This is a genomic window from Burkholderia sp. AW49-1, assembly GCF_053427845.1.
The window spans coordinates 1-56079 of sequence record NZ_JBSAXF010000016.1 but is presented as its reverse complement, the minus strand read 5'-3'; the positions used below and the strand labels follow the sequence as shown (position 1 = coordinate 56079).

Here is a 56079-nt window from a genome sequence, read left to right as displayed (position 1 = left end):
GCCCGACTATGACTACGACACGCATGTCGCGGGCTATCTATACCTTTTCGTGCGTGGCGTGCGGCCGGACTGGCGCAGTGCCGGCGAACCGGCCGGCGTGCATGCGCGGCGGCCCGCGCGCGAACTCGTCGACGCGCTCGACCGGATGATGGAAGGGGGCCGCGCATGAACGTGTCCGACGATACGCTCGAATTCACCGGCGGCCTCGTCGCGCGCCTGCCCGAGCCGGCTGATTTCGGCATCGCGCTCGCGGAAGGATTCGCGCGACGCATCGGCGACCTGTCGCGCCGCGCGGGTGCACCGGCCGCAGCCGCGCGCTGGGCGGCGCGTGCCGCGTTCGCGACGAGCCGGGCGACCGCGGGCGGCCACGTATGCGTGTCGCTCGGCGCGCTCGCGCAGCGCTACGAGGAATCGGTCGACGACGTGCGCGCGGCGCTTGCCGCGAGCGGCGTGGTGGCATTCGGCACGCTCGCGCGCGGCGACGAGCGGCCGCTGATCGTCGACCGGCACGACCATCTGTATCTGTCGCGCTATTTCGACTACGAACGGCGGCTCGCCGATGCGCTCGTCGCGCAGGCCGGCGTCGCCGCACCGGGCGACGTGCTGTCGCCCGACCGGTTGCGCGACAGCCTCGCGCGTTACTTCGGGCCCGCGACGGGCGATGTGGACTGGCAGCGCGTCGCGGCGATCGTTGCGCTGACAGGACGCGTGACGATCGTCAGCGGCGGCCCCGGCACCGGCAAGACGACGACCGTCGTCGGTGTGCTGGCTTGTCTGCTCGACGCGCATCCGGGGTTGCGCATCGCACTGGCGGCACCGACCGGCAAGGCCGCGCAGCGGATGCAGGAAGCGCTGCATGCACGGGCGGGCGACCTGCCGCCGGAACTTGCCGCGCGCCTGCCGGACACGTCGTACACGCTGCATCGCCTGCTCGGCGGCGGCGGGGCGACGGGCTTTCGCCACCATCGCGACAATCCGTTGCCGTACGACCTGATCGTGGTCGACGAGGCGTCGATGATCGACGTCGCGCTCGCCGCGCATCTGCTCGATGCGCTCGCGCCGGGCGCACGGCTCGTGCTGCTCGGCGACAAGGATCAGCTTGCCGCGGTAGAAGCCGGCGCCGTGTTCGCCGAACTGAGCGCACGGCCGACGTTCACCGCTGCTGCGCGCACGCGCATCGCGGATGCGCTCGGAATCGACGAAGCGGCATTCGTCGCGGCCTTGCCGGTGCCGGACGGCGAGGTGGTGGGGGCGGTTGCCGTTGCCGCTCAAGCACCGGTCCCGGCTTCCGCGTCATTGTCGGCGAGCGCGGCGCGCAAGCCGCCGGCACGGCGCAACGTGGATACGCGCCAGGCGTCGCTGTTCGATGACGACCTGCAGGACGAATCGGTTCCCCCGGCTGACGCGATGCCGCTGGTCGCTCCGTCGTCACCTGCACCGACAGACCTCGATAGCGCCTCCGCGGCCACCGATCCTGCGTGGATCGAGGCCGACGAACTCACGTGGCTCGACGCGGTCGAGCTCGCGCCGCTCGATCAGGCCCACGCGGGAAGTTCGGTAACTCAGGTATCGACAGTTGCAACGCGAGCTGACGACATTGCCGTCCCGTCACCCGCACCGCTCGCGGACTGCGTCGTGTGGCTCGAACGCAATTACCGTTTCGGTCTCGATTCGCCGATCGGCCGCCTGTCGCTCGCGATCCGCCGCGGCGACGTGCAGGGCGCGCTCGATGCGTTGCCGGCCGACGAGGCCGCTGCCGCGTCGTTTCACGACGATGCGGGCGAGACGCTTGCGGCGTCGACGGTGGAGCGGCTCGCGCGCCGGTTCGGCGCGTACCTCGATGCGTTGCGTACCGCGTTGTCCGGGCAGGAGCCCGATCCGCTGCCGTTGTTCGATGCGCTCAACCGCTTCCGGATCCTGTGCGCGACGCGCACGGGATCGCGCGGCGCCGAGCACGTCAATGCGGTGGTGGCCACGCACGTGCGGCATGCCGCACGCGTGCCGCTCGCGGTCGGCGCACACTGGTTCACCGGGCGGCCGATCATGGTGACGCGCAACGACTATGCGCTCGGGCTGTTCAACGGCGACATCGGCATCGCGTTGCCGGACGCGCACGGCGTGCTGCGCGTATGGTTCCGCCGCGCGGACGGCACCGCGCGCGCCGTATCGCCCGCGGCGCTGCCGCCGCATGAAACGGCGTTCGCGCTGACCGTCCACAAGTCGCAGGGCTCCGAATTCGACGAGGCCGCGCTCGTGCTGCCGGCATCGTTCGGCCGTGTGCTCACGCGCGAACTGATCTACACCGCCGTCACGCGTGCGCGTACGCGCGTGCAGGTGATCGGCCCGCGGCGTGTGCTGGCGCAGGCGGTCGCAACACGTACGCAACGCGATTCGGGCCTGGCGGCCCGCGTCGACGAGGCGCTCGCGCGGCGCCGCAAGGAGACGTCGCGATGATGATCCGCTACACGCTCGATCCGGCCGAAGTCGAATGGACCGCCGTGCGCGCGCAGGGCGCCGGCGGCCAGAACGTCAACAAGGTGTCGAGCGCGATTCACCTGCGTTTCGACATCCGCGCGTCGTCGCTGCCGCCCGTCATCAAGGAACGGCTTCTCGCGCTGTCCGACCAGCGCATCACGCGCGACGGCATCGTCGTGATCAAGTCGCAGGAATACCGCACGCAGGAGAAAAATCGCGAGGCAGCACTCGCGCGGCTCGATGCGTTGATCGGCAGCGTCGCGTTCACGCCGCGTGCGCGGGTCGCGACACGGCCGACACGTGCATCGAAGGAGCGGCGGCTCGAACACAAGTCGCGCCGCAGCGTGGTGAAGTCCGGAAGAGGGAAGGTGATCGACTGACGAAACGAATCGCCGGCCGGCCTGCATGGCGGGCGTCGTCGTGCCGCCGTATGCGCTACCGCATCACGGTGCCCGCGCTGTCGAGCACGAAGTCGACGCAGAACACGACGAGACGGTTTTGCGCGCGAATCGCGACGGCTGCCGTGTAGCAATCGCGGCCTTCGGTCAGCGAGAAGTGCGGGCCCATGAGCGCGACGCGCCCGGGCGCGGCGATCGCGCGCTGGAAGTACGGGCGCCGCGACCAGTTGCTGTGCGTCTCCGGGAACAGCGGCGAGAGCCGCGTGCCGCTGGTCTGCCCGTCTTCGGGACGCGCGCCGATCGACGGCAGGAACTGTTCGCCGATCTCGTCCGTGACGAACACCCGGCGTGCGGCCGGCACCACGAATACGCGCTGCGCGGCGTCCTGCAGGCTGCCGCTCGCGGAAAACGCGGCCGCGCCGGCGAGCACGAGCCGCTCGATCGCGTCGAAGCCCGGCTGCTCGGCGATCGCCGGCGTATGCCGGTGGGCGATGTAGCGTTGCCACGCGGCGTCGAGCATCGCGGGCGCAGCGGCGCTCGCGTGCGCGATCGATGCATCGGGCTGGCCGAACTGGAAACCCTGGACGAAATCGATATCGGCCTCCATCAGCGTCTGCAGCGCGTCGTCGCTTTCGACGCCCTCTGCGAGCACCATCGCGCCAGCCTGGTGGAGCATCGATACCAGGTGATGCATGATGCGGCGATCGTCGGCCGACGCGTTCGCGCGTTCGACGAGCGATCGATCGAGCTTGACGATATCGGGCCGTGCGCGCCACACGCGGTCGAAATTGGAGAACCCGGTGCCGAAATCGTCGATCGCGATCAGGAAGTCCCGGTGCTGGATCATGTCGATCGTGCGGGCGAGCGCGGCTTCATCGCGCGACGGCTGCTCGACGACTTCCAGCACGATGCGGTTCGGCGGCAGCGCGAAATGACGGCACAGCGCCTCGACGAATTCGCGCTGCACGAGGCCCGAATCGAGCACGCGCGGCGTCACGTTCAGGAACAGCCAGCCGTCGCCGATGCCTTGCGCGACGAAGTTCGCCGTATGCAGGCAGCGGGCGAGGCGGTCAAGCAGCAATGCGTCGGCAGCGGCACGCGTCCGGTCGAACAGCGCGACCGGCGAAACGAGCGTGCCGTTTTCGTCCACGACGCGCAGCAGCGCTTCATAGCCGACCACGCGCTTGTGCGTGATCGACAGCACAGGTTGAAACACGCTGCGCAGCGTCGTTTCCCGATACGTGGCGATCCAGCCGCTGGGCGTCGGCGTGAGGCGTTCGAGCAGGGAGTCGAGCGAGAGGTCGCGGGAGGGCTTCATGTCAATGGTGCCCTGGGGAGATCGGGGGGCGGTATCGTGCGCGCCACGCAGAAGCCGTCGCACGCGCAGGTGGACGCGAAAGAACGTGGTGCATCGTAACCGCCTTCCGCGGATGAGTGATCCGAGTGTAACGGGAATGGTGCGGCGCGCGTATCAGGGAAACTCCAGACGCAAACGCTACACCGACAGCTGGAAGGGGCTGTCCGCCCGGGAGCGCGACATCCAAGGGTCGCCGGCCGCGTATGCGGCGACAGCGCCATGTATGCCGCGTGCATCGCGTGCCACGAATGCGGGGGAGCGGCAAAGCCGGGCGGCTGCATCGGCGTGAGTCGAAACTCGACATGCGCCGTCGCGCACCGGTCGACGCGCGGCACTCGCATTCCGCACCGGCGGAGCGCCCGCCCCGCCCGCCACTTAGGCCGCTTCGCCGCCGCGCGGGCGCAGCCCGGGAATCCGCTTGATCACGCCGGTGGCGAGCGCGGTGCCGACGAGCACGATCGCGCAACCTTCGATCATCACGAGCGATACGTGTTCGCTGAGGAACAGCGCGCCCCACAGCAGGCCGAACACCGGGATCACGAACGTCACGGTAATCGCGCGGGCCGGGCCGATGTGCGCGATCAGATGGAAGAAGATGAAATACGCGATGCCCGTGCAGGCGATGCCGAGCGCGAGCACGGCGCCCCACGCATGCGCGCTGACGGCCGCGGCGGGCCAGGTCGCGATCGCGAACGGCGCCAGCAGCACGGTCGAGCCGATCATGCTGCCGGTCGCGTTGACGAGCGGATCGACGCCGCTGAGCGTGCGCTTCGTGTAGTTGGCCGCGATGCCGTACAGCAGCGTCGCGCCGAGCGCGGCGGCGGCGGCGAGCGCGGTCGCGTTGGCGCCGGTGCCGCCGCGCGCGTTCGCGATCTGATCCCACACGAGCGTGAGGACGCCGGCAAAGCCGATCACGAGGCCGATCGCGCGCGGCAGCGACAGCTTGTCCTTCAGCCACAGATAGGCGACGAGCGCGCCCCACAGCGGCGTCGTCGCGTTGATCACCGACGTCACGCCGGCCGACAGCGTCAGTTCGGCGAACGCGAACAGGCAGAACGGGATGCCCGAGTTCAGCGCGCCAACGACGAACAACGGCCACGCGCGACGGCGCAGCTGCGCGCCGAGCTCGGCGGGCCTGAAGCGCGTCAGCGCGAAGCCCGCGAGAAACAGCGCGCCGATGCCCACGCGCAGCGCCATCAGCGGCGCGACACCGAAGTCGGCGACGCCGATCCGGATAAACAGGAACGACGCGCCCCACAGGGCAGCGAGGACGGTCAGCAGAAAGGCGTTCTTGGGCGACATCGAGCGTGGCGGGCGAGGGGACGGGATGCGAAGGATCTTACACCGCGTTCCCGTGCCGTCGTTTCACGATCGGATGAAATGACAAGAACCGGCAAGAACCGGCAAGAACCGGGAAATCCGCTCGCCCCGACGCGCAGCGGCCGGACGGCACGCGCGGTCGCTCAATGATGGTGCCAGCCGCCGCGTCCGCCGAAGCCGAAATTGAGCGATACCGCGGGGCCCCAGTAGCCGCCCCAGGCCGGGGCATAGGCGGGGGCCGGATAGTAGTACGCGGGGCCCGGATCAACATAGACGGGTGCCGGCTGTACCGGCGCCGCCGCGTAATAGCCGGACGGATAGTAGCCGTAAGGGTAGTAACAGCCGGCGAGCGTCGTGCACGCGAGCGCCGCGGCGACGAGGGTCCTGTTCATGATGTCTCTCCGGCGGAGCCGGCAATCGGCAGATGCTTAAGCTTAGGCCGCGCGGCGATGACAAGGTGCGCTAAACGGTAACGGATCATTTCCGGGCCCCTGCGGCGTGTTGCGGCGCCGCATATGAAAAACGGCGCTTCCGCGGTGCGGAAACGCCGTCAGGCCGGAACTTGCCGCGCGTCGCGCGGCAGCCGGGTAAGCCGGCCGGCTTATTTGCCGACCTGGTTGCCGATGATGCCGCCGGCCGCCGCGCCGCCCAGCGTCGACAGCGCGCTGCCGCCGATCGCCGCGCCGGCGACGCCGCCGACACCCGCACCGATCGCGGTATCACGCTGGCGCCGCGTCATCGAATCGCAGGCCGAAAGGCTGGCCACCGTCGCGACGAGCAGCGCGCATACCCCAAAACGCCGAATCGAATGGTTCATGATCGCTGTCCTTGTGGTAGTGAACGGAGGTCGCGCGGCCGCCTGACGGCCGCGCATGAATCCAATCTACGCGTCGCTCCGTGGAGCTGCTGTAAGGACTTGTTAAGGCTCGAGCGGTTTCGTAATCAATTGTTTCGCTTGCGCCGGCAGGCACACGGCATGCGCGCGAATGCAAAAAAACCCGCTCGAAAGCGGGCTTTCTGCCGTGCTTGAGGAAGCGAAGCGGTCCGTGCGGACCGCCGCGTTCGCTTGCCGACTTACTGACGGTGATAGATCTCGGCGCCCGTCTTCACGAACTCGACTGCCTTGACCTCCATCCCCTTCTTCAGCGCCTCGGTTTCCGACACGCCCTGCTGTGCCGCGAATTCGCGCACGTCCTGCGTGATCTTCATCGAGCAGAAGTGCGGGCCGCACATCGAGCAGAAGTGCGCGACCTTCGCCGAATCCTTCGGCAGCGTCTCGTCGTGGAATTCGCGCGCCTTGTCCGGATCGAGGCCGATGTTGAACTGGTCTTCCCAGCGGAACTCGAAACGCGCCTTCGACAGCGCGTTGTCGCGCACCTGCGCGCCGGGGTGACCCTTGGCCAGGTCGGCCGCGTGCGCGGCGAGCTTGTACGTGATGATCCCTTCCTTCACGTCGTCCTTGTTCGGCAGCCCGAGGTGCTCCTTCGGCGTCACGTAGCACAGCATCGCGGTGCCGAACCAGCCGATCATCGCGGCGCCGATGCCCGACGTGATGTGGTCGTAGCCCGGTGCGATGTCGGTGGTCAGCGGCCCGAGCGTGTAGAACGGCGCTTCCTTGCACCAGTCGAGCTGGAGATCCATGTTTTCCTTGATCAACTGCATCGGCACGTGGCCGGGGCCTTCGATCATCACCTGCACGTCGTGCTTCCACGCGATTTGCGTGAGCTCGCCGAGCGTCTTCAGTTCACCGAGCTGCGCTTCGTCGTTCGCGTCGTAGATCGAGCCGGGACGCAGGCCGTCGCCGAGCGAGAAGCTCACGTCGTACGCCTTCATGATCTCGCAGATCTCTTCGAAGTGTTCGTACAGGAAGCTTTCCTTGTGATGCGCGAGGCACCACTTGGCCATGATCGAGCCGCCGCGCGACACGATGCCCGTCATCCGGTTCGCGGTGAGCGGCACGTACTGCAGGCGCACGCCCGCGTGGATCGTGAAGTAGTCGACGCCTTGCTCGGCCTGTTCGATCAGCGTGTCGCGGAAGATTTCCCAGGTCAGGTCCTCGGCCTTGCCGTTGACCTTTTCGAGCGCCTGGTAGATCGGCACCGTGCCGATCGGCACCGGGCTGTTGCGGATGATCCACTCGCGCGTTTCATGGATGTGCTTGCCGGTCGACAGGTCCATCACCGTGTCGCCGCCCCAGCGGATCGCCCACGTCATCTTGTCGACTTCCTCGCCGATCGACGACGTGACGGCCGAGTTGCCGATGTTCGCGTTGATCTTCACGAGGAAGTTGCGGCCGATGATCATCGGCTCGGATTCCGGGTGGTTGATGTTCGCGGGGATGATCGCGCGGCCGCGCGCGACTTCCTCGCGCACGAACTCGGGGGTGATCTCGGCGAGTGGGTTCGCGCCGAAGGCCGCGGCGCCGAACGCCTGGCCCGGGTGCTGGCGGCCCATCATCGCGGCGAGCTTCGCGCCGTTCGGGCCGCTCGACTTGAGGCTTTCGATGTACTCGGCGCGGCGCTGGTTCTCGCGGATCGCGATGTATTCCATTTCCGGCGTGATGATGCCCTGGCGCGCGTAGTGCATCTGCGTGACGTTCTTGCCGGCTTGCGCGCGGCGCGGGTTGCGGTGCAGGCCCGGGAAACGCAGGTCGGCGGTGGCCGGGTCGGCCGCGCGCTCGAGGCCGTACCGGCTCGACAGGCCGTCGAGCACCTCGGTGTCGCCGCGCGCCTCGATCCAGCGCTGGCGCAGTGCCGGCAGGCCGGCGCGGATGTCGATCTTCGCGTCCGGATCGGTGTACGGGCCCGACGTGTCGTACACGTAGATCGGCGGGTTCTTTTCGCCGCCGAAGCCGGTCGGGGTGTCGGCCTGCGTGATTTCACGCATCGGCACGCGGATGTCGGGCTGCGAGCCGGTTACATAAACCTTTCGCGAATTGGGCAGCGGGGCGACGGCGGCGGCGTCGACGTGGGCGTCCGCGGACAGAAACTTCGGATTGGCGTTCATGCAATCTCCTGTGTGAGCGCCGGACAGGCGCCACGGCGCTTGCCCGGAGCCCTTGACGAATGTGGGGCTCGAGCTAAGCAGGAGACGAGGCTTGGTGAGGCGGCGGATTTCGTCAGAAGGATGGCGGCGAAATCCGTACGCTTCCCTGCGCTGGCATTATCCAGATCAGGTTCAAAGGGTATTTCTCACCCGCAATGCCGGTTGTTTGACCGAACGCATTGCAGGACCCCCGCGTTAGCAGCGCACACAATACACTGGCTTCGCGGCGGTTTCAACCGGTGGCGGACCGGTGGTCGCGGTGCAGTTGCAGCAATGCGGGCGGTGCGCCCGCCACGCAAGCCGCGATGCATGACACCGCCGCACGGCCCTGCGGCCTGGCTGACAGTGACGGCGCGGCGCAGCATTGCAGCGGTTTCGGCGGTCCCTGAAAAAAAAATCTCGAAACGACTGTCATATCCCGCGACGTCCTCCGTCTATTCGGCTCCTCAAACCCATGTTTCGGAGAGATGTCATGAAAAAAGTACTGATCGCAGCCTGTGTCGCCGGTTTCGCCATGGCCGCAACGGGCGCGTATGCGCAGAACGACGCGATGTCGAAGGAGGGCACGTCGATGTCGAAGGATGCGATGGGCCACGACGCGATGGCGAAGGACGGCGCGATGAAGAAGGGCGCCATGAAGAAGCACGCGATGAAGAAGGACGCGATGTCGCACGACGCGATGGGCAAGTCGATGTCGGGCGACAAGATGGCGCCGTCGAACTGACCGACGCGGGCGGGGCGCGGCCGGCGCATGCGGTACACGAGGCCGCCCGCGCATCGCGCACCGCCGCTACGTTCCGGGAGTCTTCATCATGCAAACCGTTCCCGCTGCCGGGCGCACGGCTGCCACGCCGCCCGCGCGCAAGATTCATCCGTTGTGGGTACGCGTGAGCCACTGGCTCAACGCGCTCGCGGCGATCCTGATGGCACTGTCCGGCTGGCGCATCTACGATGCGTCGCCGATCTATCCGCCGTTCACGTTCACGCACGGCATCACGCTCGGCGGCTGGCTGGGCGGCGCGCTCCAATGGCATTTCGCGGCGATGTGGCTGCTGGTCGGCAACGGGCTGTTCTACCTCGCGATGTCGATCGCGACGGGCCGCCTCGCGCAAAAGATGCTGCCGGTCACGCCGGCGTCGATATGGCGCGACGTGCGCGCGGCGCTGGGCGGCCGGTTGTCGCACGACGACCTGAGCGTCTACAACGCGGTGCAGCGTGCCGCGTACCTGACGGCGATCGTCGATCTGATCGTGCTGGTGCTGTCGGGGCTCACGATCTGGAAGTCCGTGCAGTTTCCGCTGCTGCGCGCGCTGTTCGGCGGTTACGACGATGCGCGCGTCGTGCACTTCTGGGCGATGTCGCTGCTCGTCGCGTTTTTCGTCGTACACGTCGCGATGGCGCTGCTGGTGCCGCGCTCGCTGCTCGCGATGCTGCGCGGCCGCTGACCCGCACGCCGCGAGCGAAGGAACTCATCATGTCGGAATCCGGAAACAATCGCGGGCGGCCGGGCTGGACGCTCGACCGCAAGTCGCTCGAGCTCGACGTGCGCCGCGAACTCGAAATGCCGTCGCGGCGCCTCTTCAACCGGCGCGTGCTGACGCTCGGCGGCCTGACGATGCTGACCGGCTGCACGCTGCAGGACGACGCATCGGTCAACGCGTTCCTCGAGAAGGTGTCGCGCATGAACGATCGCGTGCAGGCCTGGCTGTTCAGCGGCGAGCGGCTTGCGCCGACCTATACCGAGGCCGACATCACGCGGCCGTTCCCGTTCAACGCGTATTACGGCATCGACGAGGTGCCGCACGTCGACGCAGCGACCTACCGGCTCGTGCTGTCGGGCCGCGTGACGGGCAAGCGCGTGTGGACGCTCGACGAGCTGTATGCGCTGCCGCACGCGGAGCAGATCACGCGGCACATCTGCGTGGAAGGGTGGAGCGCGATCGGCCGCTGGGGCGGCACGCCGTTCGGCGCGTTTCTGGCACGCGTCGGCGCCGATACGCACGCGAAATACGTCGGTTTCAAGTGCGCGGACGATTACTACGAAAGCATCGACATGCCGACCGCGCTGCATCCGCAGACGCTGCTCGCATTCGACTACGACGGCCGTCGCCTGCCGCCCGAATTCGGCTTTCCGATGAAGCTGCGGATGCCGACCAAGCTCGGCTACAAGAATCCGAAGCACATCATGGAAATCTTCGTGACCGATACCTACCCGGGCGGCTACTGGGTCGATCAGGGCTACAACTGGTTCGGCGGATCGTGAGCGGCGGGGCGCGGCCGCGCCCGCCGTGCTTCACGGGTGCGTCACGCGGATTCGCGCACTTGCAGATCGACGCGCAGGCCGACCGCCGCCGCCATGTTCACGAGCGCGTCGAGCCCGAACAGGTTGATCTTGCCGCGCAGCAGATCGGACACGCGCGGCTGCGTGACGCCAAGCTGTTTCGCGGCCTGGGCCTGGCTGAGTTCGAGCTGCGCGATGCGCTGCTTGAGCGCGATCATCAGCTCGGAGCGCAGCTTCATGTTCTCGGCCTCGGCCGGCTGGCTCTCGATGGCGTCCCAGACATTCGTATAGCGTTCGTTGCTCATCGTTTCCTCTCGATCGTCAATGCGCGATAGCGCCGGGCGGCCAGTTCGACGTCGGCCTTGCAGGTGCGTGCCGATTGCTTGCGGAAGCAGTGCAGCACGTAGATCGCGTCCGCGAAGGTCGCGACATAGATGATCCGGAATGCGCCGCTCGCATCGCGCAGGCGGATTTCCCGCACGCCGACACCGATGGTGCGCATCGGCTTCCAGTCGTCGGGCGTCAGGCCGCGCTGCACCTGGTCGATCTGGTGGCCGGCTTCGCGGCGCGCCGCCAGCGGAAAGCCGCGAAGCGCATCCAGCGCGCTGCCGACGAAGACGACCGGCTTTGTCGGAAGGATGGTGGAATTATACAAAATTTTGTATGGATGGTGTGCGGATTGAACGGACAAAATGTCGGCGCCCGGATCGGCAGGCTGACCGTCACGATAAGCGCGAAGCAACACCCGCGACGCATGACTGGCCGTCAGGCAGATGGATCGATCGCGATGGGCGGGGAAGGGCGTCGGGCGATGTCCGCGACGCCCGTGCAGCGCGTTTCCGGCCCCGGATTCGGTTCGTCCGGATGCCGAAAAATGTCGCGCCGAAACGTCAGTCGACATCCTTTCAGACAGGTCCGATGATGCTTTCGAATCCGTGATGCCATAATGCCGAGCGTGCGCGACTGAAGCGGTCTGCGCACGTTTTCCTGACCCTCTGCCGCCGCTTGCCGGTTCTTATTCGTCGCCGTTCGCACTGCCATGTCGTTCCGCACGTTCGTCTCCGCCTTCCTGGTCCCGTCAGGGCCGTTTGCCGGCATCGCCGGTGTCTTTCAGCGGAGCACGCAACACGTCGTGCGGGCGGGCTGAACGATGACACCGCTCGACCGCCTCTTCGATTTCCTCGCCCGCCTGCCGATCCGGATCCGCCTGCCGCAAAGCCGTGGCGGCCGTGTCGCACTGGCCCTGGTATTCATCTATTTCGTCTGGGGTTCGACCTACAGCGGCCTGCATTTCGCGCTGCAGTCGTTCCCCCCGCTGCTGTTGTCGGGGCTGCGCAACCTGCTCGGCGGGATCGGCCTGTTCATCTTCGCGCTGCGTCGCAAGCCCGAATGGCCGACGCTGCTGGAAATCCGCAACTCGGCGATCGTCGGCACGATGCTGGTCGCGCTGTCGTCCGGCACGATCGCGCTCGGGATGCGCACGGTCAGCAGCGGCTCGGCCGCGGTGATGGTCGCGACGGTGCCGCTGTTCGCGACCGTGATCGCGGCGGTCGCCGGGCGTCCGGTGACGAAGGGCGAGTGGGCGGCCGTCGCGCTCGGGATGGTCGGCATCGTCGTGCTGAATTCGGGCGGCGCGGGCGCCGCGAACTCGGCGCTCGGCACGATCTGCGTGCTTGCCGGCGCGTTGTTCTGGGCGGGGGGCGCGCATCTCGCGACGCGGCTCAAGCTGCCGTCGGACCTGTTCCTGTCGACGTCGCTGCAGATCGGCCTGGGCGGGTTGATGTCCACGATCGCCGCGTGGCTGATGGGCGAGCGCATCGAGCAGATCGCGGTCGGCCCGGTGTTCGCGTTCGTGTACCTGATGGTGTTCTGCACGATGGCCGCGTACGTCGCGTACGGCTACCTGATTCGCCATACGAGCCCGATCATCGCGAGCAGCTGCATGTACGTGAACCCGATCGTCGCGGTCGCGCTCGGCGCGCTGATGCTCGGCGAGCCCGTGACGACGGCGACCGTGATCGCGACGGTCGCGATCCTCGGCAGCGTCGGGCTGTCGTTCGTGTTCGACCCCGCGCGCCGGCCCGCGGCGCGCGCGGCGGCCGACGCTTCATCGGTCGCGGCAACCGCGGCCGCCGAACCGCCGGCGGAGGCGGGGACCGTGCCGGATCAGGCCGCGATGCCGGACCCGGCGCCGATTCTCGCGCCGTCCGCGGTACCGCTCGCGGTGCCGGCACCGGGCGCCGTCGTGGACCCGGCCGCGGTCATGGATCCCGCGCCGGCATTCACGGTTCCGCCGGCCGACGAACCGGCCGCGTCCCGCGCCGACGCGTGACGCCGGCGCGCGCGGCGGCGTTCAGCCGCGCCGTGCGCCGCGATGGTGGGACCAGCCGGCGAGCGCGGCAAACAGCAGGCCGGCCACGCACATGCCGGTCCAGCCGAACGCGCGCCACGCGGCGACGCCGGCCGACGAGCCGAGCGCACCGCCGATGAAGTAGCACACCATGTACACGGTGTTCACGCGGCTGCGCGCCTCGGGCTTCAGCGCATAGATGCGCGACTGGTTCGAGATCTGCGCGGCCTGCACGCCGACATCCAGCACGATTACACCGATCACGAGCCCGACGAGGTTCCTCCCCGACAGCGCGAAAATCACGAACGACGCCGCGAGCAATGCGATCGCGAGCGAGATGATCGCGCGCGGACCGCGCTTGTCCGCGAAACGGCCCGCGTATGGCGCGGCCAGCGCACCCGCCGCGCCGACGATCCCGAAGAGACCTGCGGCCTGCGGGCCGAGGTGGAACGGCGCGCCGGCGAGCAGCAGCGTGAGCACCGGCCAGAACGCGCTGAACGCGGCGAACAGCGCGGCGCCGGTCAGCGATGCCTCGCGCAGCCCGCGCAGTTCGACCGCGAGGTGCCACATCGAGCCGAGCAGCTTGCCGTACGACAACGTCGACGTCGGCGAACTGCGCGGCAGTCGCAGCACGATCACCGCGGCCAGCGCGACGAGTGCCGCGACCGATGCACCGAACACCGCCCGCCAGCCGAAATATTCGGCGACGAAGCCGGCTGCCGTGCGCGCCAGCAGGATGCCGAGCAGCAGGCCGCTCATCACGGTGCCGACCGCATGCCCCCGCTCGGCCGGCGGCGCGATTTCGGCCGCGAACGGCACGGCCTGCTGCGCGATCGTCGCGAGCACGCCGATCGCGAGGCTCGCGCCGGCGAGCACCGCCAGCGATGGCGCGATCGCGGCCACGATCAGCGCGATCGACAGGCCCGCGATCTGCATCAGGATCAACCCGCGGCGATCGAAACGGTCGCCGAGCGGCGCGAGCAGGAACATGCCGGCCGCATAGCCGAGCTGCGTCGCGGTCGGCACCGCGCCGATCCACGACGCGCCGTCGGGAAAGGCCGAGCGGAAGCTGTCGAGCAGCGGCTGGTTGTAATAGATGTTCGCGACCGACACGCCCGCGATCGTCGCGAGCAGCAACAGCAGGCTGCGCGAGTAGTGGGGCGAGGCGGCGTCGGTCGGACGGTCGGTGGAGGCGGCGGACATGGCGGCAACGGAACGGAGTTGGGCGGCGTGGGCGCGCGGCACGGCGCCGGCTGCGCAGGCGGCCGGGCGCCGATCGAGGGTGCCGATCATACCGGAGCACGGTGAATCCTGCCGGCCGTGCCGCCGGGAGACCGGGCGACGTGACAGGGGCGCAACTGATCGCTATCGGCCGCCACGGGCCGCGACCACCTGCGGCTGCCCGTCATTGCGAGCGACGCGCGCCTTCAGTCGACCAGTTCGCCGCTCGGCTCATAGAACGGGTAAGGCCCGTCGCCTTCGTCCACGTACACGTGATGGGACATCATTCCCGCTTCCGGCGTATAAGCGTGCACCGCGAATGCGGGCGGCTCGAGCCGGAACGCGGACGGCGCGTCCGCGCGCAGGTCGAACGCGACCTGGTGCGCGGGCGCCGGCACGGCCGACGCAAGCGTGCCGCCGAAGCGCGTGAACATCGTCCGGTGCACGTGGCCGCACAGCAAGCGTTCCACGTTCGGATGGCCGCGCAGCAGCGCATCGAGTTTCGCGGCGGCGGCGGGGGCGAGGCGCAGCGCGTCCATGTGTCCGATCCCGGAGGCGAATGGCGGATGGTGTAGCGCGACGATCACCGGCCGGTCGCGTGCGGCGTCGAGCTGCGCGGCGAGCCACGCGAGCCGCGTGTCGCACAGGTCGCCGGGGCTCGCGCCGGGCACCTGCGAATCGAGCGCGAGCACGCGCACGGCGCCGACGTCGAGCGCGTACTGCACGAATTCGCCGTCCTGCAATTCGGGACGATCCGCGAACGCGCGGCGCAACCCCGCGCGATCGTCGTGATTGCCGACCATCAGGTAATACGGAATCTCGAGCGGCGCGAGCAGGTCGCGCAGATGGCGGTATTCGTCGTCGTGACCGAAGTCGGTCAGGTCGCCCGTGACGAGCACCGCGTCGGGGCGCGGCACCAGCGCGTTCAGCTTCGCGATGCAGCGCGCGAGCGCGACGGCGGTGTCGACCCGCCGGTACGCGAGCTGGCCCGGACGCTTGATGTGGAGATCGCTGATCTGAGCAAGCAGCATCGTCGTTCCTCGGAATGTCTGGTTATCGTGGGGCGGAGTTACGCGGCGAGTGCGATCAGGCCTTCCGCCGCGATCGTGAGGCCGACCGCCGTGCCGCGCGCGAGCTCGATGCGGCCCGGCACGTCGATCACGAGTGCGTCGGGCGCCGCCTGCTCGATCGTGAGCCGCGTGCGCTCGCCGAGGAACGCGCACGCGCCGATCGCGCCGCGCAGCGGCGCATGCGCGGGATCGGCGAGCTGCGCATCCTCCGGGCGGAAGAACCACTCGTCGGCAGCGTGCGGCGTGACGATCGAGCCACCGGTCGTCACGAGCGCGCCGTCGCGCCATTGTCCCGCAAGCCGGTTCAGCGTGCCGATGAACTGCGCGACCGTGCGGTTGGCCGGCCGGTAATAGATGTCGCGCGGCGTGCCGATCTGCTCGATGCGGCCCGCGCCCATCACGACGATCCGGTCGCCGAGCTCCATCGCCTCGGCCTGGTCGTGCGTGACGTACACGGTCGTCACGCCGAGTTCGCGCAGCAGCGCGTTCATCTCGCGGCGCAGCACGTCGCGCAGCTTCGCGTCGAGCGCGGTCAGCGGCTCGTCGAGCAGCAGCACGCGCGGGCGTACCGCGAGCGCGCGCGCCAGCGCGACACGCTGGCGCTGGCCGCCCGACAGCTGATCGACCGGTTTGTCCGCATGCGCGTCGAGCCGCATCATCGCGAGCAATTCGTCGACGCGTTCGCGCAGTGCGCGCGGCTCCGTCTTGCGGATCTTCAGTCCGTAGCCGACGTTGCCGCGCACCGTCAGATTCGGGAACAGCGCGTAGTTCTGGAACACCATGCCGACCTGGCGGCGCTCGATCGGCAGCGCGGTCACGTCGTCGCCGCCGAACCGGATCGTGCCGCCGGCGTCCGGCGTGTCGAGGCCGGCGATCAGGCGCAGCGTCGTCGTCTTGCCGCAGCCCGACGGGCCGAGCAGCACGAGCGTCTCGCCCGCGCCGATCGAGAGATCGAGCGGTTCGAGCACGCGCGTGCCGCGGAACGTCTTCGCGCAGCGGGTCAGGGTGATGGGAGTGGAATCGAGTTTCATGGGAGCGGGAAAGTCAACGCAGGATCAGCGCGGGCGACGCTTCGGCGCGCGCGTGCCGGACGGATCGACGCCGAGCCACTGCATCGTGACGAGAAGCGGCAGCGTCATCAGCAGGAACACGATCGTGTACGCGCTGCCGACTTCGAGGCGCAGCGATGCATAGGTGTCGGCGAGCCCGACGGGCAGGGTTTTCGTATCGGGCGTATGCAGCATCCACGTCAGGTTGAATTCGCCGATCGACAGCGTGAGCACCGCGAGCGCGCCGGCGACGATGCCGGGACGCAGGTTCGGCAGCACGATCGTGACGAAGCGCGTGACGAACGACGCGCCGAGGCTCGCCGCGCCTTCCTCGATCGTGCGCAGGTCGGCGCCGGCGGCGACGGCCGCGACCGCGCGCACCATGAACGGCAGCGTGAACACGACGTGGCCGACGACGATGAACCACAGGCTCATCCGGAACGCGGTGAAGCCGCCGTACACGACCAGCAGCGCGAGCGCCGACGCGAGGCCCGGCAGCGCGACCGGCAGCACGAGCGCCTCCTCGATCACGCGGGCGACACGGTTCTTGCTGCGCGCGAGCGCGTAGCCGGCCGGCACGCCGACGACGAGCACGATCGCGAGCGTCGCGAACGCGACGCCGAGCGACAGCGCGACCGAGCCCTGGTATTGCTGCCACACCTGTTCGAGCCAGCGCAGCGTGAGGCCGCTCGACAGCCCGCGGAAATAGTTGACGGTGAGGCCCGCGAGCACCGACATCACGACGGGCACGATCAGGAACGCGCACAGCAGCAGCGTCACGCCCCATTGCAGCGCGGCGATCGCACGCGCGCCCGACACGCGCGGCGCACGGCGTGCGGCGCCGTTCGCATGCGACGGGGCGGGCGCCGGCGACGGCGCGGATGAACCGGAAAGCGATTGCATGAAGAAATCCTCAGGCCGCGGCGGCGGCGGTGTGGCCGGTGAATCGGCGCGCGAGCGCGAGCACGGCCCAGGTGACGATGCCGAGCACGATCGACAGGCCTGCCGCCGTCGCGATGTTCGCGTTCAGCGTGAACTCGGTGTAGATCGTCATCGGCAGCACGTTCAGGTCGGTGGCGAGCGTGAAGGCGGTGCCGAACGCACCCATCGCGGTCGCGAAGCAGATTGCGCCGGCCGCGATCAGGCCCGGCGCGAGCGCCGGCAGCACGATGTCGACGAAGATGCGCCACGGCGACGCGCCGAGCGAGCGCGCGGCTTCCTCGAGCGACGCGTCGAGCTTCGACGCGGCCGCGATCACCGTGACGATCACGCGCGGAATCGAGAAGTACAGGTAGCCGACGAACAGCCCGGCGACCGAATACGCGAACACCCACTTGTCGCCGGTCAGCTTCGCCGACAGCATCCCGATCAGCCCTTGCCGGCCGGCGAGCATGATCACCATGAAGCCGACCACGACGCCCGGGAATGCGAGCGGAAAGGTGAGCAGCGCGAGCAGCGCGCGCTTGCCGGCGAATTCGCGGCGCGCGAGCAGCAGGCCCGAGATCGTCGACAGCGCGAGCGTCGCGAGCGTGACGCCGGCCGACAACGCGACCGTTTCGCCGAGGCTCTTCATGTAACGCGCGTTGCCGAGCAGCGTCCCGTACTGCGTGAGGAAGGCGCCGTCGGCGGACACCCGCACGAGTGCCGCCATCGGCAGCAGCCAGAACGCGGCGAACACCGCGAGCGCCGGCGCGACGAGCGCGACGCGCCAGCGCAGCGGGAAAGTCAGGTCGAGCATGGCTTGAGTCCGGCGCTTACTGCATCACTTGCAGGTATTGTTGGCCGAACGCTTGCTGACCGGCCGCCATCTTGCCGAAGTCGACCGATTTCGCCCGTGCGTATTCGCTCGCCGGCAGGAACTTCGCGGCGACGTCGGCGCTGAGCGTCTGCGCGCGCACCGGACGCAGATATGCGTTGGCCCACAGCTTCTGGCCTTCGTCGGACAGCACGAAGTCGAGCACCTTCCTGCCGTTCGCGTCGTGCGGCGCGCCCTTGACGAGGCTCATCACGTACGGCACGGCGATCGTGCCTTCCTTCGGAATCACGAACTCGACGTTCGCGTGATCCTTGTACTTCGCGCGATACGCGTCGAAGTCGTAGTCGAGCAGGATCGGAATCTCGCCGGACAGCACGCGCGCATACGCGGTCTGCTTCGGCACGATCGGCGCGTTCGCCTTCAGCTTGCGGAACCAGTCGAGCGCCGGCTTGAAGTTGTCGAGGCTGCCGCCGAGCGCCTGGTTGACGGCGACCGCTCCCGCATAGCCGACGAACGCGCTCGACGGATCGAGGTAGCCGACCATGCCCTTGTATTCGGGCTTCAGCAGGTCGGCCCACGAACGCGGGACCGGCTTGCCGTCGAGCGCGTCCTTGTTCACGAAGAAGCCGAGCGTGCCCGAGTGGATCGCGAACCAGTAACCCTGCGGGTCCTTCAGGTTCGCGGGGATGTCGTTCCAGTGCGCGGGTTTGTACGGCGCGATCACGTCCTTGTCCTTCGCCTGGAATGCCGACGATACGCCGAGATAGACGACATCGGCGACCGGGCTCTTCTGCTCGGCGATCAGCTGCGCGATCGCCTGGCCCGAGTTCTTGTTGTCGAACGGCACGCGGATGCCGGTCTTCTGCTTGATCGCCGCGATCTGCGCGGCCCAGTCGGCCCATTCGGGCGGGCAGTTGTAGCAGATCGCGGTTTCGTCGGCGTGGGCAGCGGGTGCGAACGCGACGAGCGCGGCGCAGGCGATGGGTGCCGCGAGCACGCGCAGCAGCGAGGTCAGGCGAAAGGACACGGTGGGTCTCCGGGCGGGGTAAGGGTATGTCGCCGCGCCGCGCACGCTGGCGCGGCGCGCGCGTTCAGGCTTGGTGCAACTGAAGGTCGGCGGCCGGCGGCGCGACCGTCGCGCCGTCGCGCACCGTGTGCGGCAGGATCAGCGACGTGCGCTCGATCGTCGCGCCGCCGATGCATTCGACGAGGCGCTGCCATGCATGGCGGCCGATGTCCTGGTTCGGCGTCGCGACGCTCGCGAGCGGCGGCGCGAGCAGCTCGCCGATCGCGATGCCGTCGAAGCCGAGCACCGACAGATCGTCGGGAATCGAGAAGCCCGCGCGGCGCAGGCCGCGCATGACGACCATCGCGAGCAGGTCGTTGCTGCAGAAGAGGGCGGTCGGGCGCGTGGCCCGCGCGGTGAGGTGTGCGAGCACCGCGTCGGGCAACTCGGCCGCGTTGAAGTCGACTTCGACCGGCGGCAGCGTCGCGACGCCGGCTTCCTCGAGCGCCTGCGCGTAGCCGAGATGGCGCTGGCGTGCGCGATCCGACGCGGCGAGCGAGCCGGCCAGCATCAGCACGCGGCGATGGCCGCGCGCGGTCAGCAGACGGACGCCGTCATAGGCGGCGCGGCGGTTGTCGACCGACACCGACGGGCGGCGTTGCGTATCGTTGTGCATCAGCACGTAATGCGGGCCGTCGTGGTCGAGCATGTCGAGCAGCGGATGCGTGTCCGCATCGGCGACGGTCAGGATCAGCCCTTCGACGCGCTGCTCGCGCAGCGTCTCGATCGCATGGCGCTCGCGTGCCGCGTCGTATTCGGTCGTCATCAGAATCAGCTTGAAACCGGCCGCGGTCGCGAGTTCGTCGATGCCCTGCAGGCAGTCGGCGAATACCGGGTTCGACAGCGTCGGCACGACCACCCCGACGAGCCGCGTGCGCTCGCCGCGCAACTGCCGGCCGAGCGGGCTCGGGCGGAACTGCAGCGTGTCGATGGCGGTGCGGATCGTCGCCAGCGTGGCGGGGCTGACGGTGTGCGGCGCGTTGATCGCGCGCGAGACGGTGGCGATCGAGAAGCCGGCGAGCGCGGCGACGTCCTTGATGGTCGGGGTCATGAAGTTATGCGATGTAAACGTTTTCGGCGGGGAAATTATCGAAAACGTTTGTGACTTCGCGATGACGTACGAGCCGTTTGTTTCGCGAGAAGCACGATACAAACCTCAGACGTTTGGCGCCCGGCGAGCGGGGCGGATTCGATTGTATCGGCGGATGCTGCGGCGCGGGACGAAATCGATGAAGGTGTCGCGTCGATGTCGATGAAGGCACATGAATCGGGGCGCGGACGGTGCGGGCCGACATGCTGCGTCGCGCGGCAATGCGCGTGAATCAGCTAGCGCATGTGCAAGCAATGGTAGAATCGCGTCCGCCCTTTTGCCGGGGTGATGAAATTGGTAAACATAGCGGACTTAAACGATTGAGTGCCCGGCCGGAAACGGTCGGTGCAGAACCCTTCAAATTCGGCGAAACCCCTGATGCGCGCATCGAGGCAACGCCGAGCCAAGCCTCGCGGTACAGCTGAAGCGAGGAAGGTGTAGAGACTAGACGGGGGGCGCCTAAGGCGCACGGGCGGCGATCACGCCCGCGCGCGACGGCGAAGGCATAGTCCAGCGCACGAACGGCCTCGTTTCGACGCCGCCGGCTTTGAAAGAAGCAGTGTGACGAAAATCCGCCGCCTTGATTGGCTTGCCGGTTCAAGTCCGGTCCCCGGCACCAAATTCGCTTCGATGCGATTCGATGAAGTTCAGAAGACCCGCGAGAAACACGTTTCTCGCGGGTTTTTTGTTTCCAGGTCCTGATCCGGATGCGATTCACGTCCGAGGGCATGCGGGTGCATGTCGGCATAGGAGTAAGGGCCGTTACGCGTCGCACGTCGTCGGCCCCGACGACGTGGTCTTGACCGCCTTGCTATCCGGTTTCCGTACCGAAAAATAGCCTCCGTTCCGTAGAGCACCTTTCCGCTGCCGGTCACTAACAGCGGAAAAACGGCTCATTACACTGCGCCCGTCGCATCGCGGGATACATCGACGCGGCACGCATTCGCAGTGCGCAAGCATTGCGACCGGCAAACGAGAGACCTGGGGGGTAAATCATCATGAACAAGCGTTGGGGGATCATCGTGCCCGCCGCGTTGCTTGCCACCGCCGCGCATGCGCAAAGCAGCGTGACGCTCTACGGCAAGATCGAGGACGGCATCAACTACACGAGCAACGCACGCGGCCACGGAACCGTGCAACTGCAAAGTGGCTACGATTACGGCAGCCGCTGGGGCATCAGGGGGGCAGAGGATCTCGGCGGCGGCTACCAGGCCATTTTCACGCTAGAGAGCGGCTTCGACGTCAACAACGGGAAAATGAGCCAGGGCGGCCGGGAATTCGGCCGTCAGGCTTTCGTCGGCATCGCGTCGGAGCGTTACGGCACCGTGACGCTCGGCCGCCAGTACGATCCGAGCGTCGACATTTTCTCGCCGCTCACCGCGAACGGAAACTGGACGGGCTATCTGTTTGCGCATCCCTACGACAACGACAACACCGATTACTCGTTCCGGGTGAACAACGCGGTGAAATACGTGTCGCCCGTGTGGCACGGGATTACCGCGGAGGCCATGTACGGATTCAGCAATCAGGCGGGCGGCTTTGCGAACAATCGCCTGTACGGCGCCGCGCTGCAATACCAGCAGGGCGGGCTGACGGTCGGCGCGTCGTACTTGAAGATCAACAACGCACGCAATGCCGATACGACCGGCGCGATCACCGGCGACAACACGTTCGACGCGTCGTCGCAGCAGAACATCGGCATCGGCGTGAACTACGCGTTTGCGAATGCGCTCGTCGGGTTCACCTACTCGCACGTGGATGTGTACGATCCGACGTCGAATGCGTATTTCACCGGGACGACACAGCCGGCCGGCGGCGCATGGACCGCGTGGAAATTCGACAACTTCGAGGTGAACGGGCTCTATCACTTCACGCCCGCGTTGTACCTCGGCGCGGCTTACACCTACACGCAGGCTCGTGTCGCCTCGACGGTCGGCGCGTTCAATCCGAAGTGGCATCAATTGAGCACGAAGCTGAACTACGACATGTCGAAGCGCACGTCGGTATTCGTGGAAGGGGTCTATCAGCACGCGATGAACGCGCACACCGGGACCGACTTCGACTACGCATACGTTCCGGGCGCGGCCGACATCTCGTCGGGCCCGAACCAGTACGTCGTGCGTGTCGCGCTGCTGCATCATTTCTGACATGGCTGCCGGTCGCGGGCGCCGCCCGCCCGCCATCGCATCGGCCTGCAGGGCAGCCCGCGCGCGATAACGCGAAGGATCGCGGGCCGTGCTCCTTTTGCAGCGATGCCGGGCGGGTGGACCCCGTGGAAGCCGGCCTCGGTGAGACCCGCGAGACGCCATGCACTCGCGGGTTTTTTATTGGACGTGCCACCCGCATCGGCGTCGCAACGCTGCCCGCGGTGCAGCTTCGCTGCGACGAACGTGATGCCATGTGATACTTCGAACACACGTCGCGCCGCACGCATGTGCGTCACCGGCACGCGCACCTCCGCCGAGCGCTTTCAACACAATTTTCCTGTCGCACACGATCCTCCATGACCGATTCGAACTACCACTATTACGAACCGTCGCAAGGCCACGGTCTGCCGCACGACCCGCTGAACGCGATCGTGGGCCCGCGCCCGATCGGCTGGATTTCATCCCGTGGCGCCGACGGCACGCTCAATCTCGCGCCGTACAGCTTCTTCAACGCGTTCAACTATCGTCCGCCGATCATCGGCTTTTCGAGCACCGCCGCGAAGGACAGCCTGCGCAACGTGCAGGAAACCGGCGAGTTCGTCTGGAACCTCGCGACGCGCGACCTTGCCGAGCGGATGAACCAGACTTGTGCCGCGGTGCCGTACGGCGTCAACGAATTCGAACTCGGCGGCCTGACCGCGATTCCGTCGCGCCTCGTCGACGTACCGCGCGTCGCGGAGAGCGGCGTGAACTTCGAATGCAAGGTGACCGACGTGATCCGGCTGCGCGATCATCGCGGCGTCGAGACACCGGCGACGCTGGTGCTCGGCGAGGTCATCGCCGTGCATATTCGTCATGACATGCTGAAGGACGGCATCTTCGACACGTTCGGCGCCGGCATCATTCTGCGCGCCGGCGGCCCGTCGGCCTACGCGCACGTGACACCCGACAGCCGCTTCGACATCGCGCGTCCCGACGCGTGATTCATCGCCCGCCGGGGCCAGCCGGCCAAGCGGGCGCGGGAGCGCCCCGACGCATCGAGACCCCGCCGGGATCCAGGATTTCGCGGGGTCTTTTGCTGCATATCGTCCGACATGACCGGCGTGTATCGATCGGTCCGGCTCGATACGCACGCTCCACCGGCCGTTGACGCAGCGCAGCATGGGCGGTCTGCGTTCGCTCCGCCGCCACCATCGATCGTCCGTCGGCATCCGCCATGGCAAATCTGCTCATCCGGAGCGAGCGGGTTGGTCATCGACGTTTCGCGCCATAAGGCATAGATTTCCAAGGTTGGCGTGCTTATCCGCGCGCCAGCTCGCGCGTGAGCCGGCAACCGGCCGCGCGCTTCCATCAGCGTGAGACACAATCGAGCGTGGAGACGACACGATGAGCCTGTCAGAGCCATTGCGTCTGCATGTGCCGGAGCCCACGGGGCGTCCGGGCTGCAAGACGGATTTTTCCTATCTGCATCTATCGCCGGCCGGCGCGGTTCGTCGCCCGCCGATCGACGTTGCGCCGGCGGACACCGCCCATCTCGCCCGCAGCCTGGTGCGCGTGCTCGACGACCACGGCGAAGCCCTCGGCCCGTGGGCGCCGGACCTCGACGATGCGCGCCTGATCGCCGGGATGCGCGCGATGCTCAAGACCCGCATCTTCGACGCGCGCATGATGATCGCGCAGCGTCAGAAGAAGATCTCCTTCTACATGGTGAGCCTCGGCGAGGAGGCGATCGGCGCCGCGCATGCGATGGCGCTGCGCCACGGCGACATGTGCTTCCCGACTTACCGCCAGCAAAGCATCCTGATCGCGCGCGACGTGTCGCTCGAACGGATGATCTGCCAGTTGATGTCGAACGAAGGCGACCCGCTGAAGGGGCGCCAGCTTCCGGTCATGTATTCGGACCGCGAAGCCGGCTTCTTCTCGATCTCGGGCAACCTCGCGACGCAGTTCATCCAGGCGGTCGGCTGGGCGATGGCGTCGGCGATCAAGGGTGACACGAAGATCTCGTCCGCATGGATCGGCGACGGCGCGACCGCGGAATCCGACTTCCACACCGCGCTGACGTTCGCGCACGTGTATCGCGCGCCGGTCGTGCTGAACGTCGTCAACAATCAGTGGGCGATCTCGACGTTCCAGGCAATTGCGGGCGGCGAGGGGACGACGTTCGCCGGGCGCGGCGTCGGCTGCGGCATCGCTTCGCTGCGCGTCGACGGCAACGACTTCCTCGCGATCCACGCGGCATCGACCTGGGCGGCCGAACGCGCGCGCCGCAATCTCGGCCCGACGCTGATCGAGTGGGTGACCTATCGCGCCGGCGCGCACTCGACGTCGGACGATCCGACGAAATACCGGCCGGCCGACGACTGGGCCCATTTCCCGCTCGGCGATCCGATCGCGCGCTTCAAGCAGCACCTGATCGCGAAAGGCATCTGGTCGGACAGCGCGCACGACGCGCTCACGGCCGAGCTGGAGGCCGAGGTGATCGCCGCGCAGAAGGAAGCGGAGAAGTTCGGGACGCTGGCCGACGACCGGATTCCGTCGCCGGCCTCGATGTTCGACGACGTATACAAGGAGCTGCCCGCGCATCTGCGCCGTCAGCGCCAGGAACTGGGAGCGTGATCATGGCGCAACATGAAACGACGACGGCATCGGCGCAGCCGATGACGATGATCCAGGCGCTGCGCTCCGCGATGGACGTGATGCTCGGCCGCGACGACGACGTGGTCGTGTTCGGGCAGGACGTCGGTTACTTCGGCGGCGTGTTCCGCTGCACCGAGGGGCTGCAGGCCAAGTACGGCAAGTCGCGCGTGTTCGATGCGCCGATCTCGGAAGGCGGGATCGTCGGCGCCGCGGTCGGGATGGGCGCGTATGGATTGCGGCCGGTCTGCGAGATCCAGTTCGCGGACTACTTCTACCCGGCGTCCGACCAGATCGTGTCGGAAGGCGCGCGGCTGCGCTATCGCTCCGCGGGCCAGTTCACCGCGCCGATGACGATCCGGATGCCGTGCGGCGGCGGCATCTACGGCGGCCAGACCCACAGCCAGAGCCCGGAGGCGATGTTCACGCAGGTCTGCGGATTGCGCACGGTGATGCCGTCGAATCCGTATGACGCGAAAGGACTCCTGATCGCCTCGATCGAGAACGACGATCCGGTGATCTTCCTCGAGCCGAAGCGCCTGTACAACGGGCCGTTCGACGGCCATCACGAACGTCCCGTCACCTCGTGGCTCAAGCATCCGGGCAGCGCGGTGCCGGAAGGCTATTACACGGTGCCGCTCGATACGGCCGCCGTCGTGCGGCCCGGCAACGACTTGACGGTGCTGACGTACGGCACGACCGTGCACGTGTCGCTGGCCGCCGCCGAGGAGACCGGCATCGATGCGGAAGTGATCGACCTGCGCACGCTGTGGCCGGTCGATCTCGACACGATCGTCGCGTCGGTGCGCAAGACCGGCCGCTGCGTGGTGGTGCACGAGGCGACGCGCACCTGCGGCTACGGCGCCGAGCTGGTGTCGCTCGTCCAGGAGCACTGCTTCTATCATCTGGAAGCAGCGATCGAGCGGACGACGGGCTGGGACACGCCGTATCCGCACGCGCAGGAATGGGCGTATTTCCCCGGCCCGGCCCGGGTCGGCGAAGCGTTGCGACGCGTGATGGAGGCCTGAGATGGGGATTCATGTCATCAAGATGCCGGATATCGGCGAAGGGATTGCCGAGGTCGAGCTGGTGGCCTGGCACGTGCAACCGGGGCAGACGATCGCCGAAGACCAGCCGCTCGCCGATGTGATGACCGACAAGGCGGCGGTGGAAATTCCGTCGCCGGTGGCCGGCAAGGTGCTGGAGCTCGGCGGGCGGATCGGCGAGATGATGGCGGTCGGCAGCGAGTTGATCCGTCTCGAAGTCGAAGGCGACGGCAACCTGAAGCCGGGTGCGAAGGCGGGCGAGGCCGGCGCGGAGGTGGCGCAGCCTCCGGCGGCGGTCGATGTGCGTGCGGAGTCGTCGTCCGTCGATGAGGGATCCGAAACACATCCGTCGCCGAAGGCGACGCCGCACGCCGCGTCCCGCGCGCCAGCCGAGCCGCGCCGCGCGGAACATGCGGTGCCGCCGCGCGCGGCACTGGCGCCGGGCGAACGGCCGCTCGCGTCGCCGGCGGTGCGGCAGCGCGCATGGGACATGGGCATCGAGCTGCGCTACGTGCGCGGCACCGGCGAAGCCGGGCGGATCCTGCATGCCGACCTCGATGCGTATGCACGCACGGGCGGCGGCGCGGCGCGCGGCTCCCAAGCGCGTGGCTACGACGAGCGCAACGACGAAACCGACGTGCCGGTGATCGGCCTGCGGCGCGCGATCGCGCGCAAGATGCAGGAAGCGAAGCGCCGCATTCCGCACTTCAGCTACGTCGAGGAGATCGACGTTACCGAGCTCGAATCGCTGCGCGCCGAGCTGAACCGGCGCCACGGCGACACGCGCGGCCGGCTCACGCCGCTGCCGCTGCTGATCCGCGCGATGGTGATCGCGCTGCGCGACTTCCCGCAGATCAACGCGCGCTACGACGACGAAGCCGGTGTCGTCACGCGCTACGGCGCGGTGCACGTGGGCGTCGCGACGCAGACGGACGGCGGCCTCACGGTGCCGGTGCTGCGTCATGCGGAAGCGCGCGACGTGTGGTCGATCTCGGCGGAAATCGCGCGGCTCGCCGACGCGGTGCGCGCGAACCGCGCGCAGCGCGACGAGCTGACCGGCTCGACGATCACGATCTCGAGCCTCGGCGCGCTCGGCGGCATCGTGTCGACGCCGGTCATCAATCATCCCGAGGTCGCTATCGTCGGCGTGAACCGGATCGTCGAGCGGCCGATGATCCGCGACGGCGCGATCGTCGCGCGCAAGATGATGAACCTGTCGTCGTCGTTCGACCATCGTGTCGTCGACGGCGCGGACGCGGCCGAATTCATCCAGGCCGTGCGCGGCGTGCTCGAGCGCCCGGCGCTGCTGTTCGTGGAGTGAGAACGATGAAGAACGAACACACCACGTTGCTCGTGATCGGTGGCGGGCCGGGTGGTTACGTCACCGCGATTCGCGCGGGGCAGCTCGGCATTGCGACGGTGCTCGTCGAGCGCGAACGGCTCGGCGGCACGTGCCTGAACATCGGCTGCATTCCGTCGAAGGCGCTGATCCACGTGGCCGATGCGTTCGAGCAGGCGTGCGGGCAGGCCGGCGACGGGATGCTCGGGATTCGCGTGCGCGCGCCGGAGATCGACATCGCGAAAAGCGTCGCTTGGAAGGACGGCATCGTCGAGCGGCTCACGCGCGGCGTCGGCGCGCTGCTGAAGAAGCACGGCGTGCGCGTGCTGCACGGCGACGCGCGCGTGGTCGACGGCAAGACGGTCGACGTCGTCGCCGGCGACCACACGACGCGGATTGCATGCGAGCACATGTTGCTCGCGACCGGCTCGGAACCGGTCGCATTGCCGTCGATGCCGTTCGGCGGCCACGTCGTCTCGTCGACCGAGGCGCTGTCGCCCGCGTCATTGCCGAAGCGGCTGGTCGTCGTCGGCGCCGGGTACATCGGGCTCGAACTCGGATTCGTCTATCGCAAGCTCGGCGTCGACGTCAGCATCGTCGAGGTGGCCGAGCGCGTACTGCCCGCATACGACGCGGAACTCGCGAAGCCGGTCGCCGATTCGCTCGCGCGGCTCGGCGTCGGGCTCTGGCTGGGGCACAAGGTGCTGGGCCTCGCAAGCGACGGCGCGGTGCGCGTGCAGGCGCCCGACGGCGCGGAGAAGACGCTGCCGGCCGATCGCGTGCTGGTCGCGGTCGGCCGCCGGCCGCGCGTCGACGGATTCGGGCTCGAATCGCTGCCGCTCGATCGCAATGGCCGCGCGCTGCGCATCGATGACGAATGCAGGACGTCGATGCGCAACGTATGGGCGATCGGCGACGTCGCCGGCGAGCCGATGCTCGCGCATCGCGCGATGGCGCAGGGCGAGATGGTGGCCGAGCTGATCGCCGGACGCCGCCGCAAGTTCACGCCGGCATCGATCCCGGCCGTGTGCTTCACCGATCCCGAGGTCGTCACGTCCGGCTGGTCGCCCGACGACGCGAAGGCGGCCGGCGTCGACTGCATCAGCGCGTCGTTCCCGTTCGCGGCGAACGGCCGCGCGATGACGCTGCAGGCGACGGACGGCTTCGTGCGCGTCGTCGCGCGGCGCGACACGCACCTGATCGTCGGCTGGCAGGCGGTCGGGCGCGGCGTGTCGGAACTGGCCGCGGCGTTTTCGCAGTCGCTCGAGATGGGCGCGCGGCTCGAGGACATCGGCGGCACGATCCACGCGCATCCGACGCTCGGCGAAGCGATGCAGGAGGCGGCGTTGCGCGCGCTGGGGCATGCGCTGCATGTGTGAGCATGCGTCGGCATGCGCGGCCGATCGAAGCCACGCCACGGCGGCGTTTTTTGTGTGCGCGGGTGACGGGCGGGATGCGGGTTGCGGTTGACCCTCCCGCGCGGACCGTTCATCGTGTCGGTTCCACGCCGATCCACCGGCCTCACACGGAATGACTTGCCATGAAACTGTTGCTCGTCGGCGCGACCGGACTCGTCGGGCGTCACGTCCTTGAAGCCGCGCTGGCCGACGCGCGGGTGGACCAGGTCGTCGTGCTCGCGCGCCGGCCGTTGTCGCCGCATCCGAAGATGCGCGCGCGGGAGGTCGACTTCGATCACCTGCCCGAGGCGGCCGACTGGTGGCTGGCCGACGCGGTGATCTGCACGCTCGGCACCACGATGCGGGTCGCGGGCTCGCAGGCCGCATTCCGCCGCGTCGATCACGACTATCCGCTCGCGGTCGCGCGTCTCGCGCATCGGTCCGGCACGCCGACCTACGTGCTGAATTCCGCGCTCGGCGCCGATCCGGGCTCCCGCATCTTCTACAACCGCGTGAAGGGCGAGGTCGAGCGCGCGCTCGCGGGCATCGGGTTCGCGTCGCTCACCTGCGTGCGGCCGGGCCTGATCGGCGGCAGCCGCGACGAATTCCGGTTCGGCGAGCGGATGCTGGTGCTTGCGTTGAGCGTCGCCGGGCCGCTGCTGCCGCGGAAGTGGCGCGTGAATCCGGCGCCGCGTATTGCCCGCGCACTGCTCGACGCCGCGCTCGATGCGCGTCCGGGTGTGCATGTGATCGGATCGGAACGGTTGGCCTGAACCGCAACGGGCGACGACACCGTCAAGCGGGCCGAACGGTCGTAAGCCTGTTTCGTCACACCAGGCAATAGTGGACCTGTGGCGTGCACGCTGACCTACGATGAAGACATCGCGTCCATCGTCTGCCCAACCGTGTGCACCCACTACCGCGCCCCTGATGAAGACCCGGGTATCAGCGAGCTGAGGATCGGCATCGGCGACCTGTTTCGCAGCGAGCCGTGGGAACCCGATGTATATCCGGATTGTGCGGCACCCATCGCGCGCGCCGACGGCGACGGCCTCTCGGTCGTCAGCGCGGTGTTCGGCTTCTGGCCGAAGTTCATGCAGCCGGAGCGTCTCGACGAGAACGGCCGCAAGCGAAAGAAGCTCGATACGGTGAACGCGCGCGCGGAAACGGTCGGTTCGTCGCGACTCTACGGCAACGCCTGGCGCAATGGCCAGCGCTGCCTGATTCCGGTGCGCTGGATCTTCGAGCCGTGCTACGAAACGGGCCGCAACGTGTGGCACCGGATCGGCGTCGACGGCTGGCAACCGTGCTGCGTCGCCGGCCTCTGGCGGCGTTACGAAACGGTCGACGGCCGCGAGCGGATCGGCATGACGATGCTCACGGTCAATGCCGACGATCATCCGCTGTTCGCGCGCATGCATCGGCCCGGCGACGAGAAGCGGGGCGTCGTGATCCTGCGCCGCGACGACTACGACGAATGGCTGCACGCGCGCGACATCGAGGCTGCGCGGCGAATGCTGACGCTTCTTCCCGCCGGCGACATGGTCGCCGCACCCGACCAGGCGTCGCCCGCCGGCGCCTGAGGTTTCGTTTTCCCTGCATTTCTCATACGGTCGACCGACACCAGCGATCGCCGGATGCGCTCCGTTTTCCAGGACGATCTGGAAAGCGGCCGGACACCGGGTAATCACCGATATCAGCGTGGTTGTATATACAAGATCATCCGCTGGCACTGTCGGCGCGGGTCGTGCCGGCTGCGCGCGAGCGTATGGATCGTGCATGGGGCGTGCCCCGACGATCCGCGGCACGCCGCACCCGACGAGTCGAAAGGGCGGCTCGGCACGTTCCCCGTCTCGACCAAACCGTTTGCGATCCTCAGTATCTTGGAGATTTTCCCGTGTCGACGAATCCCAGTGGAAAAGCCGGTGGTCTGATCGAGGTACGCTCGATCGATTTCATTCCCGACGCCGAACGCCACGGCGGCCTGTTGAGCCAGTTCACGCTATGGCTGTCGGCGAACATGCAGATCACGGCCATCGTCACGGGGGCGCTGGCGGTCGTGCTCGGCGGCGACGTGTTCTGGTCGCTGGTCGCGCTGCTGCTCGGCCAGCTCGTCGGCGGCGCGGTGATGGCGTTGCACGGCGCGCAGGGCCCGCAACTCGGCTTGCCGCAGATGATCTCGAGTCGCGTGCAGTTCGGCGTCTACGGCGCGATGATCCCGATCGTGCTCGTGTGCCTGATGTATATCGGCTTTTCCGCCAGCGGCTCGGTGCTCGCCGGGCAGGCCGCCGCGCAACTGCTGCACGTCGACGACGCGGCCGGCATCCTGCTGTTCGCGGCCGTGATCGTCGTGCTGACGGTGTTCGGCTATCGCGCGATCCACTTCGTCGGCCGGATCGCGAGCGTGGTCGGCATCGTCGCATTCGTCTACATGTTCGCGCAGCTGTTCGCGAACCACGACGTCGGCGCGCTGCTCGCGAACCGGCACTTCTCGCTCGCGAGCTTCCTGCTGTCGATGTCGCTGTCCGCGTCGTGGCAGATCGCGTTCGGCCCGTACGTCGCCGACTATTCGCGCTACCTGCCGCGCTCGACGCCGTCGGCCGCCACGTTCCTCGCGGTTGGCCTCGGCTCGGTGATCGGCGCGCAGGCGGCGATGGTGTTCGGCGTGTTCGCGGCCGCGCTGGCCGGCAGCCAGTTCGCGCACCATGAGGTGTCGTATATCGTCGGCCTCGGCTCGACGGGCGCCGTGGCTGCGTTGCTGTATTTCACCATCGCGTTCGGCAAGGTGACGGTGACGGCACTCAATGCGTACGGCAGCTTCATGTCGATGGCGACGATCGTCAGCGGTTTCCGCGGCAAGGGTGCGGTGTCGTCACGCAGCCGTCTCATGTACATCTTCGGGATGATCTGCGTGTCGACGCTGATCGCGCTCGCCGGTCGCCATTCGTTCCTGAAGGAGTTCACGGCGTTCATCCTGTTCCTGCTCGCGTTCTTCACGCCCTGGAGCGCGATCAACCTGGTCGACTACTACTGCTTCACGCGCTCGCGCTACGACGTGCCGGCGCTGTCCGATCCGGACGGCCGCTACGGCCGCTGGAACGTGATGGCGATCACGATCTACGTGGTTGGCATCCTGGTGCAGTTGCCGTTCATGTCGACGCACATCTACACGGGCGCGCTCGTCGACGCGCTCGGCGGAACCGACATCTCGTGGATCCTCGGCCTCGTCGTGCCGGCCGTGCTGTACTACGTCGGCGCACGTGCGTCGCGACGCAGCATCCCCGAGCGCCTGATCCTGCCGCTCGAACGCGGTGAAGTTCACCACTGAGCTGACTGGCGCATCATGTCGCCCGTCGTACCGGCCGGCAACTGGCCCGAGCGGCCAGGTGTGCGGAGCACGCCACGGCCGCCGGCCGAGCGGTATGTCCCGGCGTGGGCGTTTCTGGTTTCCCGATTGCGGTGCCGCATGCCGGCACCGTGTGGATCGCAGTGCGCTTACGAACTGGCGGCGACCGGCGCGCGGCGGCGCTGGATCATCTGCAGGGCGACCAGCGCGAGCCCGGCCGCTGCGATCAGCCCGCCGACGAGCGGCACCGCCGCGTAGCCGAAGCCGGCCGAGATCGCCGCGCCGCCGGCTGCCGCGCCGACCGCGTTGCCGAGATTGAACGCGCCGATGTTGACGGCCGAAGCGAGGCCCGGCGCTTCGTGTGCGGCACGCATCACGCGCATCTGCAGCGGCGGGACCACCGCGAACGTCGCGACACCCCAGACCAGCAGCGTGACCGCCGCACCGACATGCGTGCGGGCGAGCAGCGGGAACGCGGCCATCGTCACGATCAGCAGCACGAGGAAGCCGATCAGCGTGCCGTCGAGCGAGCGGTCGGCGAGGCGGCCGCCGGCGATGTTGCCGATCGAGAAGCCGACGCCGATCAGCACGAGCATTGCGGTGACGAAGCCGGGTGTCGCGCCGGTCAGGTGTTCGAGCGTCGGGGCGACATACGTGTACAGCGTGAACATCGCGCCGGCGCCGAGCACCGTGGTCCCGAGCGCGCCGAGCACGACGGGGCGCGTGAGCACCGACAGTTCGGCACGCAGGTTCGGCATCTTGCCGGCTTCACCCTTCGGCAGCGCGGCGAACAGGCCGGCGATCGCGATCAGGCCGAGCGCAGCGGTCGCCGCGAACGACATGCGCCAGCCGATCATCTGGCCAAGCCAGGTCGCGGCCGGCACGCCGCCGACGTTCGCGATCGTGAGGCCCATGAACATCGTCGCGACCGCGCTGGCCTGTCTTTCACGCGGCACGAGGCTCGCCGCGACCACCGAGCCGAGCCCGAAGAACGCGCCGTGGTTCAGGCTCGTGACGAGCCGTGCGAGCAGCAGCGTCGTGTAGTCCGGCGCGACGGCCGACAACAGGTTGCCGATCGTGAAGATCGACATCAGCGCGATCAGCGCCGAGCGACGCGACCAGCGCGCGAGCAGCAGCGTCATCAGCGGCGCGCCGACCATCACGCCGATCGCATACGCGCTGATCAGCATGCCGGCCTGCGGAATCGACACGTGCACGCCGTCGGCGATCACGGGCAAGAGGCCCATCGGCGAGAACTCGGTCGTGCCGATGCCGAATGCGCCGGCGGCGAGCGCCAGCAGCGGCAGCACGGCGCTGCCGCCCGGGCGGGAAGGGGAAGAAGTCGTGCTGTTCACGCGATGAGCTCCTGCAAGCATGGGGCAACGGCACCGGGCCATTGCGGACAGGGTGAAGTGTGCCTGCATTACTTTTGCGGAAAAAGCCGCGCTCGGGCGAAATTATCTTGATTCGATGTCAATAATGCGAAGTCGAGGCTGCATGCGCGTGCGGCCCGAGAGGAGCGGGTTTCGGCGATTCGCCGGCACGGGTCGCCGACGAAAAAAGCCCCGGTCACAGGGGGGCCGTGACCGGGGCGAAAAGCATCCTCTCTTTGGCACGAGGGTTGGATGCGGGCGCAGTATATTTCGGGGCATAACATTTCGAAATGACGTTAAACGGCCTCTTTTGGTGCCAATTTAAAAATTCCGACGTGACCGCGTCGTCCGTTATCGATCTGAAAGATTTTTCGTTTGTCCGAGCCAATGTTTAGTGCGCGATGACGACGAAGCCGACTGAATCCACCGTCGGCGCGCGGATCGCGCGTGCCGTCGATCGATCATTCCGCTTGGCCGGCCGCGTCGCGCACCGCTTCGAGGAATCGCGCGACGACGGGAGACGCCGGCACTGCCGCCCCGTCGAATACGAACTCGATATCGAAACGGCTCGCGAGTTCGTCGAGCGCGACGAGCCGGACCGTGCGCGGGCACGTCGGCGACGCGCTTTCCGGCACGAATGCGCAGCCCATGCCGGCCGCCACGAGACCGATCAGCGTCGGGATGTCGCTGCCCACCTGCGCGATGCGCGGCGTGAAGCCGGCCCGTTCGCACTGCGCCATCAGGAAGCGGTGATGCGCGGCGGAGCGCTGCGCGTCGAACCAGACGAACGGCTCGTGCGCGACGTCGTCGAGCGTGCGCGGCGCACGGAAGCGACCGCCGGGCGGCGCGGGCATCGCGAGCACGAAGCGGTCGCTCAGCAGCCGCACGCCCGACAGATGCGGCGCTTCGTCTCGCCGCCACGCCATGACGCCGCCGTCGAGCTGGCCGCGCATCAGCGCTGCCGCCTGTTCGGCGGACAGCATCGGCGCGATCGACAACTTCACGTCCGGACACGCGTCGCGAAACGCCTTCAGCACGTTCGCGACGACCGGCAGCGGCAGGCAGTTCGGCAGCGCGCCGAGGCGCAGCTCGCCGAGCTGGCCGGATGCGCTGCGCAACGCGCGCTCGCGGCTGTCCTGCAACGTCGCGAGCAGGCCCGTCGCATCCTGCAGGAAACTCGCGCCGGCCGCGGTCAGCGCGACGCCCGTCGCGCGGCGGATCAGCAGCGGCGTGCCGATCGCATCCTCGAGCTCGCGGATCTGCCGCGACAGCGCGGGCTGGACGATGCCGACCGCGCGGGCGCCGGCCATCACGCTGCCGGCTTGCGCGACGGCCACGAAGTAACGCAGGTGACGCAGTTCGATCTGGCGCATGCGGTATCGACTCCGATTGTCGGCCTTGATTCGGGGGGTATGCCTGCCGAGCATGGCAAGCACCATCCGATGGTATTGGAAAAGCATGACGGGCGTGCCGTACGATGATCGACGTTGCCGGGCCCGTTCACGGGCCGCGTGCGTCTCCTTTGTCCCGACCGTGTGCCACACCATGCCGCTTCATATCCAGACTCCTTATGTGCGCTCGCAAATCGCGTCGCGCCGTCTCGGCAAGAACATCCGATTGAAGCTCGACGCGCTGCAGCCGTCCGGTTCATTCAAATTGCGCGGCATTGGCGCGGTGTGCGAAGCGCGGCATGCGGCCGGCGCGCGCCGGTTCGTGTCGTCGTCGGGCGGCAATGCGGGCATCGCGGTCGCGTATTGCGGTCGCGAGCTCGGCGTGCCGGTGCTCGTCGCCGTGCCGGAAACCGCGTCGGCCCGCGCGCGGGCGCTGATCCGCGCGGAAGGCGCGGAAGTGGTCGTGCACGGCGCGAGCTGGGCCGAGGCGAACGCGTACGCGCTGTCGGTCGTCGGCGCGCCGGACGCGTTCGTGCATCCGTTCGACGACCCCGTGCTGTGGCAGGGGCACGCGACGATGATCGACGAGATGGCGGCGGCCGGCCCGAAACCCGACGCGGTCGTGCTCGCGGTCGGCGGCGGCGGGCTGCTGTGCGGCGTCCTCGAGGGGCTCGCACGCAACGGCTGGCACGATGTGCCGGTCGTCGCGGTCGGGACGGAAGGCGCGGACAGCTACGCGCGTTCGGTCGCGCAAGGTCGTCCGGTCGAATTACCGGCGATCACGAGCATCGCAACGTCGCTCGGCGCGAAGCGGCCGTGCGACGCGGCGGTCGAATGGGCGAAGCGGCACGCGATCCATCCGGTCATCGTGTCGGATGCGCAGGCGGTGGCTGCGTCGCTGCGTTTCGTGGACGAGCACCGGATCGTCGTCGAGCCGGCGTGCGGCGCCGCGCTGGCCGCGCTCGAACAGTCGGTGCCGGTGCTTGCTGCGGCGTCGGATATCGCGGTGATCGTGTGCGGCGGCGTGACGGCGACGGTCGAGCAGTTGCAGACGCTGAACGCGACGTTGCGGTAACGCGCCAGCGCGCCTGCCGCGGCGCGGCCGGGCGGCAATTCGGCGAAGGCGTAACGGCGAAGTGATCGCGGGCGTTCGAGGAATCGGGATTCGCGTGGTCCTCGCGCCGGGCTGCGCCCGATTGCCGATTACGTCACGGCGAGCACGCGCGGCCGGTTTCTCGGGTGTGCGGTGATCTCGCCGGAGGGCGGCGGGAAGGGGAGCATGTGGCGCGCCGCGCGCGATGGGCGCACGGCGCGGTGAGCGGGATGCGCATTCAGTTCGCGGACGGCGCGCTGGCACCGGTCGGTGCGGACGACGCGACGGGATCGGCGGCAGCGGGCGCGGGCGACTTGTTCGTCGATGCCGGAGCAGCGTTCGCGGGGGCAGGCGCGGAGGCTGCCGATGCGGGCGATGCCGAAGCAGACGCGGGCGTCCGCACGGAGGCGGGTGCCGAAGCCGACGTCGAAGCAGGCACAGCCGCCGCCGCGGGTGTCGGGACCGATGCCGAGGAAGAAGCCGGGACCGCAGCCGAAGCAGATGCCGAAGCCGATGCCGGCACGTCACCACGCATCGCCCCCGGCGCGACCACGGCCGATGCCGCAGCAGCCGAAGCAGGCACGGCAGACGTGCCCGAAGCCGGCGCGACGCCCGGCCCCGACAGCGGCACCGGTGCGGCGGGCGGTGTCGGCACGACCGGCGTCGTCATCTTCATCGGCTCGCCCTGCGGCGTCGGCGCGGGTTCGGGCAGCGGCGTGACGGGTTCCTTCTCGGCCGCCTTCACGGTCGCGCGGTCGCGGCGGGCCGGATCGATCTTCAGGAAATGCTCGACGAGATTGAAGAAGCGCTCGTAGAACACGCCGGCGGGAATCGTCTCGCTCGCGGTCTTCACGAGCGCGTCGTCGCTCGATCCGATCGGCAGCGACAGCGAGCCGAACACGCTGAGCCCGACGCTCGCCGACGTATTCGACTTCTTCAGTGTGTAGCGGTCCTGCACCGCATTCACGTACGCGATGCTCGACGAGCCGTCCGCATTCGCGTCCGCGCACACGACGTGAAACTCGATCACGACGTGCATGTCGTTGCTCGGCTGGAAATTCTTGCTGCCGTCGACCGCATCGTTGCGCGACGACGACACCACGTAGCCCTGGCTCAGCAGCGCGCGCCGCGCGGCCTCGCAGGCCGCGTCGGATTTCGAGCGGAACGTGTGCGCATACGGGCTGCTCGTCGCGTCGAACTGCTCCTGCTGGTAAATCGGCTTGGGCGGCGACGAGCACGCCGCCAGCACGGTCGCGGCCGCGAGCGCGCACGAAACGGAAAACAGGCGAAATCGGTTGTGCATGGCGTCTTTCAAAAGGCTCGGCGAGATGCCGCGCGGGGCTGCGGGCGCAGCGGCGGGGCCGGTGCGATGCGCGTAGCAATCTCGTATGGCCGGGGCGTCATTATAGTTTCGTTTGATGTCGCGCTCGCTTCAGGCGGCGGGCGCAGGCCGCGCGGCGGCGAGCAGTCGCGATGCCAGCGGGTGGTGTTCGCCGCGCCGCGAGCGGATCGCGTGGATTTCCTCGGTCACGTCGCCCGCCCGGCCGAGCCGGCGCAGCCCGCGCAGCAGCGATGCGTCGTTCGCGCCGAGTTCGCTGAGCGGAAACACGCCGAGGCCCCGCGCCGCGAACACGGCCATCAGCGCGCTGTCCTCGAATTCCCCGGCCACGCGCGGCACGATCCGTTCCCGTTCCAGCCACAGGTCGAGGCGTGCGCGCAGCGCCGAGTGGGCGGTCGGCAGCAGCACCGGCAACTCGGCGAGGCACTGCGGAAAGCGCTGCCGCGCGGCCGTCGTGACGAGCGCCGCGGGCCCGTACCAGTCGACCGGCGACGCGACGAGCCGCTCGCTCGTCACGCGCAGATTCGACCCCGACGGTGCGCCCTGGCCGGCCAGCACGAGGTCGAGGTGATGCAGCGCCAGTTCCGCGAGCAGCGCGTCGTGCTCGCCCTCGTGGCACAGCAGCCGCAGCGTGGGCGTGTCGAGCACCGGCGCGAGGATCGCATGCGCGGCGAGCTTCGAGATCCCGTCGGCCAGGCCGACCGCGAGCCGCACGGTCGGCTGGCTGGCCGCCGCGCGCACCTCGTCGGGAATCAGCCGGCCCATCTCGAAGATGACCTCGGCGCGCGCATATGCGGCCTGGCCCGCATCGGTCATCGCGACGCCGCGCCCGACCGGGCGCAGCAGTTGATGGCCGAGCGCCTTTTCCAGTTCGCGGACCTGCGCGCTGATCGTCTGCACGGCCATGTCGAGCCGCTGCGCGGCGCGCGCGAAACCGCCTTCCTTCACGACGACCCAGAAATAGTACAGATGGCGAAAATTCAGCATCGGATCGATATTTCGGAAAAACCGAACCAAAGATCAGATTCTCTCTGATTTTTTCGAAGTCGTGGGGTAGCCTATCATCGGGCTTTCCACATTCGAATCGGCCCTTTTCATGGACTACTTGCTGACGCTTGCCGCCGACCCCGCCGTCTGGGCCGCGCTCCTGACGCTCGTCGTGATGGAAGTCGTGCTCGGCATCGACAACCTGATCTTCATCTCGATCCTCAGCAACAAGCTGCCCGAAGCGCAGCGCGCCCGCACGCAGCGCCTGGGCATCGCGCTCGCGCTCGTGATGCGCCTCGCGTTGCTCGGCAGCGTCGCGTGGATCGCGAGTCTCACCGAGCCCGTATTCACGCTGTTCGATCACGCGTTCTCGTGGCGCGACATGATCCTGCTGTCGGGCGGCCTGTTCCTCGTCTGGAAGGCGACCACCGAGATCCATCACCACGTGTCGCACGACGGCGACGGCGCGGGTGCGTCCGGCGGCGCGGCCGGCCTGACGGTATGGGCCGCGATCGGCCAGATCGTGATGCTCGACATCGTGTTCTCGATCGACAGCATCGTGACCGCGATCGGCATGACCGAGCACGTCCCGATCATGTTCGTCGCGGTGATCGTCGCGGTGAGCGTGATGCTGTTCGCCGCGCAGCCGCTCGCACGCTTCATCGACCGCAACCCGACGATCGTGATGCTCGCGCTGTCGTTCCTCGTCGTGATCGGCATGACACTGATCGCGGAAGGCTTCGGTTCGCACGTGCCGAAGGGCTATATCTACGCGGCGATGGCGTTCTCGGCGTTCGTCGAAGGCATGAACATGCTGGCGCGGCGCGCGAAGGCGAAGCGCGCGGCGCGGGTCGAAGGTCAGTGAGAAGGCGGGCGGGCGAGGGCCCGCCCTTGGTTCGGAATGCTCAACGAAGGGAGAAGCACGATGAAATGTCCGGTCTGCAAGACGCCCGACCTGCTGATGGCCGAGCGCCAGTCGATCGAGATCGACTACTGTCCGACGTGCCGCGGCGTGTGGCTCGATCGCGGCGAGCTCGACAAGCTGATCGCGCGCGAAACCGGCGATGCGCCGCCGCGCCGCGACGAACCGTCCGTGCGGCACGATGCGCAGGCGCCGCGCGGGCGTGACGACGGCTGGGGTCGCGACGGCCGCTCGCACGACGACCGCTATCGCCACGACGGCCGGCGTCGCAAGAAATCGGTGTTCGATCTGTTCGATTTCGATTGAGCGTGACGGCGGGCGGGCACCGCGCCGCACGATGGAAAAAGCCCCGCCGGGTGTCATGCCCGGCGGGGCTTTGTCATGCGCGTCGCGCGATCGGCACGCGCCGGCGCTTACGCGTTGCCGGCCGTCACGTCGATGCGGCGCGGGCGTGTTTCCTGGCGACGCGGAATCGTCAACGTGAGCACGCCGTCGCGCAGGCTCGCATCGATTCGCGACGTGTCGAGATCGGGGCTCAGCACGAACGTGCGCGCGAAGCGCGGCACGCGGACTTCGGCATGCCGCACGCGCAGGTCGGCCGGCGTGTCGATGCGCGTGTCGGCTTCGATCGTCAGCGTGTTGTCGTGCACCTTCACGTCGAGATTCTCGCGCGGCACGCCCGGCAGGTCGGCGCGCAGCGTAACGCGCCGTTGGTCTTCGACGATGTCGACGGCCGGCGCGATCGCGGGCCGGCGTGCGGCCTCGGCGGCGGGCGCGTGGACGGCGCCGGCCTGGCGTTCGGTCAGGGTCTGGCTCATATTCATGTCGTTCTCCTGAAGGTTACTGAACGTTGATCGCACGTGGCTTCGATGCCTCGCGCCGGCCGACGCGAATCAGCAGGCAGCCGTTTTCGTAGCGGGCGCTGACGTTGTCCGCGTCCGCGTTCTGCGGCAGTTCGACCACCCGGCGGAACGCGCCGTGAAAGCGCTCCTGCGCATAGGTGCGCACGTCGTCGCCGGCGTCGTGCGGCACGGGCTTGCGCTCGCCGCTGATCGTCAGCAGGTCCTTGTCGATCGAGACGTCGAAATCGGCCGCGGCCATGCCGGGGGCGAACGCGACGATCTCGATCGCGTCGTCGGTCGCGCCGACGTTCAGCGCGGGAAACGCGCTCGGCCGCACCGCGCGGATGCCGGTCGGAAGCTCGCCGAACAGGCTCGCCATCTGCCGCTGAACGCGGGCGAATTCATCGAACAGGTCGTGGCCGTAATGGATACCGCTCATGAAGGTCCTCCGGAACATGAAACGCGAAAGACGCGCCGACGCGACGCCGATGGCGAGTGCGATGCGCGGCTTTCCGCCGAGTCGAAACGGGGGCAGTGCGTGTGACGGGCACCGCCTGGCAACCGGTAATTAGAGGCCGCCGCGGCGGTTTTCAAGAGGGGAAGTGCAACCGGCATCGACGCGTCGTGGCGTGAATCGATGCGACAATCGTCGCGCTTTCCACAGACCACGGAGACGGGACGGACATGGACATTCAACGCATCGCGATCGTCGGGGCCGGCGTGATCGGCGCGAGCTGGGCGGCTTTCTATCTGTCGAAGGGCTTCGACGTCGTCGCGACCGATCCCGCACCGCAGGCCGACGCCCGGCTGCGCGACTCGCTCGCCGCATTCCTCGGTGACCGGGCCGACGAACTTTCCGCGCGGCTGTCGTTCGATGCGGATCTCGTGCGCGCGCTCGACGGCGTCGATTTCGTGCAGGAAAACGGCCCCGAGCGGCTCGACCTGAAGCGCGCGCTGTACCGGCAGATGGACGACGTGCTGCCCGCGCGCGTGCCGATCGCGTCGAGTTCGTCGGGCCTGAAGGTGTCCGAGATCCAGACCGCGTGCGACAGGCACCCGGAACGCTGCCTGATCGCGCATCCGTTCAACCCGCCGCACCTGATTCCGCTCGTCGAGCTGGTCGGCGGCGACGCGACCGACCGGAACGTGATCGCGCGCGTGAAGGATTTCTACGACGCGCTCGGCAAGCAGACGATCGTGCTCAACAAGGAAATGACCGGCCACGTCGCGAACCGGCTCGCGGCCGCGCTGTTTCGCGAGGTGTATCACCTCGTCGGCGAGGGCGTGGTGAGCGTTGCCGATGCGGACAAGGCGGTCGCATGGGGGCCGGGCTTGCGCTGGGGGCTGATGGGGCAGTGCCTGACCTATCACCTCGGCGGCGGTGCGGGCGGGATCGCGCACTTCCTCGAACATCTGTCCGGGCCGATCACGACGTGGTGGGACGACCTCGGCACGCCGTCGTTCGATCCGGCCGTCGATCGCAAGTTGAACGACGAACTGCGCGCGATCCAGGGCGAACGCTCGATGCAGGAACTGGCGGCCGAGCGCGACCGGCTGCTCGTCGAGCTGATCGACGCGCGGCGCCGCAGCTTCCTGCCCTGAGCGCGGCGCCGCGCGGCGTTCCGGTCGTGCCGTGAACGGCTATTGCTGTACGGCCGTTTGCGGTGCCCGCGGCGTCTGCGCGAGCCACGCGGGCTGCGCGGCCTGCACCAGTTCGCGATTGCGCGCGCGCGTCGCGGCATTCGGCGGATAGTTGCCGTCGTTGGTCGGCAGTTCGCCGTCGAGGTACGCCTGCTTCAGCTGCGCGACGACTTCCGCGCGCGTCAGGCCCTGCGCGGGGGCAGCGGCATCGGTTTGCGCAAAGGCGGGGGACAGCAGCGCGGCTGCGGCGGTCGCGACGGCGAATCGCAAGACGTTCATGGTGTGCTCCGATCAAGGGGACGGGATAGCGGATGCGCGGCACATTGCCGTGCGTTCCGATGGGTCCCATTGTCGCGAGCGGGTGCTGCGCGGACGCTGACGCGTTCCGGGCAAGACTGTCAGTTGCGCGCTCACGCCGCAGCGCGGCTGCGTCGGCGTAACGGCGAAGGCGATCGCTACAGCTCGGCCGCCGCCGCGATCAGCGTCGCTTCGAGCGCGAGCGTCGAACGCGATGCGGCCGCCGGCCGGTCGATCACGTATTCGAGTTCGCCGAGTTCGGGGAGCCCCGCGTCGAGCCGCGCGAGCCCGGCCGGAATCACGTAACCGGCGAATGCGCTGACGCCGAGCCCCGCGCTCGCGGCCGCGCGCAGCACCGCGATGCTGCTGCTCACGACGGCGATCCGGTACGGGCGGCCGACCGCCTCGAGCGACTCGAGCACGCGGCGGCGCGATACGCTCGGCTCCGGATGCATCGCGAGCGGCAGCACGGCCTCGTGGCCGGTGATCCGCGAATCGGGGCCGGTGCACCAGTACAGCGGTTCGCTGCGGATCACACGGCCGCGCCGGCTGCCCGCGACGCGCTTCGCGAACACCAGATCGTGGCGGCCTTCGTCGAGCGCGTCGAACAGGTCGCCCGACAACCCCGTCGAGATCGCGAGCTCGACTTCCGGATTGCGCTGCACGAAGCTCGCGAGCGCGGCCGTCAGGTGCGCGGACGCGAAATCCTCCGACATCGCGAGCCGCACCTTGCCCGACAGCGGCGGGCCGCACACCGACGTGACGGCCTCGTCCATCAGTTCGAGGATGCGCACCGCGTAGCGGAACAGCGCATCGCCGTGCTGCGACAGGTGCACGTTGCGCGTGTCGCGCTCGAACAGGGGCCGGTCGAGCAGTTCCTCGAGGCGGCGGATGTGCTGGCTGACGGTCGACTGCGACAGGCTCACGCGCTCGGACGCGGCGGTGAAACTGCCGGACTGGGCAACGGCGACGAAGCTGCGCAGCAGCTCGGGCGGTAATGGGCGCATTGCTAAATCCACTGAATCGGTTTCGACAACTTCATAAATGGCCGGATTTTGCGGCGCTAGTATCGGATCACGCCCCGGTGCGGCCCATGCAAACGGGATGCACCGGACGCGTTGCCCGTGTCGTGCCGTCGGCTGCATCGGTCAGTCTAAGCCATCCGGCGTCCGGCCCGAAACCGCATCATCCCATCGACCGCCCGAGAACGCGCTCGCACGACGAGCCGCCGGGCCGCGGCGCACCGCCGCGGGAGACAGACCGTCCGCGCCCGGGATCGGCGTGCGGGCCTGGCTCCCGCACGCGTCAGGCGCCCGTCACGAAGAGACTGGAGACGACTCATGATCATCTACGGAACCGCGCTGCTGGCGTTCTGCCATTTGGCCGGACTGTTCCTCGGCGACCTGCTGGGCGCCGCGATCGGCGTGAAGACCAACGTCGGCGGTGTCGGTATCGCGATGCTGCTGCTGATCTGCCTGCGCCTGTGGCTGCACCGGCGCGGCTGGCTGCCGAAGGAGACCGAGGCGGGCGTCGGATTCTGGGGCGCGATGTACATCCCCGTCGTCGTCGCGATGGCCGCGAACCAGAACGTGGTAGCCGCGCTGAAGGGCGGGCCGGTCGCGCTGCTCGCCGCCATCGGCGCGGTCGCGATCTGCGCGTGCTGCATCGCGGTACTCGTGCGCACGGGGCGCGACGACACGGCCTTCGCGTGCGTGCCGCAATTCGAACAACAATGACGGAGGCCGCCATGCTGCAGATGCTCGAAAAAACCGTCGCCCACAACGGGCTCGTCGCGTCGTTCGCGCTGGTCGGCCTGATCATGTGGCTGTCGTCGATCGCGTCGCGCAAGCTCACCTTCGGCCGCGTGCACGGTTCCGCGATCGCGATCGTGATCGGCCTCGCGCTCGCGTATGTCGGCGGTGCGTTCACCGGGGGCGAGAAGGGAATCGCCGACGTGCCGCTGTTCGCGGGCATCGGCCTGATGGGCGGGGCGATGCTGCGCGATTTCGCGATCGTCGCGACCGCGTTCGAAGTGCAGCCGACCGAGGCGCGCAAGGCCGGCCTCGTCGGCGTCGTGTCGTTGTTGCTCGGCACGGTGCTGCCGTTCATCGTCGGCGCGTGCATCGCGCGCGCGTTCGGCTACACCGATGCGGTCAGCATGACGACCATCGGCGCGGGCGCCGTCACCTACATCGTCGGGCCCGTCACCGGCGCCGCGATCGGCGCGAGCTCCGACGTGATCGCGCTCAGCATCGCGACGGGCCTCGTGAAGGCGATCATCGTGATGATCGGCACGCCGGTCGCGGCCGGCTTCATGGGCCTGAAGACGCCGCGCTCCGCGATGATCTTCGGCGGCCTCGCCGGCACCGTGAGCGGCGTGAGCGCGGGCCTCGCCGCGACCGATCGCCGGCTCGTGCCGTATGGCGCGCTGGTCGCGACGTTCCATACCGGCGTCGGCTGCCTGCTCGGGCCGTCGGTGCTGTTCTTCACGACGCGCGCGCTGGTCGGCGCGTGACCGCGCATGGCGCGTCGCATGCGGCCGGCGCGCGTGGTGCCGCGGCGGCCCGCATCCATCGCGGTGTCCTCTTAGTCGGATTCGTCAACATCATCAATCGGCGGCGGCGCCAGGCTTAGAATGCCGCTGAACCATCGACGCGGGAGAACTGTTCATGACGGGATGGAATCACGCGCGGCAGGCGCGCGATGCACGTCTCGCGGCCGGCGCGGCATTCGCGCGCGGCAAGCGGGTCGATGCGCGCGACACCGTCGCGTTGCTCGAAGCGGTGCTGCGGCCCGGCGATCGCGTGTGCCTCGAAGGCGACAACCAGAAGCAGGCCGACCTGCTCGCGACGGCGCTCGCCGACGTCGACAGCGCGAAGATCCATGACCTGCACATGGTGCAGTCGGGTGTCGTGCTGCCGGAGCATCTCGACGTGTTCGAGCGCGGGATCGCGAAGCGCCTCGACTTCGCGTATTCCGGCCCGCAGTCGCAGCGGATCGCGAAGCTGCTGTTCGGCGGCAAGATCGCGCTCGGCGCGGTGCACACGTATCTCGAGCTGTTCGCGCGCTACTTCATCGATCTCACGCCGCAGGTCGCGCTGATCGCGGCGGTCAGCGCGGATGCCGACGGCAATCTGTATACCGGCCCGAACACGGAAGACACGCCGACCGTCGTCGAAGCCACCGCGTTCAAGGACGGCATCGTGATCGCGCAGGTCGACCGCATCGTCGACAAGGTGCCGCGCGTCGACATCCCGGGCGACCGCGTGCATTTCGTCGTCGAAGCCGGCCGGCCGTTCTACGTCGAGCCGTTGTTCACGCGCGACCCGGCCGCGATCACCGAGACCCAGATCCTGACCGCGATGCTCGCGATCAAGGGCATCTACGAGCCGTACGGGATCAAGCGCCTGAATCACGGGATCGGCTTCAACACGGCCGCGATCGAGCTGCTGCTGCCGACCTACGGCGCGAAGCTCGGGCTGAAGGGCAAGGTCTGCACGCACTGGGCGCTTAATCCGCACCCGACGCTGATTCCCGCGATCGAATCGGGCTGGGTCGAGCAGATCCACTGCTTCGGTTCCGAAGTCGGGATGGACGACTACATCCGCGCGCGCTCCGACGTGTGGTTCACGGGCCCCGACGGGTCGCTTCGCTCGAACCGCGCGTTCTGCCAGACCGCCGGCCTTTATGCGTGCGACATGTTCATCGGCTCGACGCTGCAGATCGACCTGTCCGGCCATTCGTCGACGGTCACCGCCGAGCGCATCGCCGGTTTCGGCGGCGCGCCGAACATGGGCAGCGACGCGCGCGGCCGGCGTCACCCGAGCGAGCCGTGGCTGAAGGCCGGCGCGGAAGCAGACCCGGACACGCCGGCGGCGCTCAGGCGCGGCCGCAAGCTGGTCGTGCAGATCGGCGAGACCTTCGGCGACAAGAACGTGCCGACGTTCGTCGAGAAGCTCGATGCGCTGAAGCTCGCCGACAAGCTGCATCTCGACCTCGCGCCGATCATGGTCTACGGCGACGACGTCACGCACATCGTCACCGAGGAAGGGATCGCCAACCTGCTGATGTGCCGCGACAAGGACGAACGCGAGCACGCGATCCGCGGCGTGGCCGGCTATACGGAAGTCGGCCGCGGCCGCGACCGCAGGATGGTCGAGCGGCTGCGCGAGCGCGGCGTGATCCGCCGCCCGGAGGATCTCGGCATCGATCCGCTCGACGCCGATCGCCGCTGGCTCGCCGCGCGCTCGATCAAGGATCTCGTGCACTGGTCGGGCGGCCTGTATGCGCCGCCGGCCCGGTTCCGCAACTGGTGAGGAAGAGGGCATGGAACAGTTGAACTATCGCTTCACCGCGCGCGGTCGTGCGCGGGGCGAACTGGCCACGGCGCTCGTCGGCGTGGTCGCGTCCGGCAATCTCGAGGTGCTCGTCGAGCGCGTGCTGCCGGGCAACGAATGCGAGATCGACATCCGCACCGCGGCGGTCGGTTTCGGCGCGGTGTGGCAGGCGGTCGTGTCGGACTTCGTCGAACGGCGCGCGCCGGGCGGCCTGAAGCTGTCGATCAACGACGGCGGCGCGCGGCCGGACATGGTGTCGCTGCGGCTCGCGCAGGCCGTGCGCGCGATCGAGGGGGAGGCATGATGACCGACGCGATCCACGACGCACCGGCGTTCGTCGCGAACGCCGCGAGCTGGTACGAGGCGTCGGCGCGCCAGCGCGTCGACGGGCTGCTCGACGCGGGCAGCTTCACGGAGTTTCTCGGGCCGGGCGAGCGCGTGACGAGCCCGCACCTGCCGCTGTTCGACCTGCCGCAGCAGTTCGACGACGGGATGGTGGTCGGCCACGGCCGGCTCGACGGCAAGCCGGTGTTCGTCGCCGCGCAGGAAGGCCGCTTCATGGGCGGCGCGTTCGGCGAGGTGCACGGCGCGAAGCTCACGGGGCTGCTGCGTGCGGCGCGCGAACGCGGCACGCCGGTGCTGATCCTGTTCGACACCGGCGGCGTGCGGCTGCAGGAAGCGAATGCGGGCGAACTCGCGATCGCCGAGATCATGCGTGCGCTCGTCGAGGCGCGCGCGGCCGGCGTGCCGGTGATCGGGCTGATCGGCGGGCGCGCGGGCTGCTACGGCGGCGGCGGGCTGCTCGCCGCGTGCTGCTCGGCGCTCGCGGTGTCCGAGCAGGGGCGCATCAGCGTGTCGGGGCCCGAGGTGATCGAGACCAACCGCGGCGTCGAGGAGTTCGACGCGAAGGACCGCGCGCTGATCTGGCGCACGATGGGCGGCAAGCACCGTCGGCTGATCGGCGGCGCGGAACGCTACGTGGCCGATACGCCCGATGCGTTTCGCGCGGCCGCGCTCGACCTGATCGGCCGTGCGCCGGCATTCGACGCGGCGATGCTGCGCGCGGAGCAGGCGCGGCTCGAAGCGCGCGTCGCGCGGTTCGGCACGTGCAAGGATGCGCTCGACGTGTGGCGCGCGCTCGGCGCGAGCGAGCCGGAAGCGATTCCCGGCATGTCCGACGACGAATTCGCGAAGCTCGCCGACCCGTTACAGGAGCCGCAGCATGACGCTCGATGAAGTTCTGAACGCGCTGTTTCCCAAGGGGCATTCGATCGGGCGCAACGGCGGCCTGCTGACGGGCCACGCTGAACTGACCGGCACGCGCGTCGACGTGATCGGTGTCGCCGACCGCCTGCCGTTCGGCATCGACGAAGCCCTCAGGCTCGCGTCGCACGTGCTCGACACGATCGAGCGCGGCGGCGGCACGCCGCTTCTCGTGCTCGTCGACAGCGACAGCCAGCGGATGAGCAAGCGCGACGAACTGCTCGGCCTGAACGAAGGGCTGTCGCATCTCGCGAAATGCCTGATGCATGCGGAGCTCGCCGGGCACCGGACGATCGGGCTGCTGTACGGCCATACGGCCGCGGGCGCGTTCATCGCGACCGCGCTCGCGACGCGCACGCTGCTCGCGGTGCCGGGTGCCGAGCCCGAGGTGATGGACCTGCCGTCGATGTCGCGCGTGACGAAGCTGCCGATCGACGTGCTGAAGGAGATGGCTCGGTCGACGCCGGTGTTCGCGCCGGGACTCGACAATCTCGTGAAGATGGGCGCCGTCGACGCCGTGCTCGATCCGGCCCGCGCGCTCGACGCGCAGGTCGGCGAATGGCTCGGCAAGCCGGCCGATCGCGCCGATGGTCGTGCTGCGCGCGGCCGGCCGGTCGCGGCCGACGTCGCGCGGCGCGTCGAGGCTCTCGCGCGTGCCGCACGCTGACACGCCGCTGCGCCGCCACACACTCGTCACGCTGACGGCGGCCGGGTGGGGCGCGACATGCGCGCGCGATCCCGCGCTGGCGGCCGATCCGCTCGTGCAGGCGTGGGCCGCGCGCGGCTGGCCGTTGATCGTGCGCCGCGCTTCGCCCGACGAGGCCGATGCGCGGCGCGTGCCGCTCGGTTTGCCGTTGCCGCCTTCCGCGGGCAAGCGGCGCATCGCCCTGAACGTCGCCGCCGACGCGGTCGAGTCGGTCGACCCGCTGCCCACGCTGGCCGACGTGCTGGTCGCCGCGCCCGACGCCTGGCACGCGACGCTGCGCGAGCTGGAGGCGCTCGGCGCGCGCTGCGGCGTGCAGGGTCGCGTGTTCGGCAGTCTCGCGTGGCAGGCGCTGACGGGCGAGTGCTATCTGAGCGCGTCCTCCGATCTCGACATCGTGTTCCCGCTGTCGGACGCCGCGTCGCTCGCCGCGCTGCTCGACGGCCTGGCGGCACTCGACGCGCGCGCACCGATGCGCATCGACGGCGAACTGTTGCGCGACGACGGCGCGGGCGTGAACTGGCGCGAATTGCACGCGCGGCTGCCTGAAGTCGCGGTCAAGACAGCGGTGGCGGTCGAATTGATGCCTGCCGACGCATTCACGGGAGGCACGCGATGAGTGCATGGGCCGCCTGCCGCGCGGCGGCGCCGTCCGAAGCCGAGCGCATCGCCGAACTCGCCGAACGCAGCCTCGTGCTCGAAATCGAGACATATCCGAAACCGGGCCTCGTCAGTCACGTCGACAGCGGTAGCCATGCGGACATGGACGCCGCGACGTTCGCGCGCAGCGCGGCCGTGCTGCGGCCGTACTTCGCGGAGCTCGCCGACGCCGGCGCGCGCGACGCGGACATGGCCGTGCTGCGCAAGATCGGGCTGCGCGCGGAACACGCGATGCTCGCCGCGACCGGCGGCGTCAACACGCATCGCGGCGCGATTTTCGGGCTCGGGCTGCTGTGCGCGGCCGCCGGCCGCCGCACGGTGCCCGGCACGGCGGCACGCACGATGACGCTCGGCGCGTTCGTCGCGCGGCGGTGGGGCACCGAGATTCTCGGCGGTCCGCGGCTGCCCGACAGCCACGGCGAGCGCGCGAGCCGCCGCTACGGCGTCGGCGGCGCGCGCCGCGAGGCGGCGGACGGATTCGCGACCGTCTACGGTGTCGGATTGCCGGCACTGCGCCGCGCGCAGCGCCGCGTGCCGGACGATCCGGAGGCCGCGCGCGTCGACGCATGCTTCGCGCTGATCGCCGCGCTCGACGATACGAATCTGCTGCACCGGGGTGGGCAGGCCGGCCTCGATTTCGCGCGGGCCACGGCACGCGCATTCGTCGCCCGCGGCGGCATACGCGCTCGCGACTGGCGATTGGGCGCGGCCGCCGCACACCGTGCGTTCGTCGCTCGCCGGCTGAGCCCGGGCGGCGCGGCCGACCTGCTGGCGATGAGCGTGTTCGTCGACGCACTCGAAGCGGCCGGGGAGGGACGATGACGCTGGCGATCCTGTGTTCGGGGCAAGGCGCGCAGCGGGCGGACATGTTCGAGTTGACCGGTGTCGCATCACAGGCGAATGCGCTCTTCGAGCATGCCGGCCGGCTCCTTGGCGACGATCCGCGCAACTGGGTGCGGCATGCCGAACCGGATGCGCTGCGCGAGAACCGCGCCGCGCAGATCCTTTGCACGGTGCAGGCGCTCGCGGCGGCCGCGCTGCTCGAAGCGGTGTGGCCGCGCCGGCGCTGCGTCGCCGGGTATAGCGTCGGCGAAGTCGCGTCGTGGAGCGTCGCGGGGATGATCGATCCGCACGACGCGCTGGATCTGGCCGACGCGCGCGCGCGCGCAATGGACGCCGCGAGCGGCGGCGACGAACGGATGGCGTTCGTGCGCGGGCTGCCGCGTGCGCAGCTCGCGCAACTATGCGACGGCCGCGATGCGGCGATCGCGATCGCCAATCCGGACGACGCCTTCGTGGTGGCCGGACGGCAGGCCGACGTCGCCGCGGTGGCCGACGACGCGGCACGCGACGGTGCGCTGCGCGTCGCGCCCGTGTGCGTGCGGATCGCGTCGCACACGCGCCGGCTCGCGACGGCGGTGCCCACGTTTCGCGCGTCGCTGGCTGCCGTGAACGTGCGCCGGCCGTTGCCCGGTACGCGGCTGTTTTCGGGGATCGACGGCGCGTCGGTGCTCGATGTCGACGCGGGGCTCGACAAGCTCGCACGGCAGATCGCGGAGCCGGTCGAGTGGGCGGCCTGCCTGGCCGCGTGCGTCGAGGCTGGCGCGACCGCGTTTCTCGAACTCGGCCCGGGCCGAGCCTTGGCCGAGATGGCGGGCGGCGCGTATCCGGCGCTGCCGGCACGCAGCGTCGCGGATTTTCGTTCCGCGGACGGGATCGCGAGCTGGCTCGCACGCGTCGCGGCCGGCTGACCGGCGGCGCGCGAGCGGCCCGGAAACGGTCGGAAATCCCGGCAAGACCGATTCCGGAATCGGCCCGCCAGGCGGTCGTTGCGCACCGGGTGTTGCGCCGGCGCAGCACCGTCGCAGCAGGCGCTTGCCACGCGAATTGGCGTCGCTACAATGGCGCCCGCCATGAGACCAGCCGCCTTCCTCCTCGCCGTGCTTTGCTGCGCGGCGACCGCCCACGCCAGCCCGATTCCGTCCGATGCCGCATCGGTCGGCACGTACTTTTCGTATGACAATGCGGCGGCCGACGCGACCGTCGACCTGATCGGGCAGGCGCAGCGCCGCGTGCTGCTGGCCGGCTACGCGTACGTGCCGCCCGCGGTCGCGGCGGCGCTGCGTGACGCGCGTTCGCGCGGGATCGAAGTGCGGGTCGTGCTGGTGCGTTCGTCGCGTGCGGGCAAATACAGCGGCGCGGGTTATCTGAAATCGGCCGGCATCGACGTCGCGATCGATTCGCGGCACGGCGATCCCGCGCCGCGCTTCGTGATCGTCGACGACAGCGTCGCGCTGACGACGCTGTCCGACGGCGCGCCCGCGCACGCGGAAACGGTGAACGTGTTCCAGCGCGCACCGGAACTCGCGCAGTCCTACGCACAGTCGTTCTGGCGGCTGTACCGGCAGGCCGGCGGGCTTTGAGGGCCTGACGGCGGACCGCCCGGGCGAACGCCACGCATCCTTTTCCCGCCGCGACCCGCATTCCGCATGGCGCGCGCCGGTTTGACCCCGCTTGCATCGGCGCGTCCGATGAACCATGCTCGTTGAACGGGATGCCGGTGCGGGTGTCGCGCATCCGGTACAACGGGCAGGGAGCCGATCGTGGCCGAATGTTTTGCCGATCGCGCCGACGCGGGTCGCCGGCTTGCGCACGCGCTGCATGACTACGCGGGGCGTCGCGACGTCGTCGTGCTCGCGCTGCCGCGTGGCGGCGTGCCGGTCGCATTCCCGGTCGCGCAGGCGCTGCGCGCGCCGCTCGACGTGCTGGTGGTGCGCAAGCTCGGCATGCCGTCCGATCCGGAATTCGCGATCGGCGCGATCGCGACCGGCGGAGCGATCCACCTGCAGCATTCGGCGATCCGCGCGATGGGCGTGACCGATGCGCAACTGGCCGACGTGATCGCGCGCGAGACTGCCGAACTGCAGCGCCGCGAAGCGCTGTATCGCGGCGCCCGGCCGCCGTTGCCGGTCGATGGCCGCATCGCGATCGTCGTCGACGACGGCGTCGCGACCGGCGCATCGATGCACGTTGCGCTGCAGGCGCTGCGCGAGCGCCATCCCGCGCGCGTCGTGGTCGCCGTACCCGTCGCGCCGGACGGTGCCCGGCATGCGTTCGACGATCTGGCCGATGCGTTCGTGACGGTGGTGCAGCCGCTGTCGTTCTTCGGGATCAGCCAGTTCTACGCGCGTTTCGACCAGACCGGGGACGACGAGGTGCGCGCGCTCCTCGACGCGGCCCGCGCCCCGGACGACGACATCACGTCCGCCTGATCCGGCGCCGGCGGGATCCCGGGCGACCGGCTTCGGCCTGCGCGAATACGCGCTGCAGCGCCGGATGGACTTCGCTGTGCCAGCGCGCGCCCGTGAACAACCCGTAGTGATCGCACTCGTCGACATCGAGGCGCTGGCGCTCGCCGGCCTTGAGGCCACGGCACATGGCGAGTGCCGCATGCGTCTGGCCGGTGCCCGTGACGGCGTCGCAATCGCCTTCGACCGTCAGCAGTGCGACGCCGCGCAGCGCGGCCGGCTCGACGCGCTGCCCGCCGACGTCCCACGTGCCGTTCGCGAGGCACATTCGCTGGAACACGATATCGACGGTATCCAGGAAGTATTCAGCCGGCATGTCGAGCAGCGCCGTATATTCGCGCAGCGCACGCCGCGCGTCCGCCAGCGCCGTCAGGTCGAAATGCGACGCCGCGCGCGCGTAGTCCTCGATCAGCGTCAGAAAGCGTTGCGGATACAGCAGCGCGATCTCGCCTTGCTGAAGATAGGTCGGGAACACGTGCCGGCCACGGCCGGGGAAGCGCGGCGGCACGATGTCGATCAGGTGGCGGCGGCACCACGCGAGCGACCGGGACGCGGCGGTGGTGCCGAGCGTGGTCGGGTTGACGCGCGCGTCGAGCGGCCCGCCGATCAGCGTGACGCTTGCGGGCGGTGCGAGGCCGCGCGCGGCGCGCAGCGCCAGTGCGCCGAGCGCGGGAACGGTGGCCTGGCACACGGCGACGACGTGCAGCGGCCGCGCGTCGCTGGCGAGCACGTCGACGAAGCCGTCGAGCGTCGCCACGTATTCGTCGAGCCCGAAGCGGCCCGCCGAGATCGGGACGTCGCGCGCATTGACCCAGTCGGTCACGCAGACGTCGCCGTCCGCGAGCAGCGCCTCGACGGTCTCCCGCATCATCACGGCCGCATGTCCGGCGAGCGGTGCGCACAGCAGCACCGTGCGCCGAGCGTCGTCGCGCGCGAAGCGTCTCAGCTGGCAGAACGGCGTGCGCGCGACGATCCGCTCGTCGACCGCCGCGCGCCGGATCTCGAAGCGCGGCGGCCCGGCGGCAGGCCCGAGGAGCGGCTCGAACAGGTCGTCGTAGCACGATGACGCGGCGTGCGCCAGCGTCGCGGCGGGCCACACGTCGAACGCGTGGCACGTCGCCGCGCGCCAGGCGCGCATCCATTCCCGCTGCTGCTCGACGACGGCGTACCACATGGCGAACCTTGGGCGGAGGGGGCTGAATCTGCATTATGGTCACTCTGGCCGCGCAGCGGGTGTCGGAAACGTGACCGGGCCCTAGGCGTCGACATATGGCGCTGCTACAGTCGTCGATCCCATTCCCTCAAGCGGAGCGTTCGCGATGAAGCTGATCGGCATGCTGGATTCCCCGTTCGTGCGCCGTGCCGCCATTTCGGCGAAGCTGCTCGACCTGCCGTTCGAACACGAGTCGATCTCGGTGTTCCGTCAGTTCGACCAGTTCCAGACGTTCAACCCGGTCGTGAAGGCGCCGACGCTCGTGACCGACGACGGTGCGACGCTGATCGATTCGTCGCTGATCGTCGACTATCTCGACCACCGCGTCGCGCCCGAGCGGCGTCTGCTGCCCGACGCCGCCGACGCGCGGCTGCGCACGCTCGTGCCGGTCGGATTCGCGCTGGCGGCTGCGGAGAAGACCGTGCAGGTGGTGTACGAGCACGCGTTGCGGCCGGCCGAGAAGCAGCACGCCCCGTGGCTCGAGCGGGTGCTGGGCCAGATCGAGGCCGCGTATGACAAGCTCGAGCCGCTCGCCGCGGCCGCGAATGGCTGGTTCGGTGGCGCGCGCCTGCTGCAGTCCGACGTGACCGTCGCCGTCGCGTGGCGCTTCACGCAATTCACGAGCGCCGAGTACCCGGCGCTCGCGCGGATCGATCCGGCCCGTTATCCGGCGCTCGCCGCGCATTCGGCGCGGGCGGAAGCGCTGCCGGCGTTCGTCGAGACGCCGCTCGACTGAAGCCGGCGGCTGTCGCGTCGGCACGGGAGCGAGGGCGGCGGGCGATGCTGCCGGCGTGCGATCCCGCCGGGACTCTCGCCGACATTCGGCACGGATCGACTCGGCCGCCATCGGCCGCGTGGTCACTCGTTTTCGCCTGGTGCGGCGTCCGCAAGCCCCCGTCGCGCACGCTCTGTCCTGCGTTCCCGGGTCGTCCGCCGCCAGCCGCTCGGCCCGCCCGCCAAAGGCCCGGCCGATTGTTCTCCATCGCTGACAAGTGACTTCGCATTCGCGCTGTTTATCCGGTTGCGGCCGATCCCTAGAATCCACTCCATCGAATATGCATTGCCTGATGGAGCCGATGATGAGAGCGCTGATCGAATCGAGTCTGTACCACCCGTCCGTCGTGTTGCCGCTTGCCGCGTTGACGCAGCTGATGGTCGAGCGCGATTTCAATCTCGGCCAGGTCGGGCTGATCGTCGCGGCGCGCGGTGCGCAGGCTGCGGTGTCGCGTTCGCGGGCGCTGATCTTCTGCCGCCACTGCGAAGCGCACGCATGATCGCGCGTCCATCCAGCAGATGAAAAAAAGCCCGGCCGGCGCAAGCCGGTCGGGCGGATCGGGTTCGATCGAGCCCCGGCTTTCGCCGGGGCTTTTTCTTGGGCGATGCTCAGGCGCGTGCAGTCGACACGACGCCGTAAATCTCCGCGTCGTCGTCCTCGCGCATCTGGCGCACCAGCTGATGCGCCTCGCGGTGCGTCGCGACGGCCGGCGGGGAGCCCTTGAGCGGTTGGCGCGCGGTTTCGGCAAGCGCGACGACCGACACGATGCCGATCACGGCGGCGCCCATCATGTAGTAGGCGGGCATCATCAGGTTGTGGGTCACGTCGACGAGCCACGCGGTGACGAGCGGCGTCGTGCCGCCGAACAACGATACCGACACGTTGAAGCCGATCGCGAGCGCGCCGTAGCGGATCTCGGTCGGGAACAGCGCCGGCAGTGCCGACGGCATCACGCCGGTGAAGCACGACAGCAGCACGCCGAGAATCAGCAGGCCGCCGAACACCGACGCGGTGGTGCCGGCGTGGATCAGCATCATCGACGGGATCGACAGCACCAGCAGGCCGACGCAGCCGGCCAGCATCACGGGCTTGCGGCCGACCTTGTCCGACAGGCGGCCGGCGGCGAGCGTCAGCGGCATCATCAGCACCATCACGATCAGCACCAGCACGAGGCTGTGCGATTCGTCGAAGTGCAGCGTCGACGACATGAAGCTCGGCAGGTACGACAGCACCATGTAGTCGGTCACGTTGAAGATCAGCACGAGGCCGACGCAGAGCAGCAGCGCGCGCCAGTTGCGCATCAGCGTTTCGCGGAAGCGCGCCTTCGGCACGGCCTTGTCCTGCGCTTCGCGTTCTTCGGCCTGGCGCTTGAACGCCGGCGTTTCCTCGAGCTTCATCCGGATGTACAGGCCGATCAGGCCGAGCGGGCCCGCGATCAGGAACGGCACGCGCCAGCCCCACGACAGCAGCGCTTCCTGTGACAGCGACGCGGTGAGCAGCGCGACGACGCCGGCGCCCATCACATAGCCGATCAGCGTGCCGAAT

The 56079-nt window shown here is 68.9% G+C and carries 57 protein-coding genes and 1 riboswitch (1 of these 58 only partly in view); of the genes, 33 read left to right on the top strand and 24 right to left on the bottom strand.

Translation table 11 applies throughout. The features are described 5' to 3' along the window. The 3 genes in view from recB to arfB are tightly spaced (each overlapping or abutting the next) and all read left to right on the top strand, a layout consistent with a single transcriptional unit that may run on beyond the window. Window positions 1-169: the 3' portion of an exodeoxyribonuclease V subunit beta gene (gene recB / locus ACV22W_RS22645; RefSeq protein WP_448021871.1), read on the top strand. The gene continues 3536 nt to the left of window position 1, outside the view; only the last 169 of its 3705 coding nucleotides appear in the window; its start codon lies beyond the left edge, outside the window; the stop codon is at window positions 167-169. Continuing rightward, window positions 166-2454 carry an AAA family ATPase gene (locus ACV22W_RS22640; protein WP_448021869.1) on the top strand — a complete coding sequence of 763 codons (2289 nt, stop codon included), beginning with the start codon at window positions 166-168 and terminating at the stop codon, window positions 2452-2454. Before recB ends, ACV22W_RS22640 begins: the two co-directional genes overlap by 4 nt. Next, window positions 2451-2855 (top strand): alternative ribosome rescue aminoacyl-tRNA hydrolase ArfB, encoded by a 405-nt coding sequence (gene arfB, locus ACV22W_RS22635; RefSeq protein WP_044848015.1) that lies wholly within the window; start codon window positions 2451-2453, stop codon window positions 2853-2855. Before ACV22W_RS22640 ends, arfB begins: the two co-directional genes overlap by 4 nt. Before the next feature lie 55 nt (window positions 2856-2910). Here the strand turns inward: arfB and ACV22W_RS22630 are convergent, their stop codons facing one another. The 5 genes from ACV22W_RS22630 to thiC form a co-directional block, all read right to left on the bottom strand. Then, a complete protein-coding gene (locus ACV22W_RS22630) occupies window positions 2911-4191 on the bottom strand; it encodes an EAL domain-containing protein (protein WP_448021867.1) in 1281 nt (426 codons plus the stop codon). 414 nt (window positions 4192-4605) lie between these two features. Further along, window positions 4606-5532: a DMT family transporter gene (locus ACV22W_RS22625; RefSeq protein WP_448021865.1), complete on the bottom strand. Its 927-nt coding sequence runs from the start codon at window positions 5530-5532 to the stop codon at window positions 4606-4608. A 161-nt stretch (window positions 5533-5693) separates the two neighbouring features. Next, complete coding sequence (locus ACV22W_RS22620; protein ID WP_448021864.1) at window positions 5694-5942, bottom strand: hypothetical protein; 249 nt, start codon at window positions 5940-5942, stop codon at window positions 5694-5696. A 209-nt stretch (window positions 5943-6151) separates the two neighbouring features. Beyond that, complete coding sequence (locus ACV22W_RS22615; RefSeq protein WP_448021862.1) at window positions 6152-6367, bottom strand: glycine zipper 2TM domain-containing protein; 216 nt, start codon at window positions 6365-6367, stop codon at window positions 6152-6154. Between the two features lie 257 nt (window positions 6368-6624). Next, window positions 6625-8556: a phosphomethylpyrimidine synthase ThiC gene (gene thiC / locus ACV22W_RS22610; RefSeq protein WP_448021861.1), complete on the bottom strand. Its 1932-nt coding sequence runs from the start codon at window positions 8554-8556 to the stop codon at window positions 6625-6627. Between the two features lie 124 nt (window positions 8557-8680). Further along, window positions 8681-8797: riboswitch (TPP riboswitch) on the bottom strand. A gap of 270 nt (window positions 8798-9067) precedes the next feature. Between thiC and ACV22W_RS22605 the strand changes: the two genes are divergently transcribed. From ACV22W_RS22605 to ACV22W_RS22595, 3 genes are all read left to right on the top strand, one after another. After that, the gene (locus tag ACV22W_RS22605) at window positions 9068-9319 is read left to right on the top strand and encodes a pentapeptide MXKDX repeat protein (RefSeq protein WP_448021860.1); all 252 of its coding nucleotides are present in this window, start codon (window positions 9068-9070) and stop codon (window positions 9317-9319) included. 88 nt (window positions 9320-9407) lie between these two features. After that, window positions 9408-10040: a cytochrome b/b6 domain-containing protein gene (locus tag ACV22W_RS22600; RefSeq protein ID WP_448021859.1), complete on the top strand. Its 633-nt coding sequence runs from the start codon at window positions 9408-9410 to the stop codon at window positions 10038-10040. A 29-nt stretch (window positions 10041-10069) separates the two neighbouring features. Then, window positions 10070-10858, top strand: coding sequence for a molybdopterin-dependent oxidoreductase (locus ACV22W_RS22595; RefSeq protein ID WP_448021857.1), 789 nt, complete (start codon window positions 10070-10072; stop codon window positions 10856-10858). Window positions 10859-10899: 41 nt separating this feature from the next. On the opposite strand, the gene ACV22W_RS22590 is transcribed toward ACV22W_RS22595, so the two are convergent. Both ACV22W_RS22590 and ACV22W_RS22585 read right to left on the bottom strand, forming a co-directional pair. Beyond that, a complete protein-coding gene (locus ACV22W_RS22590; RefSeq protein WP_448015598.1) occupies window positions 10900-11181 on the bottom strand; it encodes a helix-turn-helix domain-containing protein in 282 nt (93 codons plus the stop codon). Further along, window positions 11178-11531: a type II toxin-antitoxin system RelE/ParE family toxin gene (locus ACV22W_RS22585; RefSeq protein ID WP_448015597.1), complete on the bottom strand. Its 354-nt coding sequence runs from the start codon at window positions 11529-11531 to the stop codon at window positions 11178-11180. Before ACV22W_RS22585 ends, ACV22W_RS22590 begins: the two co-directional genes overlap by 4 nt. Before the next feature lie 495 nt (window positions 11532-12026). On the opposite strand from ACV22W_RS22585, the gene ACV22W_RS22580 reads away from it, so the two are divergent. Further along, window positions 12027-13208, top strand: a complete 1182-nt coding sequence (locus tag ACV22W_RS22580; protein ID WP_448021855.1) for an EamA family transporter — start codon at window positions 12027-12029, stop codon at window positions 13206-13208. 21 nt (window positions 13209-13229) lie between these two features. On the opposite strand, the gene ACV22W_RS22575 is transcribed toward ACV22W_RS22580, so the two are convergent. From ACV22W_RS22575 to ACV22W_RS22545, 7 genes are all read right to left on the bottom strand, one after another. Beyond that, the gene (locus ACV22W_RS22575) at window positions 13230-14429 is read right to left on the bottom strand and encodes an MFS transporter (RefSeq protein WP_448021854.1); all 1200 of its coding nucleotides are present in this window, start codon (window positions 14427-14429) and stop codon (window positions 13230-13232) included. A 224-nt stretch (window positions 14430-14653) separates the two neighbouring features. Further along, the gene (locus ACV22W_RS22570; protein WP_448021853.1) at window positions 14654-15478 is read right to left on the bottom strand and encodes a phosphodiesterase; all 825 of its coding nucleotides are present in this window, start codon (window positions 15476-15478) and stop codon (window positions 14654-14656) included. A 38-nt stretch (window positions 15479-15516) separates the two neighbouring features. Further along, entirely contained in the window at window positions 15517-16548 is a 1032-nt protein-coding gene (locus tag ACV22W_RS22565; protein ID WP_059691138.1) for an ABC transporter ATP-binding protein, read from the bottom strand. A 24-nt stretch (window positions 16549-16572) separates the two neighbouring features. Next, on the bottom strand, window positions 16573-17469 hold the full coding sequence (locus tag ACV22W_RS22560; RefSeq protein ID WP_448021851.1) for an ABC transporter permease: 897 nt from the start codon (window positions 17467-17469) through the stop codon (window positions 16573-16575). A 10-nt stretch (window positions 17470-17479) separates the two neighbouring features. Further along, on the bottom strand, window positions 17480-18304 hold the full coding sequence (locus tag ACV22W_RS22555) for an ABC transporter permease (RefSeq protein WP_448021850.1): 825 nt from the start codon (window positions 18302-18304) through the stop codon (window positions 17480-17482). Window positions 18305-18320: 16 nt separating this feature from the next. Beyond that, complete coding sequence (locus tag ACV22W_RS22550; RefSeq protein ID WP_448021848.1) at window positions 18321-19349, bottom strand: ABC transporter substrate-binding protein; 1029 nt, start codon at window positions 19347-19349, stop codon at window positions 18321-18323. Window positions 19350-19413: 64 nt separating this feature from the next. Next, window positions 19414-20439, bottom strand: coding sequence for a LacI family DNA-binding transcriptional regulator (locus ACV22W_RS22545; protein WP_448021847.1), 1026 nt, complete (start codon window positions 20437-20439; stop codon window positions 19414-19416). A 1037-nt stretch (window positions 20440-21476) separates the two neighbouring features. On the opposite strand from ACV22W_RS22545, the gene ACV22W_RS22540 reads away from it, so the two are divergent. From ACV22W_RS22540 to ACV22W_RS22500, 9 genes are all read left to right on the top strand, one after another. Beyond that, entirely contained in the window at window positions 21477-22625 is a 1149-nt protein-coding gene (locus tag ACV22W_RS22540; protein ID WP_448021845.1) for a porin, read from the top strand. A 356-nt stretch (window positions 22626-22981) separates the two neighbouring features. Beyond that, entirely contained in the window at window positions 22982-23608 is a 627-nt protein-coding gene (locus tag ACV22W_RS22535; RefSeq protein ID WP_448021843.1) for a flavin reductase family protein, read from the top strand. A gap of 403 nt (window positions 23609-24011) precedes the next feature. Beyond that, complete coding sequence (locus ACV22W_RS22530) at window positions 24012-25244, top strand: thiamine pyrophosphate-dependent enzyme (RefSeq protein ID WP_448021842.1); 1233 nt, start codon at window positions 24012-24014, stop codon at window positions 25242-25244. 2 nt (window positions 25245-25246) lie between these two features. Then, on the top strand, window positions 25247-26290 hold the full coding sequence (locus tag ACV22W_RS22525; protein WP_448021840.1) for an alpha-ketoacid dehydrogenase subunit beta: 1044 nt from the start codon (window positions 25247-25249) through the stop codon (window positions 26288-26290). Between the two features lies 1 nt (window position 26291). Continuing rightward, window positions 26292-27629 (top strand): dihydrolipoamide acetyltransferase family protein, encoded by a 1338-nt coding sequence (locus ACV22W_RS22520; RefSeq protein WP_448021839.1) that lies wholly within the window; start codon window positions 26292-26294, stop codon window positions 27627-27629. Window positions 27630-27634: 5 nt separating this feature from the next. Next, the gene (gene lpdA / locus ACV22W_RS22515; protein WP_448021838.1) at window positions 27635-29026 is read left to right on the top strand and encodes a dihydrolipoyl dehydrogenase; all 1392 of its coding nucleotides are present in this window, start codon (window positions 27635-27637) and stop codon (window positions 29024-29026) included. 161 nt (window positions 29027-29187) lie between these two features. Continuing rightward, window positions 29188-29817 (top strand): NAD-dependent epimerase/dehydratase family protein, encoded by a 630-nt coding sequence (locus ACV22W_RS22510; RefSeq protein ID WP_448021836.1) that lies wholly within the window; start codon window positions 29188-29190, stop codon window positions 29815-29817. Between the two features lie 132 nt (window positions 29818-29949). Then, window positions 29950-30627 (top strand): SOS response-associated peptidase family protein, encoded by a 678-nt coding sequence (locus tag ACV22W_RS22505; protein WP_448021948.1) that lies wholly within the window; start codon window positions 29950-29952, stop codon window positions 30625-30627. A gap of 314 nt (window positions 30628-30941) precedes the next feature. Further along, window positions 30942-32372, top strand: a complete 1431-nt coding sequence (locus ACV22W_RS22500) for a purine-cytosine permease family protein (protein WP_448021834.1) — start codon at window positions 30942-30944, stop codon at window positions 32370-32372. Window positions 32373-32539: 167 nt separating this feature from the next. Here the strand turns inward: ACV22W_RS22500 and ACV22W_RS22495 are convergent, their stop codons facing one another. After that, the gene (locus tag ACV22W_RS22495; protein ID WP_448021832.1) at window positions 32540-33745 is read right to left on the bottom strand and encodes an MFS transporter; all 1206 of its coding nucleotides are present in this window, start codon (window positions 33743-33745) and stop codon (window positions 32540-32542) included. A 479-nt stretch (window positions 33746-34224) separates the two neighbouring features. Then, window positions 34225-35136, bottom strand: coding sequence for a LysR family transcriptional regulator (locus tag ACV22W_RS22490; RefSeq protein WP_448021830.1), 912 nt, complete (start codon window positions 35134-35136; stop codon window positions 34225-34227). Window positions 35137-35308: 172 nt separating this feature from the next. Here ACV22W_RS22490 and ACV22W_RS22485 point away from each other — a divergent pair, with 172 nt between their 5' ends. Then, on the top strand, window positions 35309-36229 hold the full coding sequence (locus ACV22W_RS22485) for a pyridoxal-phosphate dependent enzyme (protein ID WP_448021829.1): 921 nt from the start codon (window positions 35309-35311) through the stop codon (window positions 36227-36229). A 256-nt stretch (window positions 36230-36485) separates the two neighbouring features. On the opposite strand, the gene ACV22W_RS22480 is transcribed toward ACV22W_RS22485, so the two are convergent. Together ACV22W_RS22480 and ACV22W_RS22475 are read right to left on the bottom strand one after the other, a co-directional pair. Then, entirely contained in the window at window positions 36486-37550 is a 1065-nt protein-coding gene (locus tag ACV22W_RS22480) for a DUF2242 domain-containing protein (protein ID WP_448021828.1), read from the bottom strand. A 129-nt stretch (window positions 37551-37679) separates the two neighbouring features. Next, window positions 37680-38573 carry a LysR family transcriptional regulator gene (locus tag ACV22W_RS22475; RefSeq protein ID WP_448021827.1) on the bottom strand — a complete coding sequence of 298 codons (894 nt, stop codon included), beginning with the start codon at window positions 38571-38573 and terminating at the stop codon, window positions 37680-37682. A gap of 109 nt (window positions 38574-38682) precedes the next feature. Between ACV22W_RS22475 and ACV22W_RS22470 the strand changes: the two genes are divergently transcribed. Beyond that, a complete protein-coding gene (locus ACV22W_RS22470) occupies window positions 38683-39438 on the top strand; it encodes a TerC family protein (protein ID WP_448021825.1) in 756 nt (251 codons plus the stop codon). Window positions 39439-39498: 60 nt separating this feature from the next. Continuing rightward, window positions 39499-39801, top strand: a complete 303-nt coding sequence (locus ACV22W_RS22465; protein WP_448021823.1) for a TFIIB-type zinc ribbon-containing protein — start codon at window positions 39499-39501, stop codon at window positions 39799-39801. A gap of 107 nt (window positions 39802-39908) precedes the next feature. Here ACV22W_RS22465 and ACV22W_RS22460 read toward each other — a convergent pair whose 3' ends face one another. Then, window positions 39909-40319, bottom strand: coding sequence for an Hsp20/alpha crystallin family protein (locus ACV22W_RS22460; RefSeq protein WP_448021822.1), 411 nt, complete (start codon window positions 40317-40319; stop codon window positions 39909-39911). A gap of 16 nt (window positions 40320-40335) precedes the next feature. Further along, a complete protein-coding gene (locus ACV22W_RS22455; RefSeq protein WP_448021820.1) occupies window positions 40336-40776 on the bottom strand; it encodes an Hsp20/alpha crystallin family protein in 441 nt (146 codons plus the stop codon). Window positions 40777-41021: 245 nt separating this feature from the next. Between ACV22W_RS22455 and ACV22W_RS22450 the strand changes: the two genes are divergently transcribed. Beyond that, window positions 41022-41939: a 3-hydroxyacyl-CoA dehydrogenase NAD-binding domain-containing protein gene (locus tag ACV22W_RS22450; RefSeq protein ID WP_448021818.1), complete on the top strand. Its 918-nt coding sequence runs from the start codon at window positions 41022-41024 to the stop codon at window positions 41937-41939. A 39-nt stretch (window positions 41940-41978) separates the two neighbouring features. On the opposite strand, the gene ACV22W_RS22445 is transcribed toward ACV22W_RS22450, so the two are convergent. Further along, window positions 41979-42257: a DUF4148 domain-containing protein gene (locus tag ACV22W_RS22445; RefSeq protein WP_059523512.1), complete on the bottom strand. Its 279-nt coding sequence runs from the start codon at window positions 42255-42257 to the stop codon at window positions 41979-41981. Between the two features lie 176 nt (window positions 42258-42433). Continuing rightward, window positions 42434-43282, bottom strand: coding sequence for a LysR substrate-binding domain-containing protein (locus ACV22W_RS22440; protein WP_039322076.1), 849 nt, complete (start codon window positions 43280-43282; stop codon window positions 42434-42436). 333 nt (window positions 43283-43615) lie between these two features. On the opposite strand from ACV22W_RS22440, the gene madL reads away from it, so the two are divergent. The 11 genes from madL (at window position 43616) to ACV22W_RS22385 (ending at window position 52510) form a co-directional block, all read left to right on the top strand. Then, complete coding sequence (madL, locus tag ACV22W_RS22435; protein ID WP_448021817.1) at window positions 43616-44011, top strand: malonate transporter subunit MadL; 396 nt, start codon at window positions 43616-43618, stop codon at window positions 44009-44011. Window positions 44012-44022: 11 nt separating this feature from the next. After that, the gene (madM, locus tag ACV22W_RS22430) at window positions 44023-44790 is read left to right on the top strand and encodes a malonate transporter subunit MadM (protein ID WP_059523510.1); all 768 of its coding nucleotides are present in this window, start codon (window positions 44023-44025) and stop codon (window positions 44788-44790) included. A 154-nt stretch (window positions 44791-44944) separates the two neighbouring features. Next, entirely contained in the window at window positions 44945-46591 is a 1647-nt protein-coding gene (gene mdcA, locus ACV22W_RS22425) for a malonate decarboxylase subunit alpha (protein ID WP_448021815.1), read from the top strand. Window positions 46592-46601: 10 nt separating this feature from the next. Further along, a complete protein-coding gene (gene mdcC, locus ACV22W_RS22420; protein WP_059691158.1) occupies window positions 46602-46916 on the top strand; it encodes a malonate decarboxylase acyl carrier protein in 315 nt (104 codons plus the stop codon). After that, complete coding sequence (locus tag ACV22W_RS22415; protein ID WP_448021814.1) at window positions 46913-47848, top strand: biotin-independent malonate decarboxylase subunit beta; 936 nt, start codon at window positions 46913-46915, stop codon at window positions 47846-47848. The genes mdcC and ACV22W_RS22415 overlap by 4 nt, the downstream gene beginning before the upstream one ends. After that, on the top strand, window positions 47835-48542 hold the full coding sequence (gene mdcE, locus ACV22W_RS22410) for a biotin-independent malonate decarboxylase subunit gamma (protein ID WP_448021812.1): 708 nt from the start codon (window positions 47835-47837) through the stop codon (window positions 48540-48542). The genes ACV22W_RS22415 and mdcE overlap by 14 nt, the downstream gene beginning before the upstream one ends. Then, window positions 48529-49197 (top strand): malonate decarboxylase holo-[acyl-carrier-protein] synthase, encoded by a 669-nt coding sequence (gene mdcG, locus ACV22W_RS22405; RefSeq protein ID WP_448021811.1) that lies wholly within the window; start codon window positions 48529-48531, stop codon window positions 49195-49197. Before mdcE ends, mdcG begins: the two co-directional genes overlap by 14 nt. Beyond that, window positions 49194-50060 carry a triphosphoribosyl-dephospho-CoA synthase MdcB gene (mdcB, locus tag ACV22W_RS22400; RefSeq protein ID WP_448021809.1) on the top strand — a complete coding sequence of 289 codons (867 nt, stop codon included), beginning with the start codon at window positions 49194-49196 and terminating at the stop codon, window positions 50058-50060. The genes mdcG and mdcB overlap by 4 nt, the downstream gene beginning before the upstream one ends. Continuing rightward, on the top strand, window positions 50057-50989 hold the full coding sequence (mdcH, locus tag ACV22W_RS22395) for a malonate decarboxylase subunit epsilon (RefSeq protein ID WP_448021807.1): 933 nt from the start codon (window positions 50057-50059) through the stop codon (window positions 50987-50989). The genes mdcB and mdcH overlap by 4 nt, the downstream gene beginning before the upstream one ends. Before the next feature lie 150 nt (window positions 50990-51139). After that, entirely contained in the window at window positions 51140-51661 is a 522-nt protein-coding gene (locus tag ACV22W_RS22390; RefSeq protein ID WP_059523496.1) for a phospholipase D-like domain-containing protein, read from the top strand. 180 nt (window positions 51662-51841) lie between these two features. After that, window positions 51842-52510, top strand: coding sequence for a phosphoribosyltransferase (locus tag ACV22W_RS22385; RefSeq protein ID WP_448021805.1), 669 nt, complete (start codon window positions 51842-51844; stop codon window positions 52508-52510). Here the strand turns inward: ACV22W_RS22385 and phaZ are convergent. After that, a complete protein-coding gene (gene phaZ / locus ACV22W_RS22380) occupies window positions 52497-53720 on the bottom strand; it encodes a polyhydroxyalkanoate depolymerase (protein WP_448021803.1) in 1224 nt (407 codons plus the stop codon). The genes ACV22W_RS22385 and phaZ overlap by 14 nt on opposite strands. Before the next feature lie 145 nt (window positions 53721-53865). Between phaZ and ACV22W_RS22375 the strand changes: the two genes are divergently transcribed. After that, the gene (locus tag ACV22W_RS22375; RefSeq protein ID WP_448021802.1) at window positions 53866-54495 is read left to right on the top strand and encodes a glutathione S-transferase family protein; all 630 of its coding nucleotides are present in this window, start codon (window positions 53866-53868) and stop codon (window positions 54493-54495) included. Between the two features lie 340 nt (window positions 54496-54835). Beyond that, entirely contained in the window at window positions 54836-55033 is a 198-nt protein-coding gene (locus ACV22W_RS22370; RefSeq protein ID WP_044844954.1) for a hypothetical protein, read from the top strand. 109 nt (window positions 55034-55142) lie between these two features. Here ACV22W_RS22370 and ACV22W_RS22365 read toward each other — a convergent pair. Then, window positions 55143-56079 (bottom strand): MFS transporter (locus ACV22W_RS22365; protein ID WP_448021800.1); only part of this gene is annotated, 937 nt, incomplete at its 5' end.

Coding starts and splice junctions, on each gene's coding strand:
- arfB (WP_044848015.1), top strand. CDS start 2,451: ATGATGATCCGCTACACGCTCGATCCGGCCGAAGTCGAATGGACCGCC.
- ACV22W_RS22565 (WP_059691138.1), bottom strand. CDS start 16,548: ATGAAACTCGATTCCACTCCCATCACCCTGACCCGCTGCGCGAAGACG.
- ACV22W_RS22460 (WP_448021822.1), bottom strand. CDS start 40,319: ATGAATATGAGCCAGACCCTGACCGAACGCCAGGCCGGCGCCGTCCAC.
- ACV22W_RS22390 (WP_059523496.1), top strand. CDS start 51,140: ATGGCGCCCGCCATGAGACCAGCCGCCTTCCTCCTCGCCGTGCTTTGC.
- ACV22W_RS22450 (WP_448021818.1), top strand. CDS start 41,022: ATGGACATTCAACGCATCGCGATCGTCGGGGCCGGCGTGATCGGCGCG.
- ACV22W_RS22480 (WP_448021828.1), bottom strand. CDS start 37,550: ATGCACAACCGATTTCGCCTGTTTTCCGTTTCGTGCGCGCTCGCGGCC.
- ACV22W_RS22625 (WP_448021865.1), bottom strand. CDS start 5,532: ATGTCGCCCAAGAACGCCTTTCTGCTGACCGTCCTCGCTGCCCTGTGG.
- ACV22W_RS22375 (WP_448021802.1), top strand. CDS start 53,866: ATGAAGCTGATCGGCATGCTGGATTCCCCGTTCGTGCGCCGTGCCGCC.
- ACV22W_RS22555 (WP_448021850.1), bottom strand. CDS start 18,304: ATGCTCGACCTGACTTTCCCGCTGCGCTGGCGCGTCGCGCTCGTCGCG.
- mdcB (WP_448021809.1), top strand. CDS start 49,194: ATGAGTGCATGGGCCGCCTGCCGCGCGGCGGCGCCGTCCGAAGCCGAG.
- mdcA (WP_448021815.1), top strand. CDS start 44,945: ATGACGGGATGGAATCACGCGCGGCAGGCGCGCGATGCACGTCTCGCG.
- mdcH (WP_448021807.1), top strand. CDS start 50,057: ATGACGCTGGCGATCCTGTGTTCGGGGCAAGGCGCGCAGCGGGCGGAC.
- ACV22W_RS22540 (WP_448021845.1), top strand. CDS start 21,477: ATGAACAAGCGTTGGGGGATCATCGTGCCCGCCGCGTTGCTTGCCACC.
- ACV22W_RS22590 (WP_448015598.1), bottom strand. CDS start 11,181: ATGAGCAACGAACGCTATACGAATGTCTGGGACGCCATCGAGAGCCAG.
- phaZ (WP_448021803.1), bottom strand. CDS start 53,720: ATGTGGTACGCCGTCGTCGAGCAGCAGCGGGAATGGATGCGCGCCTGG.
- ACV22W_RS22440 (WP_039322076.1), bottom strand. CDS start 43,282: ATGCGCCCATTACCGCCCGAGCTGCTGCGCAGCTTCGTCGCCGTTGCC.
- thiC (WP_448021861.1), bottom strand. CDS start 8,556: ATGAACGCCAATCCGAAGTTTCTGTCCGCGGACGCCCACGTCGACGCC.
- ACV22W_RS22570 (WP_448021853.1), bottom strand. CDS start 15,478: ATGCTGCTTGCTCAGATCAGCGATCTCCACATCAAGCGTCCGGGCCAG.
- ACV22W_RS22575 (WP_448021854.1), bottom strand. CDS start 14,429: ATGTCCGCCGCCTCCACCGACCGTCCGACCGACGCCGCCTCGCCCCAC.
- ACV22W_RS22465 (WP_448021823.1), top strand. CDS start 39,499: ATGAAATGTCCGGTCTGCAAGACGCCCGACCTGCTGATGGCCGAGCGC.
- ACV22W_RS22445 (WP_059523512.1), bottom strand. CDS start 42,257: ATGAACGTCTTGCGATTCGCCGTCGCGACCGCCGCAGCCGCGCTGCTG.
- ACV22W_RS22455 (WP_448021820.1), bottom strand. CDS start 40,776: ATGAGCGGTATCCATTACGGCCACGACCTGTTCGATGAATTCGCCCGC.
- ACV22W_RS22605 (WP_448021860.1), top strand. CDS start 9,068: ATGAAAAAAGTACTGATCGCAGCCTGTGTCGCCGGTTTCGCCATGGCC.
- ACV22W_RS22615 (WP_448021862.1), bottom strand. CDS start 6,367: ATGAACCATTCGATTCGGCGTTTTGGGGTATGCGCGCTGCTCGTCGCG.
- ACV22W_RS22510 (WP_448021836.1), top strand. CDS start 29,188: ATGAAACTGTTGCTCGTCGGCGCGACCGGACTCGTCGGGCGTCACGTC.
- ACV22W_RS22520 (WP_448021839.1), top strand. CDS start 26,292: ATGGGGATTCATGTCATCAAGATGCCGGATATCGGCGAAGGGATTGCC.
- madM (WP_059523510.1), top strand. CDS start 44,023: ATGCTGCAGATGCTCGAAAAAACCGTCGCCCACAACGGGCTCGTCGCG.
- mdcC (WP_059691158.1), top strand. CDS start 46,602: ATGGAACAGTTGAACTATCGCTTCACCGCGCGCGGTCGTGCGCGGGGC.
- madL (WP_448021817.1), top strand. CDS start 43,616: ATGATCATCTACGGAACCGCGCTGCTGGCGTTCTGCCATTTGGCCGGA.
- ACV22W_RS22485 (WP_448021829.1), top strand. CDS start 35,309: ATGCCGCTTCATATCCAGACTCCTTATGTGCGCTCGCAAATCGCGTCG.
- ACV22W_RS22560 (WP_448021851.1), bottom strand. CDS start 17,469: ATGCAATCGCTTTCCGGTTCATCCGCGCCGTCGCCGGCGCCCGCCCCG.
- ACV22W_RS22630 (WP_448021867.1), bottom strand. CDS start 4,191: ATGAAGCCCTCCCGCGACCTCTCGCTCGACTCCCTGCTCGAACGCCTC.
- mdcE (WP_448021812.1), top strand. CDS start 47,835: ATGACGCTCGATGAAGTTCTGAACGCGCTGTTTCCCAAGGGGCATTCG.
- ACV22W_RS22475 (WP_448021827.1), bottom strand. CDS start 38,573: ATGCTGAATTTTCGCCATCTGTACTATTTCTGGGTCGTCGTGAAGGAA.
- ACV22W_RS22595 (WP_448021857.1), top strand. CDS start 10,070: ATGTCGGAATCCGGAAACAATCGCGGGCGGCCGGGCTGGACGCTCGAC.
- ACV22W_RS22620 (WP_448021864.1), bottom strand. CDS start 5,942: ATGAACAGGACCCTCGTCGCCGCGGCGCTCGCGTGCACGACGCTCGCC.
- ACV22W_RS22470 (WP_448021825.1), top strand. CDS start 38,683: ATGGACTACTTGCTGACGCTTGCCGCCGACCCCGCCGTCTGGGCCGCG.
- ACV22W_RS22490 (WP_448021830.1), bottom strand. CDS start 35,136: ATGCGCCAGATCGAACTGCGTCACCTGCGTTACTTCGTGGCCGTCGCG.
- ACV22W_RS22370 (WP_044844954.1), top strand. CDS start 54,836: ATGATGAGAGCGCTGATCGAATCGAGTCTGTACCACCCGTCCGTCGTG.
- lpdA (WP_448021838.1), top strand. CDS start 27,635: ATGAAGAACGAACACACCACGTTGCTCGTGATCGGTGGCGGGCCGGGT.
- ACV22W_RS22525 (WP_448021840.1), top strand. CDS start 25,247: ATGGCGCAACATGAAACGACGACGGCATCGGCGCAGCCGATGACGATG.
- ACV22W_RS22580 (WP_448021855.1), top strand. CDS start 12,027: ATGACACCGCTCGACCGCCTCTTCGATTTCCTCGCCCGCCTGCCGATC.
- ACV22W_RS22535 (WP_448021843.1), top strand. CDS start 22,982: ATGACCGATTCGAACTACCACTATTACGAACCGTCGCAAGGCCACGGT.
- ACV22W_RS22600 (WP_448021859.1), top strand. CDS start 9,408: ATGCAAACCGTTCCCGCTGCCGGGCGCACGGCTGCCACGCCGCCCGCG.
- ACV22W_RS22415 (WP_448021814.1), top strand. CDS start 46,913: ATGATGACCGACGCGATCCACGACGCACCGGCGTTCGTCGCGAACGCC.
- ACV22W_RS22640 (WP_448021869.1), top strand. CDS start 166: ATGAACGTGTCCGACGATACGCTCGAATTCACCGGCGGCCTCGTCGCG.
- ACV22W_RS22530 (WP_448021842.1), top strand. CDS start 24,012: ATGAGCCTGTCAGAGCCATTGCGTCTGCATGTGCCGGAGCCCACGGGG.
- ACV22W_RS22545 (WP_448021847.1), bottom strand. CDS start 20,439: ATGACCCCGACCATCAAGGACGTCGCCGCGCTCGCCGGCTTCTCGATC.